General features: G+C 60.3%; 57 protein-coding genes, 1 other RNA gene and 1 pseudogene (2 of these 59 running past the window's edge). 37 read left to right on the top strand and 22 right to left on the bottom strand.

Annotated features, from left to right (window positions below):
* Positions 1-251, top strand: the 3' portion of a protein-coding gene (sutA, locus tag CKW15_RS09715; protein WP_095057586.1) for a transcriptional regulator SutA. Its footprint begins 76 nt before the window's first position; only the last 251 of its 327 coding nucleotides appear in the window; its start codon lies beyond the left edge, outside the window; it ends in the stop codon at positions 249-251.
* 171 nt (positions 252-422) lie between these two features.
* Here sutA and CKW15_RS09710 read toward each other — a convergent pair whose 3' ends face one another.
* The 6 genes from CKW15_RS09710 to CKW15_RS09685 are packed head-to-tail and all read right to left on the bottom strand — an operon-like array spanning position 423 to position 5,044.
* The gene (locus CKW15_RS09710; protein ID WP_095057585.1) at positions 423-1,139 is read right to left on the bottom strand and encodes an HAD family hydrolase; all 717 of its coding nucleotides are present in this window, start codon (positions 1,137-1,139) and stop codon (positions 423-425) included.
* Positions 1,136-2,035, bottom strand: coding sequence for a tyrosine recombinase XerC (gene xerC / locus CKW15_RS09705; protein WP_095057584.1), 900 nt, complete (start codon positions 2,033-2,035; stop codon positions 1,136-1,138). The genes CKW15_RS09710 and xerC overlap by 4 nt, the downstream gene beginning before the upstream one ends.
* 2 nt (positions 2,036-2,037) lie before the next feature.
* The gene (locus CKW15_RS09700; RefSeq protein ID WP_095057583.1) at positions 2,038-2,763 is read right to left on the bottom strand and encodes a DUF484 family protein; all 726 of its coding nucleotides are present in this window, start codon (positions 2,761-2,763) and stop codon (positions 2,038-2,040) included.
* Positions 2,764-2,776: 13 nt separating this feature from the next.
* On the bottom strand, positions 2,777-3,607 hold the full coding sequence (gene dapF / locus CKW15_RS09695; RefSeq protein WP_095057582.1) for a diaminopimelate epimerase: 831 nt from the start codon (positions 3,605-3,607) through the stop codon (positions 2,777-2,779).
* A 3-nt stretch (positions 3,608-3,610) separates the two neighbouring features.
* Positions 3,611-4,858, bottom strand: coding sequence for a diaminopimelate decarboxylase (gene lysA, locus CKW15_RS09690; protein ID WP_095152078.1), 1,248 nt, complete (start codon positions 4,856-4,858; stop codon positions 3,611-3,613).
* Between the two features lie 9 nt (positions 4,859-4,867).
* Complete coding sequence (locus CKW15_RS09685) at positions 4,868-5,044, bottom strand: lipoprotein (protein WP_095057580.1); 177 nt, start codon at positions 5,042-5,044, stop codon at positions 4,868-4,870.
* 209 nt (positions 5,045-5,253) lie between these two features.
* On the opposite strand from CKW15_RS09685, the gene cyaY reads away from it, so the two are divergent.
* The 3 genes from cyaY to rnk all read left to right on the top strand — a co-directional run bounded on the left by cyaY (position 5,254) and on the right by rnk (position 6,352).
* Entirely contained in the window at positions 5,254-5,586 is a 333-nt protein-coding gene (gene cyaY / locus CKW15_RS09680) for an iron donor protein CyaY (RefSeq protein WP_095057579.1), read from the top strand.
* 4 nt (positions 5,587-5,590) lie between these two features.
* Positions 5,591-5,815 (top strand): DUF1289 domain-containing protein, encoded by a 225-nt coding sequence (locus CKW15_RS09675; protein ID WP_095057578.1) that lies wholly within the window; start codon positions 5,591-5,593, stop codon positions 5,813-5,815.
* Positions 5,816-5,941: 126 nt separating this feature from the next.
* Positions 5,942-6,352 carry a nucleoside diphosphate kinase regulator gene (gene rnk, locus CKW15_RS09665; RefSeq protein WP_095057576.1) on the top strand — a complete coding sequence of 137 codons (411 nt, stop codon included), beginning with the start codon at positions 5,942-5,944 and terminating at the stop codon, positions 6,350-6,352.
* Positions 6,353-6,357: 5 nt separating this feature from the next.
* Here the strand turns inward: rnk and CKW15_RS09660 are convergent, their stop codons facing one another.
* From CKW15_RS09660 to CKW15_RS09650, 3 genes are all read right to left on the bottom strand, one after another.
* Positions 6,358-9,204 carry a class I adenylate cyclase gene (locus CKW15_RS09660; RefSeq protein ID WP_095057575.1) on the bottom strand — a complete coding sequence of 949 codons (2,847 nt, stop codon included), beginning with the start codon at positions 9,202-9,204 and terminating at the stop codon, positions 6,358-6,360.
* A gap of 193 nt (positions 9,205-9,397) precedes the next feature.
* On the bottom strand, positions 9,398-9,643 hold the full coding sequence (locus CKW15_RS09655) for a TIGR02647 family protein (RefSeq protein WP_095057574.1): 246 nt from the start codon (positions 9,641-9,643) through the stop codon (positions 9,398-9,400).
* 330 nt (positions 9,644-9,973) lie between these two features.
* Positions 9,974-10,258, bottom strand: coding sequence for a hypothetical protein (locus CKW15_RS09650; protein WP_053163768.1), 285 nt, complete (start codon positions 10,256-10,258; stop codon positions 9,974-9,976).
* A 124-nt stretch (positions 10,259-10,382) separates the two neighbouring features.
* Between CKW15_RS09650 and CKW15_RS09645 the strand changes: the two genes are divergently transcribed.
* Both CKW15_RS09645 and CKW15_RS09640 read left to right on the top strand, forming a co-directional pair.
* Positions 10,383-11,042, top strand: a complete 660-nt coding sequence (locus tag CKW15_RS09645) for a glutathione S-transferase family protein (protein WP_095057573.1) — start codon at positions 10,383-10,385, stop codon at positions 11,040-11,042.
* Positions 11,043-11,223: 181 nt separating this feature from the next.
* The gene (locus tag CKW15_RS09640) at positions 11,224-11,898 is read left to right on the top strand and encodes a glutathione S-transferase family protein (protein ID WP_095057572.1); all 675 of its coding nucleotides are present in this window, start codon (positions 11,224-11,226) and stop codon (positions 11,896-11,898) included.
* A gap of 51 nt (positions 11,899-11,949) precedes the next feature.
* Here the strand turns inward: CKW15_RS09640 and argH are convergent, their stop codons facing one another.
* Entirely contained in the window at positions 11,950-13,344 is a 1,395-nt protein-coding gene (gene argH / locus CKW15_RS09635; RefSeq protein ID WP_095057571.1) for an argininosuccinate lyase, read from the bottom strand.
* A 345-nt stretch (positions 13,345-13,689) separates the two neighbouring features.
* Here argH and CKW15_RS29045 point away from each other — a divergent pair.
* The 8 genes and pseudogenes from CKW15_RS29045 to rsd form a co-directional block, all read left to right on the top strand.
* A pseudogene (locus tag CKW15_RS29045) lies at positions 13,690-13,812 on the top strand (sensor histidine kinase); the annotation flags it as partial.
* Entirely contained in the window at positions 13,809-14,555 is a 747-nt protein-coding gene (locus CKW15_RS09630; protein ID WP_095057570.1) for a LytTR family DNA-binding domain-containing protein, read from the top strand. The pseudogene CKW15_RS29045 and the gene CKW15_RS09630, both read left to right, overlap by 4 nt.
* A gap of 138 nt (positions 14,556-14,693) precedes the next feature.
* The gene (gene hemC / locus CKW15_RS09625) at positions 14,694-15,635 is read left to right on the top strand and encodes a hydroxymethylbilane synthase (protein WP_095057569.1); all 942 of its coding nucleotides are present in this window, start codon (positions 14,694-14,696) and stop codon (positions 15,633-15,635) included.
* On the top strand, positions 15,632-16,399 hold the full coding sequence (locus CKW15_RS09620; protein ID WP_095057568.1) for a uroporphyrinogen-III synthase: 768 nt from the start codon (positions 15,632-15,634) through the stop codon (positions 16,397-16,399). Before hemC ends, CKW15_RS09620 begins: the two co-directional genes overlap by 4 nt.
* Before the next feature lie 16 nt (positions 16,400-16,415).
* Complete coding sequence (locus tag CKW15_RS09615) at positions 16,416-17,573, top strand: uroporphyrinogen-III C-methyltransferase (protein ID WP_095057567.1); 1,158 nt, start codon at positions 16,416-16,418, stop codon at positions 17,571-17,573.
* On the top strand, positions 17,570-18,808 hold the full coding sequence (locus tag CKW15_RS09610) for a heme biosynthesis protein HemY (protein ID WP_095057566.1): 1,239 nt from the start codon (positions 17,570-17,572) through the stop codon (positions 18,806-18,808). Before CKW15_RS09615 ends, CKW15_RS09610 begins: the two co-directional genes overlap by 4 nt.
* 241 nt (positions 18,809-19,049) lie before the next feature.
* Entirely contained in the window at positions 19,050-19,601 is a 552-nt protein-coding gene (locus CKW15_RS09605; protein ID WP_095057565.1) for a disulfide bond formation protein B, read from the top strand.
* 177 nt (positions 19,602-19,778) lie between these two features.
* Entirely contained in the window at positions 19,779-20,237 is a 459-nt protein-coding gene (gene rsd, locus CKW15_RS09600; RefSeq protein WP_095057564.1) for a sigma D regulator, read from the top strand.
* Positions 20,238-20,298: 61 nt separating this feature from the next.
* On the opposite strand, the gene CKW15_RS09595 is transcribed toward rsd, so the two are convergent.
* A complete protein-coding gene (locus CKW15_RS09595) occupies positions 20,299-20,964 on the bottom strand; it encodes an FKBP-type peptidyl-prolyl cis-trans isomerase (RefSeq protein WP_095057563.1) in 666 nt (221 codons plus the stop codon).
* Between the two features lie 193 nt (positions 20,965-21,157).
* Between CKW15_RS09595 and CKW15_RS28560 the strand changes: the two genes are divergently transcribed.
* Entirely contained in the window at positions 21,158-22,201 is a 1,044-nt protein-coding gene (locus CKW15_RS28560; protein ID WP_095152077.1) for an AlgP family protein, read from the top strand.
* On the opposite strand, the gene CKW15_RS09585 is transcribed toward CKW15_RS28560, so the two are convergent.
* Positions 22,198-22,662, bottom strand: a complete 465-nt coding sequence (locus CKW15_RS09585; RefSeq protein WP_095057561.1) for a TIGR02444 family protein — start codon at positions 22,660-22,662, stop codon at positions 22,198-22,200. The two genes, CKW15_RS28560 and CKW15_RS09585, sit on opposite strands and share 4 nt — an antisense overlap.
* 50 nt (positions 22,663-22,712) lie before the next feature.
* On the opposite strand from CKW15_RS09585, the gene CKW15_RS09580 reads away from it, so the two are divergent.
* The 5 genes from CKW15_RS09580 to CKW15_RS09560 all read left to right on the top strand — a co-directional run bounded on the left by CKW15_RS09580 (position 22,713) and on the right by CKW15_RS09560 (position 28,641).
* Entirely contained in the window at positions 22,713-24,623 is a 1,911-nt protein-coding gene (locus tag CKW15_RS09580) for an ATP-binding cassette domain-containing protein (protein ID WP_095057560.1), read from the top strand.
* The gene (locus tag CKW15_RS09575) at positions 24,623-25,204 is read left to right on the top strand and encodes a mechanosensitive ion channel family protein (RefSeq protein WP_095152076.1); all 582 of its coding nucleotides are present in this window, start codon (positions 24,623-24,625) and stop codon (positions 25,202-25,204) included. The genes CKW15_RS09580 and CKW15_RS09575 overlap by 1 nt, the downstream gene beginning before the upstream one ends.
* 181 nt (positions 25,205-25,385) lie before the next feature.
* The gene (gene rhtB / locus CKW15_RS09570; protein ID WP_095057558.1) at positions 25,386-26,018 is read left to right on the top strand and encodes a homoserine/homoserine lactone efflux protein; all 633 of its coding nucleotides are present in this window, start codon (positions 25,386-25,388) and stop codon (positions 26,016-26,018) included.
* 159 nt (positions 26,019-26,177) lie between these two features.
* Positions 26,178-28,076, top strand: a complete 1,899-nt coding sequence (locus CKW15_RS09565; protein ID WP_095152075.1) for a cytochrome c/FTR1 family iron permease — start codon at positions 26,178-26,180, stop codon at positions 28,074-28,076.
* A 109-nt stretch (positions 28,077-28,185) separates the two neighbouring features.
* Entirely contained in the window at positions 28,186-28,641 is a 456-nt protein-coding gene (locus tag CKW15_RS09560; protein WP_095057556.1) for a YaiI/YqxD family protein, read from the top strand.
* 71 nt (positions 28,642-28,712) lie between these two features.
* On the opposite strand, the gene elbB is transcribed toward CKW15_RS09560, so the two are convergent.
* Positions 28,713-29,381 carry an isoprenoid biosynthesis glyoxalase ElbB gene (gene elbB, locus CKW15_RS09555; protein ID WP_095057555.1) on the bottom strand — a complete coding sequence of 223 codons (669 nt, stop codon included), beginning with the start codon at positions 29,379-29,381 and terminating at the stop codon, positions 28,713-28,715.
* Between the two features lie 115 nt (positions 29,382-29,496).
* On the opposite strand from elbB, the gene CKW15_RS09550 reads away from it, so the two are divergent.
* Positions 29,497-30,732 carry a sterol desaturase family protein gene (locus CKW15_RS09550; protein ID WP_095057554.1) on the top strand — a complete coding sequence of 412 codons (1,236 nt, stop codon included), beginning with the start codon at positions 29,497-29,499 and terminating at the stop codon, positions 30,730-30,732.
* Here CKW15_RS09550 and CKW15_RS09545 read toward each other — a convergent pair.
* On the bottom strand, positions 30,713-31,345 hold the full coding sequence (locus CKW15_RS09545) for a DedA family protein (RefSeq protein ID WP_095057553.1): 633 nt from the start codon (positions 31,343-31,345) through the stop codon (positions 30,713-30,715). The genes CKW15_RS09550 and CKW15_RS09545 overlap by 20 nt on opposite strands.
* A 207-nt stretch (positions 31,346-31,552) precedes the next feature.
* Between CKW15_RS09545 and hemB the strand changes: the two genes are divergently transcribed.
* On the top strand, positions 31,553-32,566 hold the full coding sequence (gene hemB, locus CKW15_RS09540) for a porphobilinogen synthase (RefSeq protein WP_095057552.1): 1,014 nt from the start codon (positions 31,553-31,555) through the stop codon (positions 32,564-32,566).
* Between the two features lie 18 nt (positions 32,567-32,584).
* Positions 32,585-34,807: a polyphosphate kinase 1 gene (gene ppk1, locus CKW15_RS09535; RefSeq protein ID WP_095057551.1), complete on the top strand. Its 2,223-nt coding sequence runs from the start codon at positions 32,585-32,587 to the stop codon at positions 34,805-34,807.
* A gap of 152 nt (positions 34,808-34,959) precedes the next feature.
* Here ppk1 and ppx read toward each other — a convergent pair whose 3' ends face one another.
* Positions 34,960-36,462 carry an exopolyphosphatase gene (gene ppx, locus CKW15_RS09530; protein ID WP_095057550.1) on the bottom strand — a complete coding sequence of 501 codons (1,503 nt, stop codon included), beginning with the start codon at positions 36,460-36,462 and terminating at the stop codon, positions 34,960-34,962.
* 200 nt (positions 36,463-36,662) lie between these two features.
* Here ppx and trxA point away from each other — a divergent pair, with 200 nt between their 5' ends.
* The 5 genes from trxA (at position 36,663) to CKW15_RS09505 (ending at position 42,052) form a co-directional block, all read left to right on the top strand.
* The gene (gene trxA / locus CKW15_RS09525; protein WP_003206727.1) at positions 36,663-36,992 is read left to right on the top strand and encodes a thioredoxin TrxA; all 330 of its coding nucleotides are present in this window, start codon (positions 36,663-36,665) and stop codon (positions 36,990-36,992) included.
* Positions 36,993-37,239: 247 nt separating this feature from the next.
* A complete protein-coding gene (rho, locus tag CKW15_RS09520) occupies positions 37,240-38,499 on the top strand; it encodes a transcription termination factor Rho (RefSeq protein ID WP_046039047.1) in 1,260 nt (419 codons plus the stop codon).
* 140 nt (positions 38,500-38,639) lie between these two features.
* Positions 38,640-40,106 (top strand): 4-hydroxy-3-polyprenylbenzoate decarboxylase, encoded by a 1,467-nt coding sequence (gene ubiD / locus CKW15_RS09515; RefSeq protein ID WP_053163723.1) that lies wholly within the window; start codon positions 38,640-38,642, stop codon positions 40,104-40,106.
* A complete protein-coding gene (locus CKW15_RS09510) occupies positions 40,106-41,074 on the top strand; it encodes a CDP-6-deoxy-delta-3,4-glucoseen reductase (protein WP_095057549.1) in 969 nt (322 codons plus the stop codon). The genes ubiD and CKW15_RS09510 overlap by 1 nt, the downstream gene beginning before the upstream one ends.
* Before the next feature lie 309 nt (positions 41,075-41,383).
* The gene (locus tag CKW15_RS09505; protein ID WP_095057548.1) at positions 41,384-42,052 is read left to right on the top strand and encodes a gamma-glutamylcyclotransferase; all 669 of its coding nucleotides are present in this window, start codon (positions 41,384-41,386) and stop codon (positions 42,050-42,052) included.
* On the opposite strand, the gene glpT is transcribed toward CKW15_RS09505, so the two are convergent.
* Positions 42,028-43,377, bottom strand: coding sequence for a glycerol-3-phosphate transporter (gene glpT, locus CKW15_RS09500; protein WP_095057547.1), 1,350 nt, complete (start codon positions 43,375-43,377; stop codon positions 42,028-42,030). The two genes, CKW15_RS09505 and glpT, sit on opposite strands and share 25 nt — an antisense overlap.
* A 329-nt stretch (positions 43,378-43,706) precedes the next feature.
* Between glpT and CKW15_RS09495 the strand changes: the two genes are divergently transcribed.
* Positions 43,707-44,321, top strand: coding sequence for an energy transducer TonB (locus tag CKW15_RS09495; RefSeq protein ID WP_095057546.1), 615 nt, complete (start codon positions 43,707-43,709; stop codon positions 44,319-44,321).
* Positions 44,322-44,369: 48 nt separating this feature from the next.
* On the opposite strand, the gene CKW15_RS09490 is transcribed toward CKW15_RS09495, so the two are convergent.
* Positions 44,370-45,347 carry an NADPH:quinone oxidoreductase family protein gene (locus tag CKW15_RS09490; RefSeq protein WP_095057545.1) on the bottom strand — a complete coding sequence of 326 codons (978 nt, stop codon included), beginning with the start codon at positions 45,345-45,347 and terminating at the stop codon, positions 44,370-44,372.
* Positions 45,348-45,497: 150 nt separating this feature from the next.
* On the opposite strand from CKW15_RS09490, the gene CKW15_RS09485 reads away from it, so the two are divergent.
* Entirely contained in the window at positions 45,498-45,908 is a 411-nt protein-coding gene (locus CKW15_RS09485) for a flagellar basal body-associated protein FliL (RefSeq protein WP_095057544.1), read from the top strand.
* Between the two features lie 83 nt (positions 45,909-45,991).
* Here the strand turns inward: CKW15_RS09485 and CKW15_RS09480 are convergent, their stop codons facing one another.
* Positions 45,992-46,441: an EVE domain-containing protein gene (locus CKW15_RS09480; protein WP_095057543.1), complete on the bottom strand. Its 450-nt coding sequence runs from the start codon at positions 46,439-46,441 to the stop codon at positions 45,992-45,994.
* A 197-nt stretch (positions 46,442-46,638) separates the two neighbouring features.
* Here CKW15_RS09480 and CKW15_RS28465 point away from each other — a divergent pair, with 197 nt between their 5' ends.
* Complete coding sequence (locus tag CKW15_RS28465) at positions 46,639-46,794, top strand: hypothetical protein (RefSeq protein ID WP_007978897.1); 156 nt, start codon at positions 46,639-46,641, stop codon at positions 46,792-46,794.
* Positions 46,795-46,829: 35 nt separating this feature from the next.
* Here the strand turns inward: CKW15_RS28465 and CKW15_RS09470 are convergent, their stop codons facing one another.
* From CKW15_RS09470 to CKW15_RS09455, 4 genes are all read right to left on the bottom strand, one after another.
* A complete protein-coding gene (locus tag CKW15_RS09470) occupies positions 46,830-47,435 on the bottom strand; it encodes a 5-formyltetrahydrofolate cyclo-ligase (protein WP_095057542.1) in 606 nt (201 codons plus the stop codon).
* An 86-nt stretch (positions 47,436-47,521) separates the two neighbouring features.
* Positions 47,522-47,700: non-coding RNA, 6S RNA (gene ssrS, locus CKW15_RS09465), on the bottom strand.
* A gap of 30 nt (positions 47,701-47,730) precedes the next feature.
* Entirely contained in the window at positions 47,731-48,048 is a 318-nt protein-coding gene (locus tag CKW15_RS09460; protein WP_095057541.1) for a cell division protein ZapA, read from the bottom strand.
* A complete protein-coding gene (locus tag CKW15_RS09455; protein ID WP_003177365.1) occupies positions 48,045-48,254 on the bottom strand; it encodes a TIGR02449 family protein in 210 nt (69 codons plus the stop codon). Before CKW15_RS09455 ends, CKW15_RS09460 begins: the two co-directional genes overlap by 4 nt.
* A gap of 194 nt (positions 48,255-48,448) precedes the next feature.
* Between CKW15_RS09455 and CKW15_RS09450 the strand changes: the two genes are divergently transcribed.
* The 6 genes from CKW15_RS09450 to CKW15_RS09425 form a co-directional block, all read left to right on the top strand.
* Positions 48,449-49,006 carry a YecA family protein gene (locus tag CKW15_RS09450; protein WP_095057540.1) on the top strand — a complete coding sequence of 186 codons (558 nt, stop codon included), beginning with the start codon at positions 48,449-48,451 and terminating at the stop codon, positions 49,004-49,006.
* Positions 49,007-49,033: 27 nt separating this feature from the next.
* Positions 49,034-50,368, top strand: a complete 1,335-nt coding sequence (gene pepP / locus CKW15_RS09445; RefSeq protein ID WP_095057539.1) for a Xaa-Pro aminopeptidase — start codon at positions 49,034-49,036, stop codon at positions 50,366-50,368.
* Positions 50,365-51,552, top strand: a complete 1,188-nt coding sequence (ubiH, locus tag CKW15_RS09440) for a 2-octaprenyl-6-methoxyphenyl hydroxylase (RefSeq protein ID WP_095057538.1) — start codon at positions 50,365-50,367, stop codon at positions 51,550-51,552. The genes pepP and ubiH overlap by 4 nt, the downstream gene beginning before the upstream one ends.
* On the top strand, positions 51,545-52,030 hold the full coding sequence (locus tag CKW15_RS09435) for a DUF4442 domain-containing protein (protein WP_095057537.1): 486 nt from the start codon (positions 51,545-51,547) through the stop codon (positions 52,028-52,030). The genes ubiH and CKW15_RS09435 overlap by 8 nt, the downstream gene beginning before the upstream one ends.
* A 9-nt stretch (positions 52,031-52,039) precedes the next feature.
* Complete coding sequence (locus CKW15_RS09430; RefSeq protein WP_177408793.1) at positions 52,040-53,257, top strand: 2-octaprenyl-3-methyl-6-methoxy-1,4-benzoquinol hydroxylase; 1,218 nt, start codon at positions 52,040-52,042, stop codon at positions 53,255-53,257.
* 120 nt (positions 53,258-53,377) lie between these two features.
* Positions 53,378-53,711 carry the start of an extracellular solute-binding protein gene (locus CKW15_RS09425; RefSeq protein ID WP_053163697.1) on the top strand. The gene runs 671 nt beyond the window's last position, so 334 of the gene's 1,005 nt are visible here — the first part of the coding sequence; its start codon is at positions 53,378-53,380; its stop codon lies beyond the right edge, outside the window.

Raw genomic sequence — 53,711 nt, 5'->3', positions numbered from 1 at the left:
CGGCGGAAGACGTTGCTGACGACGATGGCGGTGACGACACCCCGGCCCCGGCTGCCAAAGGCAAAGCCAAGGCTGCGGTATCGGTCGATGAACTGCCGAGCGTCGAAGCCAAGAACAAGGAACGCGATGCTCTCGCGCGGGCCATGGAGGAGTTTTTGGCCAAGGGTGGCAAGGTGCAGGAAGTGGAGGCCAATGTGGTCGCCGATCCGCCCAAGAAGCCTGATAACAAGTACGGCAGCCGGCCTATCTGAGCCTGCTTTCTGCTTGCTGAAAAAGCCCGCCGTCGCTGCGGGCTTTTTCGTGCCTGAAACAAAACCCTCAGGCCTGACGCAATTTCTGTAGGAGCCGGCTTGCTGGCGATGGCAACAAGTCAGTCTATATCGATGTTGAATGATAAAGCGCAATCGCCAGCAAGCCGGCTCCTACAGATTCGATGTTGCGCCGGTATTCCATCGCGTTAACAGTGTCGGCAACTCGGTCAAACTGCGGATTTCTGCGTCTGGTAACCGGTCCGCTTCCCAGACCTTCCCCGCCGGGTTGAACCAGATCGCCCGCAATCCAGCCTGCTGCGCACCGGCAATGTCGTCACCGGGATGATCGCCGATGTGCACCGCCGTTTCGGCCGTTGCACCTCCGCGTTGCAGAGCCTCATGGAACAGTCGTGCATCGGGTTTGGCGATGCCGATGTCTTCGGCGCACAGCGCAAACTTGAAGTAATCCGCCAGTCCCAGGCGACGCACATCGGCGTTGCCGTTGGTGACCACGCCGAGGGCGTAATGGTTGGCCAGCGCTTCCAGGGTCGGTTGTACCTCGGGGAAGATGTCCAGTTGATGCCGGGCATGCAGGAACACTTCAAAGCTCTTGTCCGCCAGATCCGACGCCTCGCCATGTCCGTAGCCAGCGCCTTCCAGCGCGTGGAACAAGACCCGGCGACGCAGCGCACTGATGCGGTGCTTGAGGCTCGGTTCGTTAGCCAGCACCCGTTCGCGGATCGACCACAGATGCTCTACCGGCACCGCCCCCAGATTGGGTGCGTGCTCGGTCAGCCATTCACGCAAAACGGCTTCGGCGCTGACGATGACCGGGGCGGTGTCCCACAGGGTGTCGTCGAGGTCGAAGGTGATCAACTGAATGCTCATGAATCGTCGCCCTTAATGCGTTTGGCCCGTGGATGGGCGCTGTCGTAGACCGTGGCCAGATGCTGGAAGTCCAGGTGGGTGTAAATCTGGGTGGTCTTGATGTCCGAGTGGCCGAGCAGTTCCTGTACCGCACGCAGGTCCTGGGAGGACTCCAGCAAATGGCTGGCGAAGGAGTGCCGCAACATGTGCGGGTGCAGGTTTTGCCCCAGTTCGCGTTCACCGGCAGCCTTGACCCGCACCTGAATCGCCCGCGGGCCGAGACGCCGGCCTTGCTGGCTGATAAACACCGCATCGTCCGCCGGATTGGCCATGGCCCGCAGTGGCAGCCACTGCTCCAGCGCCTCGCGAGCCTTTTTGCCAACAGGCAGCAACCGGGTCTTGCTGCCCTTGCCGAGCACCTGGACCATACCGTCAGCAAGATCGAGTTGATCGAGGTTGAGCCCCGTCAGCTCAGACAGGCGCAGGCCCGAGGAGTAGAACAACTCCAGAATCGCCTGATCCCGGCGAGCCAGAAAGTCATCCTCCACACCCCCTTCCAGCAGTTGCAGTGCGCGGTCGGTGTCGAGGGTTTTCGGCAAGCGTCGTTCGCCTTTCGGCGGCGCGAGGCCGTTGGCCGGGTCGTGGTCGCACAGGCCTTCGCGGTTCAGGTAGTGATAGAGCCCGCGAACGGCCGACAGCAAGCGCGCCAGGCTGCGGGACGATTGACCTTGGGCGTGAAGGCGGGCGATCAGGCTGCGCAGGCGCTGGATGTCGAGCGCTGTCCAGCTGTCGATGTTCTGTTTGACGCACCAGCCCAGCACTTTGTCGAGGTCGCGGCGGTAGGCCGACAGCGTGTGCGGCGACACCTGCCGCTCACTGCGCAGGTGTTCGCAGTAAGCGTCCAGTTGCCGTTCCATGCTCAGCGTACCGAGCGCAGGGAGCTGTTGACCCGTGGCAGCACGCGGCCCATGACTTCGGCGATGTAACTCAGGAACAAGGTGCCGACCGAGCTTTTGTAGTGCTGCGGGTCACGACTGGCGATGGCCAGGATGCCGTGGATGCCTTGATGGCTGATGGCGACGACGGCGGTGGAACCGATCTGCTTGCGCTGCTCTTCGCCGAACAGGAAGTCCAGTTCATGCTCGCGCAGGCTGCCGCTGACGCTTTTGTCTTCGGTGAGCAAGCCGCCGATGGCTACTTGTGCTTCGGCGTGGGTGGCCCAGCGGCCCACCGGCATGGCGTTGTCGCCGAGCAGGATGAGGCTGACAAAGGGCACCTGGAAGTCCTGGCGCAGGCTGTCTTCGACGCAAATCACCACGTCTTCCAGGCTGGCAGCATCCATCAACGCGAGGATCAGGCGACGGGTCTTTTCGAACAGGCGGTCGTTGTCGCGGGCCACATCCATCAAGTGCGAAAGGCGATGACGCAGCTCAATGTTGCGGTCGCGCAGAATGGTCATCTGGCGCTCCACCAGCGATATGGTGTCACCGCGCCGATGGGGGATGCGCATCGCCGGAAGCAGTTCTTCGTGCTCGACGAAGAAATCCGGATGAGCCTCGAGGTACGCGGCAACAGCCGCCGCCTCCAGGTTCTCGGACGCTGATTCGTCGGCTTGTTGTGCGGGTGCCTGAGGCTTATCGGTCATGGATTTCGCTCACTCAAAGACGCACTTGTCCTTCATATACGCGGACTGCCGGGCCGGTCATCATCACCGGTTGGCCAGGGCCTGCCCATTCGATGGACAGACGCCCGCCGGGCAGGTCGATCAATAGCGGCGAATCCATCCACCCCTGGCTGATCGCAGCCACTGCAGCGGCGCAGGCACCGGTTCCGCAGGCCTGGGTTTCCCCGGCCCCGCGCTCCCAGACACGCAGCTGCGCACGGTTGCGGTCGATGACCTGGAGAAAACCGACATTGACCCGCGCCGGGAAGCGCGGGTGATGTTCGATTTTCGGCCCCAGTTCATGCACCGGTGCATTGTTGATGTCGCTGACCCGCACCACGGCATGGGGGTTGCCCATGGACACGGCGGCCAGGTCGACCGTTGTGCCGGCGACATCGAGCTGATAGCTCAGGGCCTGCTCCGGTGCCTGGAACGGAATATCCGCCGGTACCAGGCGCGGGGCGCCCATGTTGACGCTGATCTGGCCGTCGTTGCGCACATCCAGTTCGATGACGCCGCTTTTGGTCTCGACGCGGATCTGCCGTTTTGCGGTCAGGCGCTTGTCGAGTACGAAGCGGGCGAAACAACGCGCACCATTGCCGCATTGCTCCACTTCGGAACCGTCGGAGTTGAAGATCCGATAGCGGAAATCCACGTCCGGGTTGCTCGGTGCTTCGACGATCAGCAACTGGTCGAAACCGATGCCGGTGTGCCGATCGCCCCATTGCTTGGCATGCTTGGGCAAAATATGCGCGTGCTGGCTGACCAGGTCGAGGACCATGAAGTCATTGCCCAGGCCGTGCATTTTGGTAAAACGCAGCAGCATGGCTTACTCCGGCAGCAGGCTTTCGCCAGCAAACAACTCGGCTACCGTTTCACGGCGACGCACTTCGATTGCCTGATCACCGACCACCAACACTTCAGCGGCACGGCCACGGGTGTTGTAGTTGGAACTCATGACAAACCCATAGGCGCCGGCCGAATGCACGGCCAGCAGATCGCCTTCTTCCAGCGCGAGCTGACGGTCCTTGGCCAGGAAGTCGCCGGTCTCGCAGATCGGGCCGACGATGTCGTAGGCGCGGGCAGCGGTGGTGCGCGGGCGCACGGCAGTGACGTCCATCCAGGCTTGATACAGCGCCGGGCGGATCAGGTCGTTCATGGCCGCATCGACGATGGCGAAATCTTTGTGCTCGGTGTGCTTGAGGTACTCGACCTGGGTCAGCAGCACGCCGGCATTGGCGACGATGAAGCGGCCCGGTTCGAACACCAGCGCCAGGTCGCGACCGTCGAGACGCTCGCGCACAGCTTTGATGTAGTCGGCAGCCAGTGGCGGCTCTTCGTCTTTGTAACGCACACCCAGGCCACCACCGAGATCGATGTGGCGCAGATAGATGCCGCAATCGCCGAGGCGGTCGACCAGGCCCAGCAGGCGGTCGAGGGCATCGATGAACGGCGGCAGGGTGGTCAGTTGCGAACCGATGTGGCAATCGACACCGACCACTTCCAGGTTCGGCAATTGCGCAGCACGTACGTACACGTCTTCGGCGTCAGCGATGGCGATGCCGAACTTGTTCTCTTTGAGACCGGTGGAAATGTACGGGTGGGTGCCGGCATCGACGTCCGGGTTCACGCGCAGCGAGATCGGCGCGCGAACGCCCAGTTCGGCGGCGACCACTTGCAGGCGTTCGAGCTCGTCGGTGGATTCGACGTTGAAGCAGTGCACACCGACTTCCAGGGCGCGACGCATGTCGTCACGGGTCTTGCCGACACCGGAGAACACGATCTTGTCGGCGCTGCCGCCAGCGGCCAGTACGCGTTCCAGCTCACCACGGGAGACAATGTCGAAACCGGCGCCCAAACGCGCCAGGACATTCAGTACGCCCAGGTTGGAGTTGGCCTTGACCGCAAAGCACACCAGGTGCGGCATGCCGGCCAACGCATCGGCGTAAGCCAGGTATTGGGCTTCGATGTGCGCGCGCGAGTAAACGTAGGTCGGTGTACCAAAGCGCTCGGCGATGGCAGACAGGGCAACACCTTCCGCGAACAATTCACCGTCACGGTAGTTAAAAGCGTCCATGATGTTCCCTTATTGGTAGACGTCGTGCTTGTGTGCCTTGGAAGCAGGCTGCTGTTGCGACGATTTGGCCTGCTCGACAGGGTCCATGTTCTCGTCGGGCAGGTACAGCGGGCCTTTTTGACCACAAGCCGACAAGAGACAGGCAACCGCGACGAGCGCAGCAAGGGAAGAGATCAGGCGCTTCATGGCGAAATCCTTGAAAATGCATTAATTGCGCCGGAGTATACCGGCCACCCGACAGCTTGCCTATGCAACGGCCCACCCGTCCGGCGGGGCTTGGCTTGATGTTGGTCGGCAGGATGCAATCCCACAGGTCGTTATTCTTTGCAATCGACAAGACTCGCCCGTATCTTGCGGCGCTTGAGCCTGATCAGACAATTTTTGAGGTTGCCGCAATGAGTTTGACTGAAGCCCGTTTCCACGATCTGGTCGATGAAACCCAGGAAAAGCTGGAAGACATCTTTGACGACAGCGACCTGGATGTCGATCTGGAAAGTTCGGCCGGTGTGCTGACCGTCAAGTTCGAAAACGGCAGCCAGTTGATCTTCAGCCGCCAGGAGCCGCTGCGTCAGCTTTGGCTGGCAGCCGTGTCCGGTGGTTTCCACTTCGACTACGACGCAGAAAGCGAGCGCTGGATGTGTGACAAGAGCGAAGAGCAACTGGGCGAAATGCTCGAGCGCATCGTCAAGCAACAGGCTGACGTCGAGCTCGATTTCGAAGGCCTGTGAGATCGTGACCCAGCCAGCACCCGCCCGCCCGCCCAAGCCGCTCTACAGCAATGTCAGCCCGGCGGTCCCGTCGCCGTGCAGCGGTGTGTGTCGGCTGGATGAGCAGAAAGTCTGCCTGGGCTGCTTTCGTCATGTCGAAGACATTCGCGAATGGCGCTCGGCTGATGATGCGCGTCGTCGGGTGATTTGCGCGCAGGCTTCGCAGCGCAAACAGGGCTCCGGGCCATGACTTGTATATTTTTTGAGCTGTGATAGTGTCCGGATACGCCTCAACCCATCGAGGCTCGTGAAAACCCCGCCTTCTTCTGGCGGGGTTTTGCTTTTTTCGTGCAGAAGAAAGGAGTCTGCCCTGATCATGACCGCACCTTCCATCACCCTTACCCGTCTGGACGTACAACGTCTGGAGCGCCTGATCGACAGCCTGGACGACACGCTGCCGGGCGTTATCGCGTTGCAAACCGAACTGGATCGCGCCGATACGGTGGTCGGACACGATGAAGTGCCCGCCGATGTCGTGACCATGAACTCCCGGGTGCATTGCCGTGAAGAAGGCAGCGGCAAGGACTATCACCTGACGCTGGTCTACCCGAAGGATGCCAACGCCGACGAAGGCAAGATATCCATTCTGGCGCCTGTCGGCAGTGCGCTGCTGGGTCTGAAGGTCGGTCAGCACATCGACTGGCCGGCTCCCGGTGGCAAGACCCTGAAGCTGACCTTGCTGGAAGTCGAATCGCAACCGGCCAATGGTGGCGACTTCCCGGAATGACCCCGTCAGACCTGATCGAGCGCCTCGTTCAGTGCGCGCTCCAGGTCGGCTTTGTATCTCAAGTACAAATGAGTGGAACTTTGCGCATCACCGAGCAGGCCTGACAGGTCGAGATCGGTGATGTAGCAGCGGTAGCGTTCGGTTTCCCGGCGCTGCCCGACGATTTCCCGGGCGACCACGCTGAACAGCTGGCCGCCGTGCTCAAGCTCCGAAAACTCCCGTTGATTGCAATACAGCGTGACCTGCACCTGATCGGGTGCGGCCTTGCCGATGATCGCCTGGACATCGTAGAACGGTTTATTGACCGGGGTTTGCGGTGTAGGTCGGGCTTCAATCCGGCGTGCCCGTCCCGGACCCGACGGCAACAGTTGGCAATACAACGTGTCCAGGTTCAGGGGCTGGGTTGTTTCCATTGGCAACGAGGCTTCGCGCCGATACTGGATCGATTGCAGGAAGCGCTGCAGCGGCACCAGCAGGCTTTGTTCGTCGTGCCAGGGCAAACGTTGCTGCCACAGGGCATTGAATTCATCCAGCACGTACACATCGGCCTGATCTTCATTGACCCGGTAGAACACTTGAATGCATTCCGGCTGACCTGTCGGCAGGAACAGCGCGAGGTCGTGGTCTTCCAGCGCATTCGGATCCAGGTGCAGCGGACTGAACCGCTGCCGTTCTTCGCCCAGATACTCGACCAGCGCCGGTAACGTGGCCAAGGCCATGTGCTTCACCTGGCCGGGCACCAGTTCCAGCACGTGGTAATGCTGTTGGACCTGGATCAGGTAACGGTGATTGAGCTGGCTCAGCAGCAGGTTCTGCGCGTTCTCGAGAATTTCTTCCACGCGTTGCGCGATGAATTGCGCGCGGTTGTGGCAGAAGCAACGCACCCGCAGCTTCGGTCGTTGTGATCCGACTGGCAGGTTGTTGAGGTAGTCGCACAGGCAGTCGAGCAGAGCGTGGGGACCGTCGTAGCGGCTGACCAGCACTTCGTTCCAGCTGTTGAGCGTGACCTGATCCAGGGTCAGTACGAGGTTTTCCCTGACACCGGCATAACTCAGGGAGTCGGTGCGTTCGGTGGTCATCAGGATGTTCAGGTCGCGGTGATGCTTGAGCGGATCGATCCCGATGTTGACCAGAATCAGCACTTCGCTTGGCACGCTGGCCCGCAGCAGTGGTTCCTCCGCGACAGTGGCCAGGGGCAGAGCGATGGACTGCTGGAGGCTGCCGAGCAAGTTGAACAATTCGAACTCGCTCAAGTCGCTGGTGCCGGGGTGCAGAGCCAGGCGGGTGCTGCTGTCGATCACGCCGTTGCGGTGGCACCAGGTCAGCAGCTCCAGCAAATGGCGGCTGCGTTTGATCGGCGCGAAATGCTCCCATTCCAGTGCTGTCAGGCTGCCGTTATACAAACCCCATTGATCTTGCCCCGGCTCTTTTTTGTTCGGCGCGTGCACCAGCGTCAGGGTATCTTCGGCCAGGTCCGGAGCAATGCCGGGGTTGATGATTTCGACTTTGCCGGCCTTGCGCTCGAACGCGGCATACAGGCGTCGCCCCAGGATACTGAGATCGCGTTTGTTGATCCGGCTGACCGTTTGTTCGTTGCGGGCGAACTGAGTCAGGAAGCGGTAGCTGTAATTCAGTTCGCTGACCAAGGCCCGCCGCTCAGCGCCGACCTGGCGGACTTTCCACTGGCTGCGACTGTCGAGCAAGGCCAGTTGCCGTTGGTCCCAATGCCATTCACGCGCCAACCGTTCAAGCAACGCGCGTTGCCAGCCCTGGGTTCGACCGCTGGTGCCGGTCAGTTTGCGATTGACCTTCAGATACAGCGCACGGCGCACCAACTCCAATCGTTCGGGTTCATTGCGGGCAATGAGGTATTCCTCGATGCGCCGGTAAACCACGACGTACGGGTCGAGTTCGTCGAGGTCGAGATGGTTGGCAAACACCGCTTGCTTGAAGCGCAGGCTCAGGCAATGAACCCTCGGGTGTTCGCTGGCGTAAACCTCGGTCAGCAACAGCTTGAGCACCGACTTGTAGGGCGATTCGATGCCCTTGAACAGTTGCCAGAGCCCCGCGCCGATAAATTCGCCGGGTGGTATGAACGCCAGATGCCCCAGGTCCAAGGTTTCGTCGGCGCGGATGAAACGTTTGGAAATCAGGGTGTGGGTGTAACGGTCGTAATTTGACTCTTCGTAGACCGGCACCAGCCACCAGATCGGCGTACGCCCGGCCAGCCAGATCGCGGTGCGATAAAACTCGTCCAGCAACAGATAGTGCTGGGTGGTGCCGCAATCTTCCGAACTCAGCTGGGTGTCGCGCTCACCGCGAATGAAGCGCACCGGATCGATCAGGAAGAAGTGCGCCTCGGCGCCCTGACTCGCCGCCCAGGCTTCCAGCAGCTGACATTTTTTGCGCAGCTCCGCGAGTTCGCTCTCATTCAAATCCGATCCGTGGCAGACCCAGACGTCCATGTCGCTCTGATCGGCTTGCGCCAGGGTGCCAAGGCTGCCCATCAGGAACAGGCCATGAATCGGTCGCGGCGGATTACTGCCATGGCGTGGCTTGTAGGAAAACGAGCGGGTCAGGCGCTGGGCTTCGGCCAGGAGATGGGCGTCCGGCTCGAAATTCGACAGCCCGGCCGGTGTGCTGCCCGAAACGTAACCTGGCAATAACGGGTGATTGACGTGGAAAAACAGCGGCAGCAGGGTCAGGACTGCTTGCTGGCGGGTCGACAACCCTTCCATGGCCCGGCCCAGACGGCCTTCGTTGAGTTTCAGAAAGCGTGCGCGCAGCTGGCTCAGAACCTTGCGGTCGATTCCCTCGTCCAGATCGGGGCGGATTTCATGGTTGCGGGTCATGTCAGCTCAAACCGGCTCGCAGGGCGCGGACGTGGGGCTCTTCGGATGAGGGGCAGTTTAGCGCCTAGAGCCGAGGACTTTTAAGCTGATTTTGTTTTTCTGACGTCAGATTTCTATCGGTTGGCGACAAAAAGTCAGGCGAGTGCCCGCGGAAATCCCTGGGACGGGGTTTCCGCGGGCGATGCGGCGGAATTCAGGCAGTTTCTACGGCGTTGAGAATGGTCAGCACGGTTTGCACATTTTGCGCGGCGTCACGACCCAGGCTGGTCAGGTAACCGCCATCAGGCTGGTCGGTCAGTTCTTTTTCAAAAAGGCGTTTGGCGGCGGCAATGTGTTTCGGGGCAGCGGTCTGATGAATTTTCAAACCTTCCTGGGAACTGTCCAGGTTGAAGAGTGCGAGGACTTCCAGTTCGGCAACCAACTCAGGGGTAAGCGACATAAGGACTCCAGACTTTCTTAGGAATTGGACGACAGCGCCCCTAAGGTGAGCCCACTTTCGCGGCATGTCCAGTGCTCGCGACAGGGTTTTTTCGATGGGGGCAGCGTTCCCCGGCGGGAGGCATATCACTGGGGTTGGATCAGTGTAGTCGCGGGCTGACAGGCAGCAGGACGGATTGGCAACAAATTGTGTGGGATAGGCATTTTGTGGCGAGGGAGCTTGCCTGTGGCGAGGGGGCTTGCCCCCGTTCGACTGCGCAGCAGGCGCAAAGCTTTTGGGGCCGCTGCGGCGTTCCGACAAGCGCCCTCGCCACAGTGATCGCGTCGATGCTTACTTCTTTTCCGGCGGCAATTCTGGCAATGCGCGCAGCGCTGCTTCGTACCATTCGGTATTGAACGCGCGGTCTTCTTCGAGGATCGCGTCGATTTCTACCGCCAGAACGTGAGCCATCAGATTGAGGATTTCTTCGCGCTCGTAACCCACCAGGGTCAACTTGTTGAACGTTGCCTTGGCCGCTGGCGGATTGTCGCTTTCGATCTGGTTTTCGATGGCCTGGATCAGGGTGCTTTCGGCGAACTCTTCTTCGTCGTTGTCGATATCGGTTGGCTCGCTCATGGCAGGCTCCTTGGGGAAAGGCGGCCAGTTTACCCGCATTCAGCCGCGTGATGCTGCTGGCAAGAATCCCCGCAGCGTTCTATAAACAGGCACCGCCCACCCCGCACGGCCTGGAGGCTTTGTGATGATCAAGCTTTATGGATTCTGCGTCAGCAACTACTACAACATGGTCAAACTGGCCCTGCTGGAAAAAGGCCTGCCCTTCGAAGAAGTGCCGTTTTACGCTGGTAACAGCCCTGAAGCGCTGGCCATCAGCCCGCGCGGGAAGGTCCCTGTTTTGCAGGTAGAGCAGGGCTATATCAACGAAACCAGCGTGATGCTCGAATACATCGAACAAAGCCAGAAAGGCACGCCGCTGCTGCCGAGCGATCCGTTCGAGCGCGCCCAGGTTCTTGCGCTGGCCAAGGAAATCGAACTGTACATCGAGCTGCCTGGCCGGGCCTGCTACCCGGAAGCATTTTTTGGCATGACCGTGCCGGACGCAATCAAGGAAAAAACCAAGGCTGAATTGCAGCTCGGTATGGCGGCATTGGGCAGGCACGGCAAATTCAGCCCCTACGTGGCCGGTGACAGCCTGAGCGTGGCGGATCTGTATTTCCTGTACAGCGTGCCGTTGGCTTGTGGGGTCGCCAAGAAGCTGTTTGACATAGACCTGCTGGCCGACATGCCGGCAGCCAAGGCGTTGCTGGAGCGTCTGGGGCAAAACCCGAACGTGCAGCGAGTGGCGGCGGACAGGGAGGCGGGCATGCCGGCGTTTATGGCGATGATTGCCGCCAAAAAGTAAACGAGCGGTCGGGGCCAGTGGGGGTGTCTGGAGATTTGTAATCTTTTGACCTACATGGCCCGGGCCCTTGCCTGACAGCGAGTTGAGTCAATGTCGTCGTATCAGGCAACAAACGGGCACTTTCGGGATTTCAGGCAGTGTTTACCTTGAGCATCCAACCTGCGAGGTCAAGGAGACCCCGATGCTCAAGCTCTACGGTTTTGCGGCCAGTAACTACTTCAACATGGTCAAGTTGGCGCTGCTTGAAAAAGACGTGCCATTTGAAACCGTCCCCTTCCATGGGTGCCAGAACCCGCAAATTCTCGCCGTCAGCCCGCGAGGAAAAGTGCCGGTCCTGGAAACGGAACAAGGCTTTTTAAGCGAAACCGACGCCATCCTTGATTTCATCGAAGAGACGCAGCCGGGCATTGCGCTGTTGCCCACAGACCCGTTTGCGCGGGCGGGTGTGCGGGCCTTGGCCAAGGAAATCGAGCTGTACATCGAATTACCGGCGCGAGTTTGTTATGTCGAGGTTTTTTTCGGTGGCAGGCCGACACCCCAGGCCTTGAAGGACAAGGCTGAGAGGGACTTGCTCAAGGGATTCGCTGCGCTGAAGCACCGTGCGCAGTTTGCGCCGTATGCCGCGGGGGAGCAGTTCACGTTGGCCGATCTGTATTTTCTTTACAGTGTTGATCTGGCGGTAGACGTTGGAAAGCGCTTGTTCGGTATCGACTATCTGGCTGACATGCCTGGCGCCGGGGCTTTGCTGGAGCGCCTCGCAGACAACCCCAACGTACAAAAAATCGCGGCCGACAGGCAGGCCGAAGCGCCTGCCTTTCTGGAACGGGTGCGGGCAGTGGGAAACACGAATCGTTGAAGGCACCGAGCCCGATGGATATGGCCATCGGGCTCAGGCGTCATCGTCGTCTTAGCGGCTGGCGAGCAGCGCCTGGCCGCGGGCCACGGCGGCCTTTACTTGCGCCGGTGCAGTGCCGCCGATGTGGTCACGGGCGTTGACCGAACCTTCCAGGGTGAGTACGGCGAACACGTCCTGATCGATCTGGTCGCTGAACTTGCGCAGTTCTTCGAGGCTCATTTCTGCCAGGTCCTTGCCGCTGTCCACACCGTACTTCACGGCGTGGCCGACGATTTCGTGGCAATCACGGAACGGCAGGCCGCGACGTACCAGATAGTCAGCCAGGTCGGTGGCGGTGGAGAAACCACGCAGGGCCGCTTCGCGCATCATGGCGTGCTTGGGCTTGATCGCCGGCACCATGTCGGCAAAGGCGCGCAACGAGTCGCGCAGGGTGTCGGCGGCGTCGAACAGCGGCTCCTTGTCTTCCTGGTTGTCCTTGTTGTAAGCCAGAGGCTGGCCTTTCATCAGGGTCAGCAGGCCCATCAGCGCGCCGAACACACGACCGGTCTTGCCACGTACCAGCTCCGGCACGTCCGGGTTTTTCTTTTGCGGCATGATCGAGCTGCCGGTGCAGAAACGGTCTGGCAGATCAATGAACTGGAACTGCGAGCTGGTCCACAGCACCAGCTCTTCGGAGAAGCGCGACAGGTGCATCATCGCAATGCTGGCGGCCGAGCAGAATTCAATGGCGAAGTCGCGATCGGACACGTTATCCAGCGAGTTGCCGCCGACGGCGTCGAAACCCAGCAGTTGCGCGGTGTATTCACGGTCGATCGGGTAGGTGGTGCCGGCCAGTGCAGCGCTGCCCAGTGGCATGCGGTTGGTGCGCTTGCGGCAGTCGACCAGGCGCTCGTAGTCGCGGCTGAGCATCTCGAACCACGCCAGCATGTGGTGGCCGAAGGTCACCGGTTGTGCGGTTTGCAGGTGAGTGAAGCCCGGCATGATGCTGGCGGCTTCGCGCTCGGCTTGCTCGAGCAGGCCTTTTTGCAGGCGGGTGATTTCGCTCAGGATCAGGTCGATCTCGTCACGCAGCCACAGGCGGATATCGGTAGCGACCTGGTCGTTACGGCTACGGCCGGTGTGCAGCTTTTTACCGGTCACGCCGATGCGGTCGGTCAGACGCGCCTCGATGTTCATGTGAACGTCTTCGAGGTCGATGCGCCAGTCGAACTGGCCGGCCTCGATTTCGCCCTGGATGGTGTTCAGGCCATCGATGATGCTGTCGCGCTCGGCATCGGTCAGCACGCCGACCTTGGCCAGCATGGTGGCGTGGGCGATCGAGCCCATGATGTCGTGGCGATACAGGCGCTGGTCGAAAGTGACGGAGGCGGTGAAGCGGGCGACGAAGGCGTCGACGGGTTCACTGAAGCGGCCGCCCCAGGACTGATTGGTCTTGTCAGTGCTCATGAATTCGCTCGTATCGGCTTGAAGTAGGAAGGCGTGGAACGCTGGCGCGGATAATAACAGGGTTGCCAATCCTGTCGCTGACACTGGTCGACACGTTTTTTCCGGGGGCGCGAGCCCAAGCCAGGGTGAGGCCCGGGCAATTTTGCGGGATGATATTTTTCAATTGATCAATATCGCTCCTGCAACCGTCTACAGTTGGACAGTAGGATCAGCGCACTTCTCGGTGCGGAGGCTGACTACTATTAAGACGAAGGGGTGTTCATATTGCGTATCAGCAAACCCTGTGGCGGTGCATCGCCGATGCGAGCCAGGGCCGCCAATTGCCCGGCAGATGAAAATTTAGCTGTCGGACTCGCGGCACTTTTTGACGCTCGGGCTAGTCTTAGCGTGGATCGCGGTGACGGACGTCACTTCACCTGTCTACGCTATCCTTGTGCGAGACTCACGCAGGAATCCAGCGCAATATGAATGTCCTGATCGTTGATGACGAACCCTTGGCCCGCGAGCGCCTGAGCCGAATGGTCGGCGAGCTGGAGGGATACAATGTCCTGGAGCCAAGCGCCACGAATGGCGAAGAGGCGTTGGCACTGATCGACAGCCACAAACCGGATATCGTTTTGCTCGATATCCGCATGCCAGGCCTCGATGGCCTGCAAGTGGCTGCACGACTGTGCGAACGCGAAACCCCGCCCGCCGTGGTGTTTTGCACGGGCCCCGATGAATTTGCCGTGGAAGCCTTACAGGCCAGCGCCGTAGGCTATCTGGTGAAACCTGTGCGAACTGAACAATTGCATGATGCGTTGAAAGGAGCCGAGCGTCCCAATCGCGCCCAGCTCGCGGCCCTGACCCGCCCTGCTGCCGAAAGTGGCAACGGCCCGCGCAGCCATATCAGCGCCAGAACCCGTAAGGGGATCGAACTGATTCCCCTGGATCAGGTGGTGTATTTCATTGCCGATCATAAGTACGTGACCTTGCGTCACGAGACCGGCGAAGTCCTGCTTGATGAACCGCTCAAGGCCCTCGAAGACGAATTCGGCGACCGTTTCGTGCGAATCCATCGCAACGCATTGGTTGCCCGTGAGCGTATCGAACGATTGCAACGCACACCGCTCGGGCATTTTCAGCTGTTCCTCAAAGGCTTGAACGGCGATGCGTTGATCGTCAGCCGACGCCATGTGGCCGGCGTGCGCAAAATGATGCAACAGCTTTAATTCGCTGCCCGCAGGCGAATTGCACACCCGATTGCCGGACATCCGGGGCCAGGGAGGCCGCGCAGTATCTGATACAAGTCAAAGTGGATTGGGCTGAGCTGTTATTATCCGTCATATCTATTCAGTACGGATTGATCCATGTCCTCTCGCGAAATCCGCATCGCCACCCGCAAAAGTGCGCTTGCCCTGTGGCAGGCCGAATACGTCAAAGCCCGTCTCGAAGAAGCCCATCCGGATCTTCTCGTGACCTTGGTGCCCATGGTCAGCCGTGGTGACAAGTTGCTCGACTCGCCGCTGTCGAAAATCGGCGGCAAGGGCCTGTTCGTCAAGGAACTGGAAACCGCGCTGCTGGAAAACGAAGCCGATATCGCCGTGCACTCCATGAAAGACGTGCCGATGGACTTCCCTGAAGGCCTGGGTCTGTTCTGTATCTGCGAGCGTGAAGACCCGCGCGATGCCTTCGTCTCCAATACCTACGCCAGCCTGGATGATTTGCCTCAAGGCAGCATTGTCGGCACGTCGAGCCTGCGCCGTCAGGCCCAGCTGCTGACCCGTCGCCCGGATCTCGAAATCCGCTTCCTGCGTGGCAACGTCAACACCCGCCTGGCCAAGCTCGATGCCGGTGAGTACGACGCCATCATCCTGGCGGCGGCAGGTCTGATTCGCCTGGGCTTCGAAGATCGCATCACCTCGGCCATCAGTGTCGATGACAGCCTGCCGGCTGGCGGCCAAGGTGCGGTGGGCATTGAATGCCGCAGCGCCGACAGCGAAATTCATGCGCTGCTGGCGCCGCTGCATCACCAGGACACCGCCACTCGCGTCACCGCCGAACGCGCCCTCAACAAACACTTGAATGGCGGCTGTCAGGTACCGATTGCCTGCTACGCCGTGCTTGAGGGTGAACAGGTCTGGTTGCGTGGTCTGGTGGGTGATCCGAACGGGGGCAAGCTACTCAGCGCGCAAGCCCGTGCACCCCGTGAAGCTGCCGAAGCATTGGGCGTGCAAGTGGCCGAAGACCTGTTGAGTCAGGGCGCCGGTGACATTCTCAAAGCAGTCTATGGCGAGGCAGGTCACGAGTGACCGGTTGGCGCTTGCTGCTGACGCGTCCTGCCGATGAGTCGGCGGCGCTCGCCGATTTGCTGGCCGCGCAGGGGATTTACAGCAGCAGCCTGCCGCTTTTGGACATCGTGCCATTGGCGGCCACTGGCACAATACTCCAGGCGGTTCAGACGCTGGATCAATACAGCGCGATCATTGTGGTCAGCAAGCCAGCCGCCCGATTCGGTGTCGAATTGTTGAACCTGCATTGGCCTCAGCCTCCGCGCAACAAATGGTTCAGTGTGGGGGCCGCGACGGCGCAGATTCTTCAGGCTCGGGGGCTGGATGTGAGCTTCCCGGCAGAGGGTGATGACAGCGAAGCTTTACTGAAACTTCCTCAGTTGCTCGAGGCCATTGGCGGCCCTGATCCGCGAGTGTTGATAATGCGCGGCGAAGGCGGGCGCGAATTGCTCGCTGAGCGTTTGCGCACGCTTGGTGCTAGTGTCGAGTATCTGGAATTGTACCGCCGCGACCTGCCGCAATACCCGCCGGCAGCACTGCCCGAAAGAATCGAGGCGGAACGCCTGAACGGGCTGGTGGTCAGCAGTGGACAAGGTTTTGAGCACCTGCATCAGTTGGCCGGCGATGCCTGGCCGCAATTGGCGCAGTTGCCGTTGTTTGTACCAAGCCCCAGGGTTGCCGAGCTGGCACGTGCCGCCGGGGCCAAAACAGTTGTGGATTGTCGCGGCGCGAGTGCCGCGGCTTTGCTGACGGCGTTACGGGAGCATCCCGTGCCCGTTTTCTAATGCAAAGGATGGATACGTGAGCGAAACAGCCTTGCCTAAAGATGACGTGCGGCCGGTGCCTGATGCACCGGTTGATGTACCTGGCGATGACATGCCGCCGCCTGCTGCCGTGCAGCGCCGAGGCAACGGGCTGGCAATCGTCGCACTGTTATTGGGGGCCGCCGGTGTCGCGGTCGGTGGCTGGGGTGTCTGGCAGGTGCGCCACCTGCAGGCCAATAATCAGCAGCAGTTGAGTCAGGTGCAGGCATTGAACGATCAGGCGCAAAGCTTGAAACTCAATGAGGAGCGACTGGCTGCGCGTCTGGCGCAATTGCCTTCGGCCGATGAGCTGGAGTCGCGCAGCCGCCTGGTGATTCAACTTCAGGGCGATCAACAGCGCTTGAATCAACGACTGGAAACGGTCCTCGGCGCAAGCCGCAAGGATTGGCGTCTGGCCGAGGCCGAGCACCTGTTGCGTCTGGCCAGCCTGCGACTGTCCGCCTTGCAGGACATCAGCAGTGCGCAGGCGCTGGTGCAGGGTGCGGATGAAATTCTGCGCGAACAGAATGACCCGGGTTCGTTCGCCGCCCGCGAGCAAGTGGCCAAAACCCTGGTGGCCTTGCGCAGCACCGAGCAACCGGATCGCACCGGGCTGTTCCTGCGTCTCGGTGCGCTACGTGATCAGGTCATCAGCCTCACCGAACTGGCTCCCGAATATAAGGACCGCGGCGATTCGTTGCTCGGCCTGACCGCCGATGGCGATGGTGCCAGTCGCTGGTCGCAATGGTGGGATCAGATCTCGCGCTACATCCGCATCGACTTCAATGCCGACAAAAATGTTCGACCGCTGCTGGCCGGGCAGGGCCTGAGTCAGGTTCGTCTGGCCCTGAGCCTGGCCCTGGAGCAGGCGCAGTGGGCCGCGCTCAACGGTCAGGCCGCCGTGTATACCCAGGCGCTGGATGAAGCGCGGGACGTTCTCAAAGGCAACTTCAACCCGGATAACCCGCAAAGCAAAGTCATGCTGGAGCAGGTGACCGAGTTGAGCGCGCAGCCGGTCACGGTGATCACGCCTGACCTGACGGGTACGCTGAGTGCAGTTCAAGGGTATCTGGAACGGCGCAACGTCAATGCCGAGGACTCCATCAAGCCGCTGCCAAAACCTGCCGCGAATGCTGTGCAGGAGGCCACGCCATGAAACGCCTCTATGTGATCGTGTTCCTCGTGATCGCTGCCGCCGCGGCATTGGGGCTGGCGATTGCCGAGCACTCCGGTTACGTGCTGGTCGCCTACAAGTCTTTCCGATTCGAGTCCAGCCTGTGGGCGACTCTGGCACTGGTGGCGGTGCTGTGGCTGGTGATCTGGGGCATCAAGGCGCTGGTCGAGCTGGTAATGACCTCCAGTGGCGTGGTCAACCCGTGGTCTCGGCGCAACCGCAGCCGTCGGGTGCAGGTCGCAATCGAACACGGCCAGCTGGATCTGGCTGAAGGTCGCTGGGCGAGTGCGCAACGTCATCTGTTTCGTGCCGCTGAAGCCGAGCGCCAGCCGCTGCTTTACTATCTCGGCGCTGCCCGGGCCGCGAACGAGCAAGGAAATTACGAAGAAAGCGACAACCTGTTGGAGCGCGCACTTGAGCGTCAACCCCAGGCCGAGCTGGCCATCGCATTGAATCACGCACAGTTGCAGACCGACCGTGGCGACACTGAAGGCGCCCTGACCACTCTGCAAGCAATGCGCGAACGTCATCCACATAACGCGCAGACCCTGCGTCAGTTGCAGCGCCTGCACCAGCAGCGGGGCGACTGGTCGGCGGTGATCCGTCTGCTGCCGGAGCTACGCAAGGATAAAGTCCTGCCGGCCGCCGAGCTTGTCGAACTGGAACGCCGGGCCTGGGGCGCGAACCTTTCCCTGGCAGCACAGCGGGACGAGGACGGCGCGGTCGGCCAACAGTCACTCGATCGCGCTTGGCAGCAACTGACGTCGGCACAGCGACAAGAGCCGCAACTGGTGCTGGCCTATGCCGAACAGTTGCGACAACTGGGTGCCCAGACTGAAGCCGAGGAAGTCCTGCGTACGGCGCTAAAACGCAACTACAGCAGTCATCTGGCGCGTCTCTACGGACTGGTTCGCGGCAGCGATCCGGCCCGTCAGCTGCAGGTTGCCGAAGGCTGGCTCAAGGATCATCCGACGGACCCAAGCCTTCTGCTGACCCTTGGCCGGCTGTGTCTGCAAAACAGCTTGTGGGGCAAGGCTCGGGATTATCTGGAAAGCAGCCTGCGCGTGGAGCGCAATCCGGAAGCCTGCGCGGAACTGGCGCGGCTGTTGGCGCAGATGGGTGACACCGAGCGCAGCAATCAGCTGTTTCAGGAAGGTCTGGGGCTGCTGGACGAGCGCTTGCTGGCGGCTCCACTGCCGGTACCGGTTCGCGCCTGAAAAGCGCGCATTTGCAGCCACGGGCGAAGCCTGCGCCAGTGGCTGCCATCGTGTCAAAACCCTACGATTTTCACTTTCCTGGGGTGTCTTCAGCAAAGTCCTACAGAGCCCTACGTTTAATCCCCTCGAATGCGTCGGGATTTCCCTACACCTGTGGTGAAGTGTCTCTGGCAATCAGCCTTGAAAGCCTGCCGCGCTTTCCTCTACCGTAACTGTCTGTCTCAACTGTTACGGAAAAGCCATGATTTTGGCCCGCTCACGCTCCTTGTTTTTCATGGCTTTCATCGCCGGTGCCCTGGCGTTGGGCGGCTCCTATTATCTGGAATATGTGATCGGCCTGCGATCCTGCGGTTTGTGTCTGTTGCAGCGTTTTTGCCTGGCGCTCTTTGCCGGCGTCTGCCTGATGGCTTCAATCCATGGTCCCGGTCGCGTCGGCAATTGCCTCTATTGGTTGCTGGCCCTGGGTTGCAGCCTGGCGGGGACCACCACGGCATGGCGACAAGTGTTGCTGCAAAGCAGTCCATCAGTTCATCCAGGGGTGTGCTCAACCAATCTGGCGGAGCTGTTCGCCAGTACGCCTTGGGTGCCTTTAGTGCAGAAGATGTTCAGCGGCACGGTCGATTGTGTGGAAATTTCCTGGACGCTATTCGATTTGAGTATCGCGGAGTGGAGTCTGCTGCTCTTTATCGCCGTGATGATTCTGGCTGTTTCCCAGTTGTGGCGCCTGGTCTGGAGCCGCTGCCTGCGACCGCTCAGCGGCGAGTCGTCGCACCGGGCTCTTATCAGTGATTAAACACTTGTATGAACTTTATCGCCTGAGTACCTTGAAGCCAGTGTCGCGCGGGCATAATCTGGCCCGCACGTGTCATTGGAATTACGTTGCTCGATGACGCTATGCCTGACCGCCCACCGACGTTACAAGAGGCGAGCGGGCGTAGAGCATCTGACCCCCAAGGGAAGAGAGATCACCATGCTCGAAAGTTGTCAGAATGCTCAGGAACGCTGGGGCGGAGTGCACCTGCTGATCGACCGCTGGTTGCAGGAGCGAAAAGAGCTGATCGATGCATACGACAAGCTCGGTGCAAAGCCTGAGGCGCTGAGCGAGAATCGAAAGCCCTTGCAGGAGTTCTGCGGCGTGCTGGTCGATTACGTGTCTGCCGGGCATTTTGAGATCTATGAGCAGCTGACGGGGGAGGCCAAGGCTTTCAACGACAAGCGTGGCCTGGAACTCGCCGAGACGATCTACCCGCGTATCGACGTCATTACCGAGAAGCTTCTCGCGTTCAATGACCTTTGCGATGAAGGCAAATGCGTCGCCGAGAAATTCAAGGAACTGGGCGGGCTGTTACACGAACGCTTTGAGCTGGAAGACTGCCTGATCGAAGTGCTGCATACCGCACACAAGGAAGCCGATTCGGTTCAAGCCTGAATCGCTTCCCGCAAGACCTGAAAACGGTGCGCCAAGGCGCACCGTTTTTTGTGCCCGCGATTTAACGGGTGGCGCCACGTAACTCGACTTCGAACACCAAGGGTGTGAACGGTGCGATCACGTCACCGGCACCCTCGGCGCCATAAGCTTGCGACGAGGGAATCACCAGTCTCCACTTTGCCCCAACCGGCATGTTTTGCAGCGCGCTACGCCACCCGGCAATGACGCTGTCGAGGCTGAACCATTGTGGTTGGCTGCTCTGGTCGAACACCGTGCCGTCGGGTAAGCGACCGATGTACAACACTTGCACCTTGCCGTTCGGTCCTGCCTTGGCGCCATCGCCCGCAGTCAGTTCGGTCAGCAACACGCCATCCGCCAACTCACGCACGCCGGGCCTGGCTTTTTCTTCGGCGAGAAAACGCTGCTCTTTTTCCAGGGCTGCTTCGCTGCGCGGTTCGGCCGATTGCATGGCAACCCGAGCTTCGTGCTCGCTCAGTATCTGTTCGATCTGCTCGTTTTTGGGCGCCAGAGGTTTGCCTTGATAGGCTTGTTGCAGGCCCTCGACCAACGCCTGAAGTTGCAGGTCGGGAACCTCTTGGCGCAAGCGTTCACCCAGGCTCGCACCCAGGCTGTAGGCGAGATCGTGAGCCTCGTTTTCTCGTGTGCTTTCGGCGGCATGGGCCACGGAAAAAAACACGCACAGCGATAAAAAAAAGTAGCGCGACATGGGCACTCTCCGACCGAAATTGCGAACGATTATGCCAGTGAGAATGCGCGCAACGGTGAACTGCTTTTGCATCGGCACAGAAGTTTTTCTGTCCTTTGCAACGCAACGCTTTCGATAGTGTCAACATGCCCTAGCGGCGGTTGCAGCAGAGGTCTAGTATGAGCCGCAACTCACTTCAGCCAGGAGGTAAACCATGTCGGCCACCAAGAAGCCAGTAAACACTCCGTTGCACCTGCTCCAACAACTCTCGAGCAGCCTGCTCGAGCATCTTGAAACCGCTTGTTCCGAAGCCTTGGCTGATGCTGAAAAATTGCTCGCCAAACTGGAAAAGCAGCGCGGCAAAGCGCAAGAGAAACTGCACAAATCCCGCATCAAATTGCAGGACGCCGCAACAGCCGGCAAAGCCAAGGCACAAGCCAAAGCCAAAGGTGCAGTGGGCGATCTCGAGGAGTTGCTTGATGCGCTCAAGGATCGTCAATCGGAAACCCGCGCCTACATTCTGCAACTCAAACGCGATGCTCAGGAAAGCCTGAAACTGGCCCAGGGCGTTGGCCGTGTGCAAGAGGCTGTCGGCAAGGTGTTGACCCTGCGTGCGGCCAAACCAGCTGCTGCGCCTGCAAAGAAAGCAGCCGCCAAACCGGCTGCTGCAAAAGCACCGGCCAAGCCTGCTGCGAAACCCGCTGCTGCCAAGCCAGTAGCGAAAACTGCCGCCGCCAAGCCAGCTGCAAAACCTGCCGCGAGAAAACCCGCTGCCAGCACTGCCAAACCAGCGGCTAAAACCACCGCGGCGAAACCTGTTGCTGCACGGTCTGCTGCTGCAAAAGCTGCTGCTGCCAAGCCAGTCGCCGCTAAAACTGCCGCCGCGAAACCAGCGGCAAAAACAGCTGCAAAACCGGCCGCTAAACCTGCTGCCCGAACCGCTGCCGCTAAACCTGCAGCCAAACCTGTTGCGGCCAAACCCGCTGCCAAGCCAGCGACCAAACCCGCTGCCAAAGCACCGGCGAAACCAGTCGCTAAAACGGCTGCTGCGAAACCCGCCGCTGCCAAGCCTGCGGCAAAACCAGCAGTGAGAAAGCCAGCTGCCGTCAAGCCAGCCACAGCACCTGCGGCCAAACCGGCGACCCCGGCTCCAACCGCAACACCTGCCTCGGCATCCACCCCATCGACAGCTACGTCAGCACCCACGCCGGCGTCTGCTCCGAGTGCAGCAGTGACCTCCCCAACCAGCGCTTCCTAAGTGCCGGTTACCGCGACGCGCAGCTGATGCAGCGCGTCGCGGTCCAGGTGGGCGGCGCCAGCCGTCACGCCTTCAAGCCAGACCGAGAGATCGGTTGCCTTATCCTGCGGCCAATTGTGTGCCGATCGTTCCAGTCGCAATAGCAGATGTCGCTCGGCTTCCAGCTCCAACGCCTTCACCTGTTCACGCAAAGCATGCAAATCGACGTCGTCCGTAGCCGCCGCTTTCCACTGCGTGCGCAAGGCTCGTAACGGTCGAACCACGTCGGCGTCCCAGGACTCGGCCACAGTGCGAAGTTGTTGCAAACGCTGTTCATTGCAGGCAACTCCTCGCTGGCCCAGCCAAGCGGCGCACAGCAGCAGGCAGACGTTAACGCCCGCAGACTGCAATTGCAGGCACGCCTGTTCAACACCCGGTCGGGCGTAAGTACTCAGGGAAAAGCTCCACAGGTCAGAGGACATAGTGCTACTCGCGCCAGTTGCGAGCGAAGCTGGTAGACTCCGCCGCCATTATGATTCGACTTCAGAACCTGACTTTACAGCGTGGCCCGCAACGTCTGCTAGAAGACGCCGAGCTGACGCTGCACGCCGGCCAGAAAGCCGGCCTGATCGGTGCCAACGGCGCCGGCAAATCGAGCCTGTTCGCCTTGCTTCGGGGTGAGCTGCACCCGGACTCGGGTGACTGCTTCCTGCCGGCCGACTGGCGTATCGCCCACATGCGCCAGGAGGTCGACACGCTCGAACGCCTGGCGGTCGACTACGTGCTCGATGGCGACCTGCGCCTGCGTCAGGTGCAACGCGACCTGGCGGCAGCCGAAGCGGCCCACGACGGTGCCGCTCAGGCCCGCCTGCACTCCGAGCTCGATAGCGCCGACGGTTACACCGCCGATGCCCGTGCCCGCAAGTTGCTGGCCGGTTTGGGGTTCACCAACGAGCAGATGGATCGCCAGGTAGGAGATTTCTCCGGTGGCTGGAGGATGCGTCTGAACCTGGCGCAGGCCTTGATGTGTCCTTCGGACCTGCTGCTGCTCGACGAACCAACCAACCACTTGGACCTCGACGCCATCATCTGGCTCGAAGAGTGGCTCAAAAGCTATCCCGGCACCTTGATGCTGATTTCCCACGACAGGGACTTCCTCGATGCCGTGGTCGATCACGTGGCTCACGTCGATCAACGCAAGATCACCTTGTACCGCGGTGGCTATAGCGCCTTCGAGCGTGCCCGTGCCGAGCGTCTGGCCCAGCAACAGCAGGCCTACGAGAAGCAACAGGTGCAACGTGCGCACATGGAAAGCTACATCGCCCGCTTCAAGGCCCAGGCCACCAAGGCCCGTCAGGCCCAGAGCCGGATCAAGGCACTGGAGCGGATGGAGGAGCTGACCGCGGCTCACGTCGACTCGCCGTTCGATTTTGTCTTCCGCGAATCGCAGAAAATCTCCAGCCCGTTGATCGACCTGTCCGATGCCCGATTGGGCTACGGCGACAAAACCGTGCTGGAGAAGGTCAAGCTGCAATTGACCCCGGGCGCGCGGATCGGCTTGCTCGGCCCGAACGGGGCCGGCAAGTCGACCCTGATCAAGAACCTGGCAGGTGAGCTGTCACCGTTGGCCGGTCGCTTGACCCGTGGCGAGAACACCGTGGTCGGTTACTTCGCTCAGCATCAGCTCGACTCGCTGGACTCCAAGGCCAGCCCGTTGCTGCACGTGCAGCGTCTGGCGCCGACCGAGCGCGAACAGACACTGCGCGACTTCCTCGGCGGTTTCGACTTCCGTGGTGCGCGGATCGACGAGCCGGTGCTGAATTTCTCCGGTGGCGAGAAAGCGCGCCTGGCCCTGGCGTTGATTGCCTGGGATCGGCCGAACCTGCTGCTGCTCGACGAACCGACCAACCACCTGGACCTGGAAATGCGTCTGGCGTTGACCATGGCCCTGCAAGAGTTCAGTGGTGCGGTACTGGTGGTTTCCCACGACCGTCATTTGCTCAAGAGCACCACGGACAACTTCTATCTGGTGGCGGACGGCAAGGTAGAGGAGTTCGACGGCGACCTGGAGGACTACACCCGTTGGCTCGTGGAATACCGTCAACGCAATGCCCCGGTCAGCAACACCCCGGTCAACCCGGACAAGACCGACAAGAAAGCCCAGCGTCAGGCCGCTGCTGCGTTGCGTCAGCAACTGGCGCCGCACAAACGCGAGGCCGACAAGCTCGAAGCCGAGCTGGGCAAGCTTCACGAAAAACTGGCGAAGGTCGACGCCAGCCTCGGCGACAGCGATATCTACGAGCCGGCGCGCAAGAACGAATTACGTGATCTGCTGGCCGAACAAGCCAGGTTGAAGGTGCGTGAGTCGGAGCTGGAAGAGGCCTGGATGGAAGCGCTCGAACTGCTGGAAAGCATGCAGGCGGAGCTGGAGGCGCTGTCCTGATGGACGCCTTCAAGCTGCCGCTACCGGCTGTGGGGGTCGAGCCGATCTGGCTCGGCGTGCAAATCCTGCTGATCCTGCTGGCCGGCTACATTGCCCAGCGTTTCGTCGCCAAATGCCTGACCCGTCTCGGCGAGCGCTATCCGTTTCCGCCGCAGTTGCTGATGCCGCTGCGCGGTGGTCTGCGCTGGCTGATCATGGGCAGTGCATTGATTTTCGTGCTGGAGCGCCTCGGGGTTTCGGCCACGGTGCTCTGGACGGCGTTGTCCGGTTTCGTCGCCGTCGCGGCCGTGGCGTTTTTCGCCATGTGGAGCGTGCTCTCCAATTTGTTGTGCGCGATCCTGATCTTTACCGTCGGCCCATTCCGCATTGGCGACGTGGTCGAACTGGTGGACACCACCGACAAGCCTGGCGTCAAAGGCCGGGTGATTGCGATCAATCTGCTCTACACCACATTGATCGAGGCCGAGGAACTTGGTACCGGCAGCGCCATGGTGCAAGTGCCCAACAGCTTGTTCTTCCAGCGTTCGGTCAGGCGTTGGCGCGGGACGGATGTGTTTCCTTCCAGCGGGTTTGAGAAGTAGCCCTAAAGATTGCAGCCTTCGGCAGCTCCACATTGGAACGTGTTTTCCCGTAGGAGCTGCCGAAGGCTGCGATCTTTGTGTTCGACCAGATGAAGCCCCTTTTCCTGCAAAAAATCGGTAGTCATTGGCCCAAAGCCGCATTAGCTTAGACGTCTGTCACGAGTCTGAGTCGAGGTGTGCAATGGAGCTTCAAACATGGCTGGCGTTCTTTGCCGCCTGCTGGGTGATCAGTCTTTCTCCCGGTGCCGGCGCCATTGCGTCGATGTCCAGCGGTCTGCAATACGGTTTCTGGCGCGGCTACTGGAATGCGCTGGGTCTGCAATTGGGCCTGGCGGTGCAGATCGCAATTGTCGGCGCCGGTGTTGGCGCAATTCTCACGGCGTCAGCGACGGCCTTCTATGCGATCAAATGGTTCGGCGTGGCGTACCTGGTTTTTCTCGCGATCAAGCAATGGCGTGCGCTGCCCAGCGACATGAGCGATGACGCGGCGGTGCGTCAGATCGGCAAGCCAATGGCGCTGGTGTTCCGTGGTTTTCTGGTGAACATCAGCAACCCCAAGGCACTGGTGTTCATGCTCGCGGTGCTGCCGCAGTTCATTGACCCGCATGCGCCACTGCTGATTCAGTACGTGATCATTGGCGTCACCATGATCTGCGTCGATCTGATCGTCATGGCCGGCTACACCGGGCTGGCCTCCAAAGTGTTGCGACTGTTGCGCACACCAAAACAGCAAAAACGCATGAACCGGACGTTTGCCGGGCTATTCATCGGCGCGGCCGCCTTCATGGCGACACTGCGCAAAGCGGCCGCTTAAAACGCTCCCGTGTAAAAAAGGCGACCCTGGCGGTCGCCTTTTTCGTTTGGGGGCCGCTCGCGAAACCAATGCGATTACGAAGAACTATCAACAAAGCTTGAGCGAAACCCGTCTGGCGTTAACAATATGTAACTTCGTATTTCCAATTGAGATTTATTCATGATTGCCCCGTCCCGTTTATTGGCCTGGCTGCTGTTGCCGCTGTTCGCGACATGCAGCTTTCAATTGCTGGCCGACCCCGTCGATGGCGCGCCTCAGGCGTTGCACGTGCTTGATTACATCAGCGCGGATTACCCGGAGACGGTGCGGGCGGGAAGCATCATCAATCAGGCCGATTACCGCGCCCAACAACAGTCGATCAAGGCACTGCAAGAGTGGGTCGGGTCCATGCCGGCCAAACCGGAGAAAGCCTCTCTGGAACAGGGCGTGGTTGATTTGCGAAAGGCCGTCAGTGCTCGTCAGGAGGGCGCCGATGTCGCCCGACAGGCTCGGCAATTGGGCGCGAAGTTGGCCGTGGCCTATGAAGTCAGCCAAGCCCCGATCATTACGCCTGACCCTACTCGTGGTGCGCCGTTGTACGCCCAGCATTGCTCAGTCTGCCATGGCGACACCGGGGCCGGCGATGGCCCGGCGGGTGTTGGCCTGATGCCGCCGCCGTCCAATCTTCGCGATGCCTCGCGTGTGGATCGCCTGAGTCTCTATGCGATCTACAGCGCCGTTGGCCTGGGTGTGGAAGGGACGGACATGCCGGCCTTCGCCGATCAACTGGACGACCGTCAACGCTGGGACCTGGCGTCCTACATCGCCAGCTTCAGTGTCGACCTGGTTACGTCCGCCAGCGACAAAACCTACAACATCGCCGACCTGGCCCGTCAGACACCGACGGAAGTGCAAGTGGCCGAGGGGCCGCAAGCAGCGGCGACGTTCCGAGCCCAGCGGGCGCAGCCTCCGCAGGTCAAGCGTGGTCCGGCGCAGTTGCTCGATTACACCGCCGCCACCCTGGATAAAAGCATCGCGGCGTATCGCGCCGGTGATCACGATCAGGCCTATGACCTGTCGGTAGCGGCTTACCTGGAAGGCTTCGAGCTTGTTGAAAGCTCGCTCGACAACGTCGATGCCAATGTGCGCAAAGACACCGAAAAATCCCTCATGGCGTACCGACAGTCGTTGCAGGACGGTTTGTCGGTGGGCGAAGTCGAGCAGCGCCTGGACGCGGCCAAGGCGAAACTGAAAACGTCGGCGGGCCTGCTGGGCAATGATGGCCTGAGCTGGTCCCTGAGCTACATCTCCGGTCTGCTGATCCTGCTGCGCGAAGGGCTGGAAGCGATTCTGGTACTGGCGGCGATCCTGGCTTTCCTGCGTAACACTGGCCAGCAATCGGCGGTTCGCAGCGTCAACGTCGGTTGGGGTCTGGCGCTGGTGGCAGGTTTGGCGACTTGGGCACTGGCGGCCTATGTGATTGATGTCAGCGGTTCGCAGCGTGAGTTGCTGGAAGGCGCGACGGCCTTGTTTGCCGCCGTCATGGTGCTCTGGCTGGGCGTGTGGATGCACGACCGTCGCCACGCTGCGGCCTGGCAGGACTACATCAAGAGCAGCCTGGTGGGCGGCGGTGGTCGGTTCGGTTTTGCGACCCTGGCGTTTTTCTCGGTGTATCGCGAGCTGTTCGAAGTGATTCTGTTCTACGAAACCCTGTGGTTGCAGGCGGGGCCGGCGGGGCATAACGCGGTGTTGGCCGGTGGCGCGACGGCGCTGGTACTGCTGGTCGGTCTGGCGTGGGTGATTTTGCGCGGTTCGGCCAAGCTGCCACTGTCGTTGTTCTTCAGCATCAACGCCGGTCTGTTGTGCGCGTTGTCGGTGGTGTTCGCCGGGCATGGCGTGAAAGCGTTGCAGGAGGCCGGTATTTTCGGCACGCGGCCGGTGCCGTTCATTGAGTTTGACTGGCTGGGGATTCACGCGGACGCGTATTCGCTGGGTGCGCAGGCTGTGGCGATCATCGCGGTTGTTGTGTTGTATGGTCGTAGCTGGGTGGCGGAGAAGCGGCGGGTTCAGGTTTCTTGAACGGCATTCGCTGCGCTCACTTTCGCGGGCGAGCCACGCTCCCACAGGTTTAGCGTTAACCTGTAGGAATGTGGCGTGCTCGCGATGCTTTTCAACAGAGGTAAACAAGATGCGTGTCTGGATCGATGCCGATGCCTGCCCTCGGGCTGCCAAGGACCTGGTGGTGAAATTCGCCCTCAAGCGCCAGTTCGAAGTGGTGCTGGTGGCCGGGCAGCCGCAGATCAAGCCGGGCCTGGCACTGGTCAAATTGATCGTGGTGCCGAGTGGCCCGGATGCCGCCGACGATTATCTGGTGGAACACGCGGTTCCGGGCGAGCTGGTGATTTGCAGCGATGTGCCGCTGGCCGATCGCCTGGTGAAAAAGGGCGTGGCAGCGCTGGATCCGCGGGGCAAGGAGTTCGATGCACAGAACATGGGTGATCGGTTGGCGGTGCGCAACCTGTTCACCGATTTGCGCGAGCAGGGCCAAGTGAGCGGCGGACCGGCCCCGTTCGGCGAGCGTGAGAAGCAGGCGTTTGCCAATGCGCTGGACCGGATTCTGACTCGGCTCACCCGCAAACCCTGAAAAGATCGCAGCCCGCGGCAGCGCCTACGATGGATCGGTGCGTATCCGGAGCTGCCGCAGGCTGCGATTTTTTATGCGTCGTTTTCGTGGGTCAGTTCCAGCACGCGGTCCACGAGTTTGTTGATTCCGGACGCCGCTTCACTGATCGACTGCGCCAGCATGTAAGCCGGTGTACTCACCAGTTTGCGTGCCTTGTCTTCGACGATGTCACTGACTGCGCATTCCTTGTGGGTCGCGCCCATCTTGTTCAGGGCTGTGGCCGTGTCGGTGTCGTTGCCGATGGTGCAGGTCACGCCGGGGCCGTAGATTTTTGCGGCCAGGGCCGGCGAAATGCAGATCAGGCCGACCGGCTTGCCAGCCTCGGCAAAGGCTTCGGTCAGCGTCAGGACATCGGGTTGAACGGTGCAGCCGGTGCCTTCGATGGCAAAGTTGGAGAGGTTCTTGGCCGAACCGAAACCGCCGGGGATGATCAGCGCGTCGAAATCCTCGGCGTTTGCCTCGCGGATGTCCTTGACCTCGCCACGGGCAATTCGCGCCGACTCCACCAGCACATTGCGCGCCTCGGGCATTTCTTCGCCGGTCAGGTGGTTGATCACATGCAGCTGCGCAATGTCGGGTGCGAAACACTGCACCTGCGCGCCACGCTGATCAAGACGCAGCAGGGTAATCACGCTTTCGTAAATCTCGGCGCCGTCGTATACGCCACAACCGGAAAGGATCACTGCAACTTTTTTGCTCATGGGCTTTTCTCCAGATTCATGGCGTTAAATGTCCACTAATTTGTCACTCGTTGCCATAGGGTTAGTTCGCGGTTACACCTAGCATCTGTCCTCAGGATTCCGATCAGGGCGCGTCATGGACTTCATTCTGTATGCGGTGCCGTTTTTCTTTGTGCTCATTGCCGCTGAATTGCTGGCCGATCGTTGGCGCGGGGTCACTAATTATCGGCTGGCAGACGCGATCAACAGCATCAGCACCGGCGTGTTGTCGACCACTACGGGGCTTTTGACCAAGGGTGTGGGGTTGCTGACCTACGCTTTTGCCCTCCAGCATCTGGCGCTGTTCGAACTGTCGGCCGACAGCGTCTGGGTCTGGGTATTGGCCTTCGTCCTTTATGACTTCTGCTACTACTGGCTGCACCGCATGGGCCATGAGCGCAACATCCTCTGGGCCGCTCACTCGGTGCATCACCAAAGCGAGGAGTACAACCTGTCCACCGCCTTGCGCCAGACCAGCACCGGTTTTGTGCTGAGCTGGATCTTCTACCTGCCGATGGCGGTCGTCGGCGTGCCCTTGCTGGTGTTCGTCAGTGTCGCAGCGCTCAATTTGCTGTACCAGTTCTGGGTGCACACGCGACACATTCCCAAGCTCGGCTGGTTCGAGTGGTTCTTTGTCACGCCGTCCAATCATCGGGCTCACCATGCACAGAACGCTCTCTACATGGATCGCAACTACGGCGGGGTGTTCATTATTTGGGACCGTCTATTCGGCTCGTTCCAGGAAGAGGACGACAACGAACCGGTGATTTTCGGCGTGACCACACCGTTGGAGAGCTGGAATCCGGTGTGGGCGAACCTGCAGTTCTACGCTCAGCTGTGGGCTGATGCCCGACGGACGCAAAGCACCTGGGACAAGCTGCGGATCTGGTTTATGCGCACCGGCTGGCGCCCGGCCGACGTGGCGGCCAAATACCCGATGAACAAACCTGACCTGACCCGGTTCCGCAAATTCGAAGTGCCGCTGGACAGGCGTCAGCAGATTTATGTGCTGTTGCAGTTCTGCGTCTACATCGCGCTGGGCAGTTACCTGATGAATCTGGAACCGAACTTGCCTGCCTCCGCCCTGGTGTTGGGCTGGGGGGCGGTGGCGTTCGGTCTGTTTGTGCTGGGCGTGGCCCTGGAGAATCGCCCGTGGGCGTTGAAGCTGGAGCTGCTGCGGCTGGTGTCGAACGTGCCACTGGTGTGGCTGGCGCCGATGGTTGGGCTGTGGCCGGCCAGTGCAGTGGGCTGGGTCGGCCTGCTCAGTTACAGCCTGTTGAGCGGGATCGGTCTCTACTGTTGCAGAAACCGCTTCACTCGGCTGGCGTCGTAGGTCCTTCGGTTTTGGCTCGTTCGGCTTTCAGGGCTTGCTCGTCGGCGTAGATTTTTTTGGCCAGGCGCGCGTTCTTGAAACGCCGGCGCAGCCACAGCCCCACGCCCAGGACCAGCAGGGCGCCGAGCACCCACAGCTCGTACTTCTTGACGCTGCCGAGCAGGCCTTCGAGTACCGCGCCGAAGTGATAGGCCGCGGCCGCGAGGGCGGTGGCCCAGATCGCTGCGCCAATCCCGTTCAGCAGCAGATAACGTCCCGGCGGATAGCCCGACAGGCCGATGGCCACCGGCATGACGGTGCGCAAACCGTAGACGAAGCGAAAGCTCAGGACCCAGATGTCCGGGTGTTTGCGGATATGCTCCAGCGCCCGGTCACCCATCATTTGCCAGCGGGGTTTGCGGGCCAGCAATTTGCGGCCGTGCTTGCGCCCCAGGAAGTACCACAGCTGATCGCCGGCATAGCTGCCGAAGAAGGCCACGACCACCACCAGGTTGATGTCCATGTATCCACGGAACGCAAGGAAACCCGCGAGCACCAGAATGGTTTCGCCTTCGAAAAACGTGCCAAGGAACAGGGCAAAGTAGCCGAAGTCATGCAGAAATTGTTGGAGCATTGTCTGGGTGCTGGCGAAATGAACGCGCAGCCTAACCCTTCGGACACATTCAGGAAAGTGTCCAAATGTGTCTCGACGTGAACATTTCCTACAACGACAATGGAATGCGGCTACCTGTCACAGGGTACGCACAACTGTCATGTGTTCGTCATAATGGCCGCTTATAACTGTCACGCTCGCCCGTCTGTGCGGGCTCAGGAGTCTGCCGTGAGTTTTACCCCCGCCAACCGTCTGTTCCCTGCAACCCGCCTGCGCCGTAACCGTCGTGATGATTTTTCGCGTCGTCTGGTCCGTGAAAACGTCTTGACCGTCGATGACCTGATCCTGCCGGTGTTCGTGCTGGACGGTGAAAACCGCCGTGAAGCGGTCGCCTCGATGCCGGGCGTCGAACGCCTGACCATCGACCTGTTGCTCGAAGAAGCGGCCAAGTGGGTTGAGCTGGGTATTCCGGCGCTGGCGCTGTTCCCGGTGACGCCGGCAGGGCTGAAGTCGCTGGACGCCGCCGAAGCCTGGAACCCTGAAGGTATCGCCCAACGCGCCACCCGTGCCTTGCGCGCGCAGTTCCCTGAACTGGGCGTGATCACCGACGTTGCGCTGGATCCGTTCACCACCCACGGCCAGGACGGTATCCTCGACGAGGAAGGCTACGTTCAGAACGACATCACCGTCGACGCACTGGTCAGGCAAGCCCTGTCCCATGCCGAAGCCGGTGCTCAGGTCGTGGCCCCGTCGGACATGATGGACGGTCGCATCCAGGCGATTCGCGAAGCGCTCGAAGTGGCCGGTCACGTAAACGTGCGGATCATGGCCTACTCAGCGAAGTACGCCAGCGCCTATTATGGTCCTTTCCGCGATGCAGTCGGCTCGGCGCTGAACCTGGGCAAGGCCAACAAGGCCTCGTATCAGATGGACCCGGCCAACAGCAACGAAGCCCTGCACGAAGTGGCGGCAGACTTGTCAGAAGGCGCAGACATGGTCATGGTCAAGCCAGGCATGCCGTATCTGGACATCCTTTGCCGGGTCAAAGAAGAATTCAAAGTGCCGACGTTTGTTTATCAAGTCAGCGGCGAATACGCCATGCACATGGCGGCGATCCAGAATGGCTGGTTGAGCGAAGGGGTTATCCTTGAGTCCCTGACCGCTTTCAAACGTGCAGGGGCTGATGGCATCCTGACGTACTTTGCCGTTCGTGCTGCTCAATTGCTACGAGAGCAAAAATAGCCCTCCCAGGAACATTCGATGAATACCGAAGTACTCACTGAAGTTGCCGTAAAAGATGCTCAACCGGTGGTGGAGAAAATCGACGAGACCCCGCCGGAGCTGGAGCCAGCTCCGCCCGCGGTGGTCGTCGAGCCCGCTGCGGCAGCGCCTGCGATTACCATTCCAGGCCTGGATGACAGCAGCCTGTACATCCACCGCGAGCTGTCGCAACTGCAGTTCAACATTCGCGTGCTGGAACAGGCGCTGGATGAGTCCTACCCGTTGCTGGAGCGGCTGAAGTTTCTGCTGATCTTCTCCAGCAACCTGGACGAGTTCTTCGAGATTCGTGTTGCCGGCCTGAAAAAGCAGATCACCTTCGCCCGTGAACAAGCGGGCGCCGATGGTCTGCAACCGCATCAGGCATTGGCGCGCATCAGCGAGTTGGTGCACGGTCACGTTGACCGCCAATACGCGATCCTCAACGATATTCTGTTGCCGGAGCTGGAAAAACATCAGGTCCGCTTCATCCGTCGCCGTAACTGGACGACCAAGATCAAAACCTGGGTCCGTCGTTATTTCCGCGACGAGATCGCGCCGATCATCACGCCGATCGGACTCGACCCGACGCACCCGTTCCCGTTGCTGGTGAACAAAAGCCTCAACTTCATCGTCGAGCTCGAAGGCATCGACGCCTTCGGCCGCGACTCCGGTCTGGCGATCATTCCTGCGCCGCGTCTGCTGCCGCGGATCATCAAGGTGCCGGAAGAAGTCGGCGGCGCGGGCGACAACTATGTCTTCCTGTCGTCGATGATCCACGCCCACGCCGATGACCTGTTCCAGGGCATGAAGGTGAAGGGCTGCTATCAGTTCCGCCTGACCCGAAACGCCGACCTGGCACTGGACTCCGAAGATGTGGAAGACCTGGCCCGTGCCCTGCGCGGCGAGCTGTTCTCCCGTCGCTACGGTGATGCGGTGCGTCTGGAAGTCGCCGACACGTGCCCGAAACACCTGTCCGATTACCTGCTCAAGCAATTCAACTTGAGCGAGTCGGAGCTGTATCAAGTCAATGGTCCGGTGAACCTGACGCGTCTGTTCAGCATCACCGGCCTGGACAGTCAGCGTGAGCTGCAATACCTGCCGTTCACCCCGCAGATCCCGAAACTGCTGCAAAACAGCGAGAACATCTTCAGCGTGATCAGCAAGCAGGACATCCTGCTGCTGCACCCGTTCGAGTCGTTCACGCCGGTGGTCGACCTGTTGCGCCAGGCCGCGAAGGATCCGCATGTATTGGCGGTGCGCCAAACCTTGTACCGGTCGGGTGCCAACTCGGAAATCGTCGATGCGCTGGTGGATGCGGCGCGTAACGGCAAGGAAGTCACCGCGGTGATCGAATTGCGTGCGCGGTTTGACGAAGAGTCCAACCTGCAACTGGCCAGCCGTCTGCAAGCAGCCGGTGCGGTGGTGATCTACGGCGTGGTCGGCTTCAAGACCCACGCCAAGATGATGCTGATCCTGCGTCGCGAGGCCGGCGAGATTGTGCGTTACGCGCACCTCGGCACCGGTAACTACCACGCCGGCAACGCTCGTCTGTACACCGACTACAGCCTGCTGACCTCCGACGACGCCTTGTGCGAAGACGTCGGCAAACTGTTCAGCCAGTTGATCGGCATGGGTAAAACCCTGCGCATGAAGAAGTTGCTGCATGCGCCGTTCACCCTGAAGAAGGGCATGCTCGACATGATTGCCCGGGAAACCCAGTTCGCCGTCGACGGCAAACCGGCGCACATCATTGCCAAGTTCAACTCGCTGACCGATCCGAAGATCATCCGCGCGCTGTACAAGGCCAGCCAGTCGGGCGTGCGCATCGATCTGGTGGTGCGTGGCATGTGCTGCCTGCGACCGGGCATCGCCGGGGTATCGCACAACATCCACGTGCGTTCGATCATCGGGCGTTTCCTGGAACACACCCGGGTTTTCTACTTCCTTAATGGCGGCGACGAGCAGATGTTCCTCTCCAGCGCCGACTGGATGGAGCGCAACCTCGACAAGCGCGTCGAGACTTGCTTCCCGGTGGAAGGCAAGAAGCTGATCATGCGGGTCAAGAAAGAGCTGGAGTTGTACCTCACCGACAACACCCACAGCTGGAGCCTGCAGTCGGACGGTCGCTACGTCCGCAACACGCCGACCGGCAACCAGAACCCGCGCAGCGCCCAGGCTACTTTGCTGGAGCGATTGGGCAGCCCGATCCTGACGGTTCGTTAACACCGGCTGGGAGTAAAAAAATGGCGATCCCAAGGGATCGCCATTTTTGTTTTCACCGAATTCTGTAGGCGCTGGCTTGCCAGCGATGGCGTACGTTCAGTCACCGCATGGCGTGATAACGCATCGCCGGCAAGCCGGCTCCTACAGGGACGTCAGCGAACGCTGAGGACGATATCGACCCGCGTCAGCCATTGCGCTTCGATTTCGAAATCGGCCTGGGTCAGCTGGTTTTCATCCAGCCAGTTTTCCGGGAACACCACTTCCAGGCTTTTGCCATTGGCGTTCAGCACGACCTGGGGCATCTGCTGGGTGCCGCGAATGTGGTGGAACAGGATCGCAAAGCGCAGCAGCACGCACAGGCGAATCAGCTTGATGCCGTCATCGTCGAAATCGGCAAATTTGTCTTTGGGAATGTTGCGTCGGTGGCCGCGCACCAGCAGTGCGAGCATCAACTGGTCTTCGCGGGAGAACCCGGCGAGGTCCGAGTGTTCGATCAGGTAGGCGCCGTGCTTGTGGTACTGATAGTGAGCGATATCCAGGCCCACTTCATGGACCTTGGCTGCCCAGCCGAGCAGTTCGCGCCAGACACCGTCCTCCAGATCCCAGTCTGCGGCCACCTGGTCGAAGGCATGCAGGGCTTTGCGTTCGACCCGCACCGCCTGTTCCAGATCGACGTGGTAGCGCTCCATCAGCGAGGTGAGGGTGCGTTCGCGTACGTCTTCGTGATGATGGCGACCGAGCAAGTCATACAGCACGCCCTCACGCAGGGCGCCTTCGCAGTGATCCATGCGTTGCAGTTCGAGAGCATCGAAGATCGCTTCGAGAATCGCCAGGCCCGCCGGGAATATTGCCCGACGGTCCGGCTTGATGCCTTCGAAGTCGATCTTCTCCACATCACCGAGTTTGATCAGCTTGCGCTTGAGCCAGGCCAGCCCCTCGGCATTGACCTCGCCCGTGCCTTGGCCGCCGGCCTTCAGCGCCAGACCGATGGCGCGGATGGTGCCCGAGGAGCCGATGGCTTCATCCCAGGTCAGGCGGTGCAGGGCGTGTTCGATGCTCATGATCTCCAGTCGCGCCGCGGTGTACGCCTGGGCGTAGCGGGCCGGAGTGATCTTGCCGTCCTTGAAATAGCGCTGGGTGTAGCTGACGCAACCCATCTGCAGGCTTTCGCGCAGCAGCGGTTCGAAGCGCTGGCCGATGATGAATTCGGTACTGCCGCCGCCGATATCGGCCACCAGGCGCTTGCCCGGTGTGTCGGCGAGGGTGTGGGACACGCCGAGGTAAATCAGGCGCGCCTCTTCACGGCCGGAGATGACTTCCACCGGGTGGCCGAGGATTTCTTCGGCGCGGTGGATGAACTCGGCGCGGTTGCGGGCTTCGCGCAAGGCGTTGGTGCCGACGATCCGCACGGCGCCTGTCGGCATACCGTTGATCAGTTGGGCAAAGCGCTTGAGGCAGTCCAGCCCGCGTTGCATCGACTCCTCACTGAGGCGACGCTCTTCGTCGATGCCGGCCGCCAGCTGCACCTTCTCCCCGAGACGCTCGAGAATACGGATTTCGCCGTTCTGGGCCTTGGCCACGACCATGTGAAAGCTGTTGGAGCCCAGGTCGATTGCGGCGATCAGGGACAGATTCTTGGCTTGGGATTGCGGCATGGTCAGGGGTCTCGGTCGATAACCTCGACATCGTGCCACGATCAAGGGCTGACGCCAACGCGCATGGTTCAATGCCTTGGTCTGAGCTATACCCAAATTCATGAGCCACCATAGCGAGACTCAATCATCTGCACCTTCCTGAACGTGGGAAGGGCAGCTATGATGGGCCACGTTTTTTTGCTTACAACCTGGAGAATTCCATGAGCAGCGATCTTATCAAACACGTTAGCGACGCGAGCTTCGAGGCTGACGTACTCAAGGCCGAAGGCGCTGTACTGGTCGACTACTGGGCTGAGTGGTGCGGCCCTTGCAAAATGATCGCTCCGGTTCTGGACGAAATTGCCGAGACCTACAAAGGCAAGCTGACCGTTGCCAAACTGAACATCGACGAAAACCAGGAAACCCCGGCCAAGCATGGCGTGCGTGGTATCCCGACCCTGATGCTGTTCAAGAACGGCAACGTTGAAGCGACCAAGGTCGGCGCGCTGTCGAAGTCGCAACTGGCTGCTTTCCTCGACGCCAACATCTAAGCGTCGTTGTAGCGAGTCAGAAAAAGCCCCGCAAATAGCGGGGCTTTTTCGTTATTGAGGGCTAGACGCTCCGAAACTCAGGTGTTACATTCGGCCCCGCGCTGGTTTCTCCAGTGCCCCCTGCTAGCCGTCGCCGACGCTCTCCTTTTCGAATAAGTACGCGATCCTGTCGCCTTCTCCGCGGCGCGGCCTCATTAAGCCAAAAGCTTAATTTCCCCCCCTCCATAAATGATTACGTCATTCCTATATGAATCTGACTGAACTCAAGCAAAAGCCGATTACCGAACTGCTCGAATTGGCCGAACAGATGGGCATAGAAAATATGGCCCGTTCGCGCAAGCAGGACGTGATTTTCTCCCTGCTCAAAAAGCACGCGAAAAGCGGCGAGGAAATCTCCGGTGATGGCGTGCTGGAGATTCTCCAGGACGGCTTCGGCTTCCTCCGCTCTGCAGACGCCTCCTATCTTGCCGGCCCAGACGATATCTACGTCTCGCCGAGCCAGATCCGTCGCTTCAACTTGCGCACCGGTGACACCATCGTTGGCAAGATCCGCCCTCCAAAGGAAGGCGAGCGTTATTTCGCGCTGCTCAAGGTCGACACGATCAACTACGACCGTCCGGAAAACGCGAAAAACAAGATTCTCTTCGAGAACCTGACCCCGCTGTTCCCGACCGTGCGCATGAAGATGGAAGCCGGTAACGGTTCCACCGAAGACTTGACCGGTCGTGTCATCGACCTGTGCGCCCCGATCGGTAAAGGCCAGCGCGGTCTGATCGTTGCACCGCCGAAAGCCGGTAAAACGATCATGCTGCAGAACATTGCCGCGAACATCGCGCGTAACAACCCTGAAGTTCACTTGATCGTGTTGCTGATCGACGAACGTCCGGAAGAAGTAACCGAAATGCAGCGCACCGTGCGCGGCGAAGTGGTTGCCTCGACGTTCGACGAGCCGCCAACCCGCCACGTGCAGGTTGCCGAAATGGTGATCGAGAAGGCCAAGCGCCTGGTCGAGCACAAGAAGGACGTGGTGATCCTGCTCGACTCCATCACCCGTCTGGCCCGTGCCTACAACACCGTGATCCCGAGCTCCGGCAAAGTGCTCACCGGTGGTGTCGATGCCCACGCCCTGGAGAAACCGAAACGTTTCTTCGGCGCCGCGCGGAACATCGAAGAAGGCGGCTCGCTGACCATCATCGCCACCGCGCTGGTTGAAACCGGCTCGAAGATGGACGAAGTGATCTACGAGGAATTCAAAGGCACCGGTAACATGGAACTGCCTCTGGATCGCCGTATCGCTGAAAAACGCGTCTTCCCGGCCATCAACATCAACCGTTCCGGCACCCGCCGCGAAGAGTTGCTGACTGCCGACGACGAGTTGCAGCGCATGTGGATTCTGCGCAAGCTGCTGCACCCGATGGATGAAGTCGCTGCCATCGAGTTCCTGGTCGACAAGCTGAAAACGACCAAGACCAACGATGAGTTCTTCCTGTCGATGAAGCGCAAGTAAGTCGAGCAGGCCAAAAAAGCCGGGGAAACCCGGCTTTTTGCTATCTGTTTTTTGATCAACAGGCAGTTCGTGGTTCTGAACCGAAGGGTTCGGCGCTAAACTGCCTGCCCCGAACGCCACGGCCAACACGAGGCTCACGCATGCAGTATCGCGACTTGCGCGACTTTATCAGCGGGCTGGAACAGCGCGGCGAACTCAAGCGCATCCAGATCCCGGTGTCCCCAGTGCTCGAAATGACCGAGGTCTGCGACCGCACATTGCGCGCAAAAGGCCCGGCACTGCTTTTCGAAAAGCCTACCGGTTATGACATTCCCGTACTCGGCAACCTGTTTGGCACCCCCGAGCGCGTGGCGTTGGGCATGGGCGCCGAAGCGGTCAGCGAGTTGCGCGAGATCGGCAAGTTGCTGGCGTTCCTCAAGGAACCCGAGCCGCCGAAGGGGCTGAAAGACGCGTGGTCCAAACTGCCGATTTTCCGCAAGATCATTTCGATGGCGCCCAAGGTCGTCAAAGACGCGGTGTGCCAGGAAGTGGTCATTGAAGGCGACGACGTCGATCTTTCGACCCTGCCGGTGCAGACCTGCTGGCCGGGCGACGTCGCCCCGCTGATCACCTGGGGCCTGACCGTCACCAAAGGCCCGAACAAGGATCGCCAGAACCTCGGCATCTACCGGCAGCAAGTGATTGGCCGCAACAAGGTCATCATGCGCTGGCTGAGCCACCGTGGCGGCGCGCTGGATTACCGCGAATGGTGCGAGAAGCATCCGGGCCAGCCGTTCCCCGTGGCCGTGGCGCTGGGTGCCGACCCTGCGACGATTCTTGGCGCAGTGACGCCAGTCCCCGACAGCCTCTCCGAGTACGCCTTCGCTGGCCTCTTGCGCGGTAATCGCACCGAGTTGGTGAAGTGCCGGGGCAACGACCTGCAAGTGCCGGCCACCGCCGAAATCATCCTCGAAGGCGTGATCCATCCGGGCGAGATGGCCGATGAAGGCCCGTACGGCGACCACACCGGCTATTACAACGAAGTCGACAGCTTCCCGGTGTTCACCGTCGAGCGCATTACCCACCGGATCAAACCGATCTACCACAGCACCTACACCGGCCGTCCACCGGATGAGCCGGCGATCCTCGGTGTGGCGTTGAACGAAGTGTTCGTGCCGATCCTGCAGAAGCAGTTCCCGGAGATCACCGATTTCTACCTGCCGCCCGAAGGCTGCTCGTACCGCATGGCCATCGTGACCATGAAGAAGTCGTACCCGGGCCACGCCAAGCGGGTAATGCTCGGTGTGTGGTCGTTTTTGCGACAGTTCATGTACACCAAGTTCGTTATCGTCACCGACGACGATATCAACGCCCGGGACTGGAACGATGTGATCTGGGCCATCACCACGCGCATGGACCCCAAGCGCGATACGGTGATGATCGAAAATACGCCGATCGATTACCTGGACTTCGCCTCGCCGGTTTCCGGCCTGGGTTCGAAAATGGGCCTGGATGCCACGCATAAATGGCCGGGCGAAACCACCCGCGAGTGGGGCCGGGTCATCGTCAAGGACGATGCCGTCACCCAACGGATCGATGCCATCTGGAATCAGTTAGGAATAGATTGATGCGTGTAACCTTGCAGCCCTCCGGAGCAGTGCTTGAGATATTGCCCGGCGAGCGGATTCTCGATGGCGCACGACGACTGGGCTACGAATGCCCGCAAAGCTGCCGCAATGGCAATTGCCACGTGTGCGCGGCGTTGTTGGTGGAAGGCCGGGTCGAACAGGCAGGCAATGTGCGTGACCACGGCGAGTTCTACACTTGCATAGCGGAGCCGCTGGAAGACTGCATCGTGCTGTGGGATGGCGTGCTCGCGCTGGGAGAATTGCCGGTGCGCAGCGTGTCGTGTCAGGTCATTGAGTGTCGGGACGTGGGCGGTGATACCTGGCGCGTGCGCCTGCGGGCGCCGGCCGGCAAGCCGCCGCGCTACCACGCCGGTCAGTACTTGATGATCGAGCGCGAGAGCGGCGAGAAATCGGCCTTTTCCCTGGCCTCGGCGCCGCACGGGGGGCGTGATCTTGAGATTCACGTGCTGGCGCGCGAAACCAGTGCACTGAACCTTATCGAACAGCTCCAGCGCCGCAGCATGGTGCGGGTCGAGCTGCCCTTCGGCGATACCCATCTCGCGGAACTGCCTGAGGGCCCACTGGTGCTGATCGCGGCGGGTACCGGCATGGGCCAGATCCACAGTCTGATCGAACATTGCCGGGCCTCTGGCTTCAAGTACCCGGTGCATCTGTATTGGGGCGTGCGTCGTCCTGAAGATTTTTATCAGATCGAACATTGGGACGAGTGGCTGAAGTTGCCCAATCTGTTCCTGCACAAAGTCGTCAGCGACCAATGCGGTTGGGGAGGGCGCTGCGGCATGTTGCATGAAGCGGTCTGCGAGGACTTCCCGAATCTGAAGCCTCTGCATGTATACGCCAGCGGCTCTCCGGCCATGGTGTATGGCACGCTGGATGCGCTGGTGGAGGCAGGGATGGACGCTCATCAAATGCGCGCCGACGTGTTTGCCTATGCCCCGCGATCTTGATCCCAGATCCTGATCCGGTAGGAGCGAGCCTGCTCGCGATGGACCCAAGAGCGCCGCGGGCAGCCAGACTCCCTGCGTAATCGTTAACGACCATCGCGAGCCTGCTCGCTCCTACAGGTTTATAACTCCATATATAGCCAATCGGCATTTATAAATTTATGTAAGTGTCGCTAGGTTATATGTCATTCAAGCAATTAATTGAAAACAGCCATGGCATTCAAATTGCCTTAAAACAAATGTGCCTTATTGTTACAACGGTACGTTCTATTAAGTAATCCTTCACTCGCGGGGAGCTGAACGCTATTCGCCATGAGCGCCATTGAATCTGCTTTTTTGAATTTGGCTTACCCTCCGCAGCTCGATCTGGGGCCGCAGCTCACGCACGAACAATTACTCGGCTCAATGCAATCGACCATGGCGCGCCACAAGGGCGGTCCGGTCTGGCTGTTTGCGTATGGTTCGCTGATCTGGCGACCGGAATGCACGGCGGTCGAACGCGTTCGTGGCCGGGTGCATGGCTACCATCGCGGGTTGTACCTGTGGTCCCACGAACATCGCGGTACGCCGGAAATGCCCGGCCTGGTATTTGGCCTGGATCGCGGCGGCTCTTGCAGCGGTTTCGCCTACCGTTTGCCCGAAGAACAACTTGAAGCCTCGCTGTATGCGCTCTGGCAGCGCGAGATGCCGTTCCCTTCCTATCGCCCGCACTGGCTCAACTGCCGTCTCGAAGATGGAAATCAGGTTCAGGCATTGGGATTTGTTCTGGAGCGGCACCTGCCCAGCTATGCCGGCAACTTGCCGGATCATGTCCTGAGTCACGTGTTTGAAAACGCTTGCGGGCGTTACGGCACCACTCGCGATTATGTCGAGCAGACCGCGCACGCCCTGCGCAGCCACGCCATGCCAGACCGGAATCTGGAGGCGCGGCTCAAGCGTTGTAAGTCAAAAGCCGATCAAGCGAGTGCTTCGCGGCCCTGACTGGCGACTTGTTTGTGACGTAGCGTCGGGGCCAGGAAGGCCATCGCCAGCAAGCAGGCGCCCACCAACAGCACGAAACCGCCATCCCAGCCGAAGTGGTCCACGGTGTAGCCCATCGCTGCACTGGCCGCGACCGACCCCCCCAGATACCCGAACAGACCGGTAAAGCCCGCCGCCGTACCGGCCGCTTTCTTCGGCGCCAGTTCCAGCGCCTGCAGGCCGATCAGCATCACCGGGCCGTAGATCAGGAAGCCGATGGACAGCAGCGCGATCATGTCGACCATCGGGTTGCCGGCCGGGTTGAGCCAGTAAACCAGCGTCGCAACCGTCACCAGTGCCATGAACACCATGCCGGTCAGGCCACGGTTGCCACGGAAGATCTTGTCCGACATCCAGCCGCACAGCAGCGTGCCCGGAATGCCTGCCCACTCATAGAAGAAGTACGCCCACGAGGTTTTATCCACGGTGAAGCCCTTGGCTTCCTTGAGGTAGGTCGGCGCCCAGTCCAGCACGCCGTAGCGCAGCAGGTAAACGAAGACGTTGGCCAGGGCGATGTACCAGAGCATTTTGTTGCGCAGCACGTATTTGACGAAGATTTCCTTGGCGCTGAATTCCTCTTCGTGACTGGCGTCGTAGCCTTCCGGGTAGTCGTTCTTGTATTGCTCGATGGGCGGCAGGCCCACGGATTGAGGGGTGTCACGCATGGTCACGAAGGCAAACACCGCCACTGCCAGCGCCACCGCTGCCGGCACATAAAACGCGGCGTGCCAGTCATTGAACAGGCCCATGCCGAGCAGGAACAACGGGCCAATCAAACCGCCACCGACGTTGTGCGCCACGTTCCACACCGACACCACACCGCCGCGTTCTTTCTGCGACCACCAATGCACCATGGTCCGGCCACTCGGTGGCCATCCCATGCCCTGGGCCCAGCCGTTGATGAACAGCAGAATGAACATCATGGTCACGCTGGACGTCGCCCACGGCGCGAAACCGAAAACGAACATCACCCCGGCCGACACCAACAGGCCGAACGGCAGGAAGAACCGCGGGTTGGAACGGTCGGACACCAGGCCCATCAGGAACTTTGAAAGACCGTAGGCGATGGCGATGGCAGACATTGCCAGCCCCAGCTGGCCACGGGAGTAACCCTCGTCGATCAGGTACGGCATGGCCAGGGAGAAGTTCTTGCGCAGCAGGTAGTAACCCGCATAGCCAATGAAGATACCGGCGAAAATCTGCCAGCGCAGGCGCCGGTAGGTGCTGTCGATTTTTTCTTCAGGCAATGGAGCCTGATGTGCGGCAGGACGAAAGAAAGCAAACATTCAAGAGCTCCAAATTTCTTGTTTTGACTGCGGATGCGAATGTTACAGTTTCGTTACCGAAAATAGCACCGGTTCTCATCGGCAAAACAGCGGAAATGTTGGAAAGCGAGCGTTCCTTTATGAACATGTCGCTCAGGTATAAGTGAAGGGCGTTGTAGGAAGCGTTACCTGTTTTCGTTGAGGGGCATTCGAGCTGCCTGAAAGAGGGCAGGCCTTTGGGAAAGGTCCTTCGTTCAAAACGGAAGTCATGGCGTTATGCGCAACGACCTTGATCCGTAACCTTTTGTGCTGTTGCCAGGTCTGGCGTTGCAGGCGAAGGGAGTAGGGATATGCGGTGGTGGTTGGGTGGACTTTTGTTGCTGGTATCAGTGGATATCTGGGCCGGAGAGGTATTCCTGATACCTGAAGATAACCCGAAGCCGATTTATCCGGTGGCGCTGTACCGGGCGGGTATCACCGGCGTGGTGCGTATCAGCATGACGGTGAAGGCCGATGGATCAGTCAGTGATGCCGTGATTGCGGAAAATGCGCATCCCGAACTCGGAGAGGCGTCATTGGCCGCCGTTAATCAATGGCGATTCAAGCCATGGACGATTACCGAGGATCAGCCTGCGCAAGTCACCGTGGTTGCACCCATTGATTACAGGCTGGACAGAGAGCATCCCTTTCACGTCAACAAGGAATTGGAACGGGTGAAATGCAGTGCCATCGCACGGGCATCGTTGAACATTGCCACGTCCTCGTGGGTAGACCTGCCGGTTTTCAGCTGGACCCGCAGTTACCTGACCCACTCGCTTTCACCGACGCAACTGCCGGAAGAGAAACGCCTGGCTCTGATTGCCAAGCTCAATGCCAGCGTCCCTTCGATTGTGCAGCGCTGTAATGTGCATCCGGCGAGCCGGTATGTGCGGTTTTTACCGGAGGAAATTCGGGTGTTGCTTTGACGGCAGTAAAAGCGCGGCTGCATGGCCGCGCTTTTTTCGCATCGAGATTCAGCGAACCTGAACCACCACTTTCCCGACCGCCTTGCGCTGGCCAAGATCATTGATTGCCTGCGCCGCGTTGCCCAGGGGATAAACCTGCGACACCAGCGGCTTCAGCTTGCCTTCGGCAAACCAGCCAAACAGTTGCTGGAAGTTTGCCGCGTTGTCTTGCGGCTGGCGTTGGGCGAACGAGCCCCAGAACACGCCGAGCACTGCCGCACCCTTGAGCAAGGCCAGGTTGACTGGCAGTTCGGGAATGCGCCCGCTGGCGAAGCCGACCACCAGCAGGCGGCCGTTCCAGGCGATGGCGCGGATGGCCTGGTCGAACAGGTCGCCGCCGACCGGGTCGTAGATCACATCGGCGCCCTGGCCGTCGGTCAGGCGTTTGATTTCTTCCTTGAGGTTGGTTTCGCTGTAGTTGATCAGCTCATCGGCGCCGGCAGCCTTGGCCACGGCGAGTTTTTCCTTGCTGCTGGCGGCGGCGATGACACGGGCGCCCATGGCTTTGCCGATTTCCACGGCTGCCAGGCCGACACCGCCGGAAGCGCCGAGCACCAGCAGGGTTTCACCCGGTTGCAGGTTGCCGCGCTGCTTGAGGGCGTGCATCGAGGTGCCGTAAGTCATGCTGAACGCGGCGGCGGTGTTGAAATCCATGGATGGCGGGATGGGCAGTACGTTGTAACCCGGCACCGCGACCTGTTCGGCGAAACTGCCCCAGCCGGTCAGGGCCATGACCCGGTCGCCGACTTTCAGGTGGCTGACCTTTTCACCCACTTCGCTGACGATCCCGGCCGCTTCACCGCCCGGGGAAAACGGGAAGGGCGGCTTGAACTGGTACTTGCCCTCAATGATCAGCGTGTCGGGGAAATTTACCCCGGCGGCGTGCACCTCCAGCAGGATTTCGTTCTTCTTCGCGACAGGGCTGGCGACGTCTTCCAGCACCAGCGATTCGGCAGGGCCGAAGGCTTTGCACAGCACGGCTTTCATCAGGGCTATTCCTTTGGGAGTGATGGCCGATAAGTGTAGGTGTGTGAGTCGACGGGTCAACGAGCATGCCCGACCCTGATAGTCAGCCATAAGCTTGTGCTGGCTTGGCGGGTCGTTATGCTAGGCCGCAAACCGGATAAGGAGCGAATTGTGAAAGCGTGGATCATGTTGATGCTGGCCCTGTCTCTGCCTGTGGCAGCGGTGGCCGAAGAAGCCAAAGAGGGTGAAACGGCGCCGAAGGTTAATTACATCACCCTGAGCCCGCCGTTCGTGGGCAACTATGGTTTGGACGGCACGCCCAAGCTCAAGGTCTACAAGGCCGATGTGGCGTTGCGCGTGACCGGTGAAGAGGCGACCAAAGCGGTCAAGGCCAACGAACCGTTGATTCGTAATCAGCTGGTGGCGCTGTTTGCCCAGCAGACCACCGAGACGATGAACAACGTCGAGGCCAAGGAAAAGCTGCGTCAGGAAGCGCTGAAGCAGACCCAGCAGATCATGAACGATGAAACCGGCAAGCCGGTGGTTGAAGATCTGTTGTTCAACAATTTGATCATCCAGTAATGCTGGATCCGTAGGAGCCGGCTTGCTGGCGATAGCGCCCTCAAGACCGCCATCGCCAGCAAGCCGGCTCCTACAAAGGCATCTCAGCGCAGTGCAATCACCGCCGCCCACTGATCTTCAGTCACTGGCATCACCGAAAGCCGCGAACCCTTCTGCACCAATGGCATCTCGGCCAACGCAGCCTGCTGCTTCAGATAGTCCAACTTCAGCACCCGAGCAAACGTCTCGACGTGAGCGACATCAATCGCGCTCCAGGCGTTTTTCTCAGCCGTGGCCTTTGGGTCGTAGTAGTGGCTTTCCGGTTCCAGCGCCGTCGGGTCCGGATACGCGGCTTCGATAATTTTGCCGATCCCGGCAATCCCTGGCTCGGGGCAGCTGGAGTGATAGAAGAAAAACTCATCCCCCACCGCCATCGCCCGCAGGAAGTTGCGCGCCTGATAGTTGCGAACCCCGTCCCAGCGCGCTTTGCCGAGCTTTTCCAGCCCTTTGATCGAGAGTTCGTCGGGCTCGGATTTCATCAGCCAATAGGCCATGGTTCTGGCTCCTTGCGAGGTGGTTGGACAGGTTGTCGGGCGATTTTATGACAAACCGACAGTCGGTTGACGTCAGCGTTTGCGCAGCGGTTCACGTTGCCGCAAAATGCCGGCCTTTAAAGCTTGACGCTGCTGCACGGCCTACAAACGGAAACCGCTGCTGTCATCGTGTTGATGTGCCTTTGGGGGGGCAATCGATGAAACGCAAACCGGATTTACTATGGATTCTGGTCATTTTGTTCGGCCTTGGCGTCGTGACCACTGGCTATGCCCAAAGCCTGTGGGCCAGCAAGACTGACGCGCCGGTTGAACTCGCTCAGCTGCAGCAACAGTCGACAGCCTTCAAGCGCTGATCGTGTTTTTTCGGCGTCGCTGATTCCAGTGGCGTCTAGCCTGCGTAATACCAGGCCTTGTCCGTTACCGTTCCTTGCAGCGGCACATCCCAGCTCGCCTGAGCCAATCGCTCGACCTTCTGACATTCATGGGCCAGTCCCAACAACGTTGGCTTGCGCCAGTCCTTGCGACGCGCCAGGTAAGCCAGGCTTCGATCATAGAAGCCACCGCCCATGCCCAGTCGGCCACCGACATCGTCAAAACCCACCAACGGTAACAGCACCAGATCCAGCGCCCAGACCTTGCGTTGACGGGCGATGTTGGCTCGTGGTTCAAGGATGCGGAAGCGGTTGGGCTTGAGCTTTTCCCCCGGTCGGATGCGCTGGAAGACCATTTTGGTTCGCGGCCAGGCGCTCAGGACCGGCAGGTAAGTGGCCTTGCCCCGGCGTTGCGCGGCACGCAACAACAGGCGCGGGTCGATTTCACCGTCGGTGGGCAGGTAGAGCGAGATGTGTCTGGCGCGGCGAAACAATGGCTGCTGAGCCAATTGCTTGTACAGCCCGCGAGCGGCCTGGCGCTGCTGACTGGGTGTCAGTGCGCGGCGGGCCTTGCGCAGCATGCGTCGAAGTTGCGGGCGGGGAAGCAGCGCAGGTTCGGTCATGGAATCGGGCTTCGGCAGGACGGATACGTAAAGCGTACCCGTAAAAAAGCCGATGCCGGTATTTAAACCGGCATCGGACTGGAATCAGGCTCCCCGGATGAACCGCTGCTGACTTAGCCCTTGAACCCGAAAGTTCAAGGTGGAAGATGCAGTAGGCTTTAAGGCTTTCCGTCTAGCGGACATGCACACCAGCCCAACGTGCAACCTCCAGGGTAGTGCGAATCGGCTCAGGGACGTGGTCAACTGGCAAGCACCCCAGGGAGTGATGCGAGTATACCTCAAGCGGTTGCGCTAATCAGCCTTTGGTGACGTCCGGATCGGCGGCGAGCGCCAGGTCGACGCGATCGAGCAAGTCGCGAACCTGCTCGCGGGTCGAACCGCTGACTTGCACATCCGGGCGATCTTCCTTGTGCAGCAAGTCATGCGTGATGTTCAGCGCGGCCATCACGGCGATGCGATCGGCACCGATGACTTTGCCGCTGCTGCGGATCTCACGCATCTTGCCGTCCAGGTAACGGGCGGCGCTCACCAGGTTGCTGCGCTCTTCCTGAGGACAGATGATCGAATACTCTTTGTCGAGGATCTGCACGGTGACGCTATTGCTTGAACTCATGAGTCTTGCTCCAGGGCCTTGAGGCGCGAAATCATCGATTCGACCTTACGCCGGGCGATTTCGTTTTTTTCAATGAGGTGCGCGCGTTCCTCGCGCCAGGTCTTTTCCTGAGCTAGTAAGAGTCCATTTTGACTCTTTAGTTGCTCGACTCGGTCAATCAGCAGCTCGAGTCTGGCCATCAGCGCTTGCAGGTCGGTGTCTTCCATTGTCTTCACTGTCTGATGGGTGTCGGCCTGTAGGAGCGAGCTTGCTCACGATGAGTTTGATAACGCCGCGGAGTGTCAGGTACCCAGCGTAATCGTTTGCGACCATCGCGAGCGTGCTCGCTCCTACAGGGGTAGTCGATGTAGGATACAAGGCCTTCATTCTAGACATAGCGCCGTCTGGCGCCTAGCTGCCCATGACCATTCAGAATTCCCCGTACCAAGCCTTTGCCACCCTGCTGACCTCCAGCGGTCATAACGTCTCGCCCGCCGAACTGCATGGCCTGCTGCTCGGCCGCAGCTGCGCCGGCGCCGGTTTCGATGCCGAAGGCTGGCTGATCGATGCCGCCGAATTGCTCGAAAACGAACCGCAGGACAACGTTCGCAGCGCCTTGATCGGCCTGCAAGAGATGGTCAAGGGCGAGCTCACCGGTGACGACGTGACCGTCGTTCTGCTGCTGCCGACCGACGACGCTCCGCTTGCCGACCGTGCCATCGCACTGGGCCAATGGTGTCAGGGCTTCCTCAGCGGTTTCGGCTTGAACTGCCGTGACAGCAGCGCCCTGAGCACCGAGGCCACCGAGGTTTTGCAGGATCTGGCGGCCATTTCCCAGGTGCAAGACGCCCTGGAAGAGTCCGAAGACGGCGAAACCGACTATATGGAAGTGATGGAATACTTGCGCGTCGCGCCGCTGCTGCTGTTCTCCGAGACCAAAAAAGACGTGCCGGCTGCCGCCAAACCGTCTTTGCATTAATCGTAGAAAAGGGAAAACCATCTGCCCATGATCCATATCCCGAAATCGGAATACAGCCGTCGCCGCAAGGCCTTGATGGCGCAGATGGAACCCAACAGCATCGCTATTTTGCCTGCCGCCGCGGTGGCCATTCGCAACCGCGATGTCGAGCACGTCTACCGTCAGGACAGTGACTTCCAGTACCTCAGCGGTTTTCCCGAGCCTCAGGCTGTACTGGTATTGATGCCGGGGCGCGTGCATGGCGAATACATCCTGTTCTGCCGCGAGCGCAACGCCGAGCGCGAGTTGTGGGATGGTTGGCGTGCCGGGCAAGAGGGCGCGATCCGCGACTTCGGTGCCGACGACGCGTTCCCGATCACCGATATCGACGACATCCTGCCGGGCCTGATTGAAGGGCGCGACCGGGTGTACTCGGCCATGGGCAGCAACCCCGAATTTGACCGCCACCTGATGGACTGGATCAACGTGATCCGCTCCAAGGCCAACCTCGGCGCCCAGCCACCGAACGAATACGTTGCCCTGGATCATCTGCTTCACGACATGCGCCTGTATAAATCGGCGGCAGAAGTGAAGGTGATGCGCGAGGCCGCGCGGATTTCCGCCCAGGCGCACGTTCGAGCCATGCAGGCTTGTCGCGCCGGTTTGCACGAATTCAGTCTGGAAGCGGAGCTCGATTACGAATTCCGCAAGGGCGGGGCGAAAATGCCGGCCTACGGCTCGATCGTCGCGGCGGGGCGCAACAGCTGCATCCTGCATTACCAGCAGAATGACGCGCTGCTCAAGGACGGCGATCTTGTGTTGATCGACGCCGGTTGCGAGATCGACTGCTACGCCAGCGACATCACCCGCACCTTTCCGGTCAGCGGCAAGTATTCGGCGGAACAGAAAGCGATTTACGAGCTGGTGCTGGCTTCCCAGGAAGCGGCCTTCGCTGAAATCGCCCCGAACAAACACTGGAATCAGGCGCACGAAGCGACGGTCCGGGTCATCACGGCCGGTCTGCTGAAACTGGGCCTGCTTGAGGGCACCGTCGACGAGTTGATCGCCAGCGAAGCCTACAAGGCGTTTTACATGCACCGCGCCGGCCATTGGCTGGGGATGGATGTGCATGATGTCGGCGAATACAAGGTTGGTGGTGAATGGCGCGTGCTGGAAGTCGGCATGGCGCTGACCGTGGAGCCGGGCATCTACATTGCCCCGGACAATCAGAAAGTCGCGAAAAAATGGCGCGGCATTGGCGTGCGCATCGAGGACGACGTAGTGGTCACCAAAACCGGCTGTGAAATCTTGACACACGGCGTGCCGAAAACGGTCGCCGAGATCGAGGCCTTGATGGCTCAAGCGCGGACGCAAGCAGCATGAGTCGAGTCAATCTGGCGATTATCGGTGGCGGTCTGGTCGGTGCGAGCCTGGCGTTGGCGTTACAGGCCGGGGCCAAGGCCCGGGGCTGGAAAATCGTGCTGATCGAACCGTTTGCTCCTGGCGATACGTATCAACCGAGCTACGACGCTCGTTCTTCGGCGTTGTCCTTCGGTTCCCGGCAGATTTACCAGCGGTTGGGCATCTGGCAGGAGATTTCCCGCCGCGCCGAGCCGATCAAGCAGATTCATGTGTCCGACCGTGGCCGTTTTTCCACTGCGCGCCTGTCAGCCATGGAAGAGGGCGTTCCGGCGCTGGGCTATGTGGTGGAAAACGCCTGGCTCGGCCAATGCCTGTGGCAAGGCCTGGACAAGGACGTGATCAGTTGGCGTTGCCCGGCGGAAGTCACGCGCATGGAGCCGCTGACCGATGGCTATCGCCTGACCCTCAACGATGAAACCACTCTGGAATGCGATCTCGCGGTCCTCGCCGATGGCGGCCGTTCCGGTCTGCGTGAACAACTGGGGATCGGCATCAAGACGCGCCCGTACAACCAGAGCGCGCTGATCGCCAACATCACCCCGAGCGAATCCCACAACGGCATGGCGTTCGAGCGATTCACCGATGACGGCCCGATGGCGTTGTTGCCGCTGCCGGAAAACCGCTGTGCGTTGGTCTGGACCCGTCTGGGCATGGACGCGCAACGACTCGCAGCCCTCGATGAGCGCAGCTTCCTCAGCGAGTTGCAGGGCGTGTTCGGTTATCGCCTCGGCACGTTGAAACAGGTCGGCGCACGGCATCTGTATCCGCTGACACTGGTGGAAGCCGAGGAACAGGTGCGACCGCATCTGGCTGTGCTCGGCAACGCTGCTCACAGCCTGCACCCGATTGCCGGCCAGGGTTTCAACCTGTCCCTGCGTGATGCCCAGGCGTTGGCCGATGCCTTGCTCTCCAGTGAAAAAACACTGGGCGATTTCGCCACGTTGCAGGCGTACCGCGAACGTCAGCGCCTCGATCAGGACCTTACCGTGGGCTTCTCCGATCAGGTCACGCGCCTGTTCGGAAGCACCCAGCCGTTGGTGTCCCTGGGGCGCAACATCGGCCTGCTCGGCCTCGATCTGCTGCCACCGGCCAAACGCTGGTTCGCCCGCCAGGCCATGGGCTTGGGTACTCGCCCTGATGCTTAAGTGGCTGACTCGCAAGTTCGGCAAAGCCCGATTGATGCGCCGCTTCATGAGCTTCTACCCGCCATACCTCGGCGCGGGCGTGCGGGTGCAGCACATCAGTGACGATTTTCGCGATGTCCGGGTGTCCATGGGCCTGACCTGGTACAACCGCAATTATGTCGGTACCCAATTTGGTGGCAGCCTGTACTCGATGGTCGATCCGTTTTTCATGCTGATGCTGATGGAAAACCTCGGACGCCAATACATTGTCTGGGACAAGGCCGCCGACATCGATTTCATCTCGCCGGGCAAAGGTCCGGTGTTCGCCCGCTTTACCATTGACGACACCTTGCTCGATGAGATCCGCCGGCAGACGGCCGATGGCGAAAAATACCTGCCGCAACTGCAAGTCGATATTCATGACGGCGCCGGTCACCTCGTGGCCCGGGTCGGGAAAACCCTTTACGTGCGGCTCAAGCCGCAAGAGAGACAGGCTTAAAGCATGGAAATGCGCGCAGATCTGCTGATTGTCGGGGCCGGAATGGTGGGCAGCGCCTTGGCGCTGGCATTGCAGGACAGCGGTCTGGAAGTCCTGCTGCTGGACGGCAGCCCGTTGAGCGTCAAGCGTTTCGACGACCAGGCACCGTTTGAACCGCGGGTGAGCGCCTTGTCGGCGGCCAGCCAGCGAATTCTCGAACGCCTGGGCGTGTGGGACGGCATCGTCAAGCGCCGCAGTGCCCCTTACACCGACATGCAGGTCTGGGATGGCAGCGGCACCGGGCAGATCCATTTCTCGGCGGCCAGCGTGCATGCCGACGCGCTGGGGCATATCGTCGAGAACCGCGTGGTTCAGGACGCCTTGCTTGACCGTTTGCACGATTGCGACCTGGGAATGCTGGCCAACGCGCGCCTGGAGCAGATGCGCCGCTCCGGCGACGACTGGCTGCTGACCCTGGCCGATGGCCGTACTTTGCGTGCGCCGCTGGTGATTGCGGCGGACGGCGCCAATTCGGCGGTGCGACGCCTGACCGGTGTCGCGACGCGCGAGTGGGATTACCTGCACCACGCGATCGTCACCAGTGTGCGCAGCGCCAAGCCCCATCAATCGACGGCCTGGCAGCGGTTCACCGACACCGGTCCACTGGCGTTTCTGCCGTTGGAGCGGGACGGGCAGCAGGATTGGTGTTCAATTGTCTGGTCGACCACGCCAAGCGAGGCCGAACGCCTGATGGCCATGGACGACGCGGATTTTTGCAAAGCGCTCGAACGCGCCTTCGAAGGCCGGCTCGGCGAAGTCCTCAGTGCCGACCCACGCCTGTGCGTGCCGCTGCGTCAGCGTCATGCCAAGCGTTATGTGGCGCAAGGCCTGGCGCTGATCGGCGACGCGGCCCACACCATTCATCCACTGGCCGGTCAGGGTGTAAACCTTGGGTTTCTCGATGCAGCGGTATTGGCGGAAGTGCTGTTGCAAGCCGCTGCCCGTGGCGAGCGTCTGGCGGACGTGAAGGTCCTCAGCCGCTTTGAGCGTCGGCGCATGCCGCACAACCTGGCGTTGATGGCGGCGATGGAAGGCTTCGAGCGGTTGTTCCAGGCCGATCCGCTGCCGGTGCGCTGGTTGCGCAATACCGGGTTGAAGATGGTTGACCAGATGCCCGAGGCCAAGGCGTTGTTTGTGCGTGAGGCGTTAGGGCTGATCGGCGATTTGCCAGCGCTCGCCAAAGCCTGAGGAGCGTGGTGGATTTACGGTTGTGCAACATCTGGTAACTCCTCCACGAAGTGTTCGATTGAGAAGGCAAATGTGAGTCCTTATCATTTGGCTTCATTTTTCATTCGAGGGACCGCTCCCATGTTGGCACCGAAGCGTCTACTGACCGCAATCGCCCTGACCCTGATCGGCAGCACCGCCGCCCAGGCTGCTGACGAGGTGGTGGTCTACTCCTCGCGTATCGATGAGCTGATCAAGCCGGTCTTCGATGCCTACACCGCGAAAACCGGTGTGAAGGTGAAATTCATCACCGACAAGGAAGCGCCGCTGATGCAGCGGATCAAGGCCGAAGGCGAGAACGCCACGGCCGACCTGCTGCTGACCGTTGATGCCGGTAACCTCTGGCAGGCCGAGCAGATGGGCATCCTCCAGCCGTTCACCTCGAAAACCATCGACACCAACATCCCGCTGCAAT

Source organism: Pseudomonas sp. Irchel s3b5 (genome assembly GCF_900187435.1).
Lineage (GTDB): Bacteria > Pseudomonadota > Gammaproteobacteria > Pseudomonadales > Pseudomonadaceae > Aquipseudomonas.
This window is presented reverse-complemented; position numbering and strand designations above follow the sequence as displayed.

Excerpts from the sequence above, each read along its gene's own strand:
- CKW15_RS09710 (WP_095057585.1), bottom strand. The coding sequence starts at position 1,139 with ATGAGCATTCAGTTGATCACCTTCGACCTCGACGACACCCTGTGGGAC.
- xerC (WP_095057584.1), bottom strand. The coding sequence starts at position 2,035 with ATGGAACGGCAACTGGACGCTTACTGCGAACACCTGCGCAGTGAGCGG.
- CKW15_RS09700 (WP_095057583.1), bottom strand. The coding sequence starts at position 2,763 with ATGACCGATAAGCCTCAGGCACCCGCACAACAAGCCGACGAATCAGCG.
- dapF (WP_095057582.1), bottom strand. The coding sequence starts at position 3,607 with ATGCTGCTGCGTTTTACCAAAATGCACGGCCTGGGCAATGACTTCATG.
- lysA (WP_095152078.1), bottom strand. The coding sequence starts at position 4,858 with ATGGACGCTTTTAACTACCGTGACGGTGAATTGTTCGCGGAAGGTGTT.
- CKW15_RS09685 (WP_095057580.1), bottom strand. The coding sequence starts at position 5,044 with ATGAAGCGCCTGATCTCTTCCCTTGCTGCGCTCGTCGCGGTTGCCTGT.
- cyaY (WP_095057579.1), top strand. The coding sequence starts at position 5,254 with ATGAGTTTGACTGAAGCCCGTTTCCACGATCTGGTCGATGAAACCCAG.
- rnk (WP_095057576.1), top strand. The coding sequence starts at position 5,942 with ATGACCGCACCTTCCATCACCCTTACCCGTCTGGACGTACAACGTCTG.
- CKW15_RS09660 (WP_095057575.1), bottom strand. The coding sequence starts at position 9,204 with ATGACCCGCAACCATGAAATCCGCCCCGATCTGGACGAGGGAATCGAC.
- CKW15_RS09655 (WP_095057574.1), bottom strand. The coding sequence starts at position 9,643 with ATGTCGCTTACCCCTGAGTTGGTTGCCGAACTGGAAGTCCTCGCACTC.
- CKW15_RS09650 (WP_053163768.1), bottom strand. The coding sequence starts at position 10,258 with ATGAGCGAGCCAACCGATATCGACAACGACGAAGAAGAGTTCGCCGAA.
- CKW15_RS09645 (WP_095057573.1), top strand. The coding sequence starts at position 10,383 with ATGATCAAGCTTTATGGATTCTGCGTCAGCAACTACTACAACATGGTC.
- CKW15_RS09640 (WP_095057572.1), top strand. The coding sequence starts at position 11,224 with ATGCTCAAGCTCTACGGTTTTGCGGCCAGTAACTACTTCAACATGGTC.
- argH (WP_095057571.1), bottom strand. The coding sequence starts at position 13,344 with ATGAGCACTGACAAGACCAATCAGTCCTGGGGCGGCCGCTTCAGTGAA.
- CKW15_RS09630 (WP_095057570.1), top strand. The coding sequence starts at position 13,809 with ATGAATGTCCTGATCGTTGATGACGAACCCTTGGCCCGCGAGCGCCTG.
- hemC (WP_095057569.1), top strand. The coding sequence starts at position 14,694 with ATGTCCTCTCGCGAAATCCGCATCGCCACCCGCAAAAGTGCGCTTGCC.
- CKW15_RS09610 (WP_095057566.1), top strand. The coding sequence starts at position 17,570 with ATGAAACGCCTCTATGTGATCGTGTTCCTCGTGATCGCTGCCGCCGCG.
- CKW15_RS09605 (WP_095057565.1), top strand. The coding sequence starts at position 19,050 with ATGATTTTGGCCCGCTCACGCTCCTTGTTTTTCATGGCTTTCATCGCC.
- rsd (WP_095057564.1), top strand. The coding sequence starts at position 19,779 with ATGCTCGAAAGTTGTCAGAATGCTCAGGAACGCTGGGGCGGAGTGCAC.
- CKW15_RS09595 (WP_095057563.1), bottom strand. The coding sequence starts at position 20,964 with ATGTCGCGCTACTTTTTTTTATCGCTGTGCGTGTTTTTTTCCGTGGCC.
- CKW15_RS28560 (WP_095152077.1), top strand. The coding sequence starts at position 21,158 with ATGTCGGCCACCAAGAAGCCAGTAAACACTCCGTTGCACCTGCTCCAA.
- CKW15_RS09585 (WP_095057561.1), bottom strand. The coding sequence starts at position 22,662 with ATGTCCTCTGACCTGTGGAGCTTTTCCCTGAGTACTTACGCCCGACCG.
- CKW15_RS09580 (WP_095057560.1), top strand. The coding sequence starts at position 22,713 with ATGATTCGACTTCAGAACCTGACTTTACAGCGTGGCCCGCAACGTCTG.
- CKW15_RS09575 (WP_095152076.1), top strand. The coding sequence starts at position 24,623 with ATGGACGCCTTCAAGCTGCCGCTACCGGCTGTGGGGGTCGAGCCGATC.
- rhtB (WP_095057558.1), top strand. The coding sequence starts at position 25,386 with ATGGAGCTTCAAACATGGCTGGCGTTCTTTGCCGCCTGCTGGGTGATC.
- CKW15_RS09565 (WP_095152075.1), top strand. The coding sequence starts at position 26,178 with ATGATTGCCCCGTCCCGTTTATTGGCCTGGCTGCTGTTGCCGCTGTTC.
- CKW15_RS09560 (WP_095057556.1), top strand. The coding sequence starts at position 28,186 with ATGCGTGTCTGGATCGATGCCGATGCCTGCCCTCGGGCTGCCAAGGAC.
- elbB (WP_095057555.1), bottom strand. The coding sequence starts at position 29,381 with ATGAGCAAAAAAGTTGCAGTGATCCTTTCCGGTTGTGGCGTATACGAC.
- CKW15_RS09550 (WP_095057554.1), top strand. The coding sequence starts at position 29,497 with ATGGACTTCATTCTGTATGCGGTGCCGTTTTTCTTTGTGCTCATTGCC.
- CKW15_RS09545 (WP_095057553.1), bottom strand. The coding sequence starts at position 31,345 with ATGCTCCAACAATTTCTGCATGACTTCGGCTACTTTGCCCTGTTCCTT.
- ppk1 (WP_095057551.1), top strand. The coding sequence starts at position 32,585 with ATGAATACCGAAGTACTCACTGAAGTTGCCGTAAAAGATGCTCAACCG.
- ppx (WP_095057550.1), bottom strand. The coding sequence starts at position 36,462 with ATGCCGCAATCCCAAGCCAAGAATCTGTCCCTGATCGCCGCAATCGAC.
- trxA (WP_003206727.1), top strand. The coding sequence starts at position 36,663 with ATGAGCAGCGATCTTATCAAACACGTTAGCGACGCGAGCTTCGAGGCT.
- rho (WP_046039047.1), top strand. The coding sequence starts at position 37,240 with ATGAATCTGACTGAACTCAAGCAAAAGCCGATTACCGAACTGCTCGAA.
- ubiD (WP_053163723.1), top strand. The coding sequence starts at position 38,640 with ATGCAGTATCGCGACTTGCGCGACTTTATCAGCGGGCTGGAACAGCGC.
- CKW15_RS09510 (WP_095057549.1), top strand. The coding sequence starts at position 40,106 with ATGCGTGTAACCTTGCAGCCCTCCGGAGCAGTGCTTGAGATATTGCCC.
- CKW15_RS09505 (WP_095057548.1), top strand. The coding sequence starts at position 41,384 with ATGAGCGCCATTGAATCTGCTTTTTTGAATTTGGCTTACCCTCCGCAG.
- glpT (WP_095057547.1), bottom strand. The coding sequence starts at position 43,377 with ATGTTTGCTTTCTTTCGTCCTGCCGCACATCAGGCTCCATTGCCTGAA.
- CKW15_RS09495 (WP_095057546.1), top strand. The coding sequence starts at position 43,707 with ATGCGGTGGTGGTTGGGTGGACTTTTGTTGCTGGTATCAGTGGATATC.
- CKW15_RS09490 (WP_095057545.1), bottom strand. The coding sequence starts at position 45,347 with ATGAAAGCCGTGCTGTGCAAAGCCTTCGGCCCTGCCGAATCGCTGGTG.
- CKW15_RS09480 (WP_095057543.1), bottom strand. The coding sequence starts at position 46,441 with ATGGCCTATTGGCTGATGAAATCCGAGCCCGACGAACTCTCGATCAAA.
- CKW15_RS28465 (WP_007978897.1), top strand. The coding sequence starts at position 46,639 with ATGAAACGCAAACCGGATTTACTATGGATTCTGGTCATTTTGTTCGGC.
- CKW15_RS09470 (WP_095057542.1), bottom strand. The coding sequence starts at position 47,435 with ATGACCGAACCTGCGCTGCTTCCCCGCCCGCAACTTCGACGCATGCTG.
- CKW15_RS09460 (WP_095057541.1), bottom strand. The coding sequence starts at position 48,048 with ATGAGTTCAAGCAATAGCGTCACCGTGCAGATCCTCGACAAAGAGTAT.
- CKW15_RS09455 (WP_003177365.1), bottom strand. The coding sequence starts at position 48,254 with ATGGAAGACACCGACCTGCAAGCGCTGATGGCCAGACTCGAGCTGCTG.
- CKW15_RS09450 (WP_095057540.1), top strand. The coding sequence starts at position 48,449 with ATGACCATTCAGAATTCCCCGTACCAAGCCTTTGCCACCCTGCTGACC.
- pepP (WP_095057539.1), top strand. The coding sequence starts at position 49,034 with ATGATCCATATCCCGAAATCGGAATACAGCCGTCGCCGCAAGGCCTTG.
- ubiH (WP_095057538.1), top strand. The coding sequence starts at position 50,365 with ATGAGTCGAGTCAATCTGGCGATTATCGGTGGCGGTCTGGTCGGTGCG.
- CKW15_RS09435 (WP_095057537.1), top strand. The coding sequence starts at position 51,545 with ATGCTTAAGTGGCTGACTCGCAAGTTCGGCAAAGCCCGATTGATGCGC.
- CKW15_RS09430 (WP_177408793.1), top strand. The coding sequence starts at position 52,040 with ATGCGCGCAGATCTGCTGATTGTCGGGGCCGGAATGGTGGGCAGCGCC.